The organism is Lacrimispora sp. (assembly GCF_047605665.1).
Taxonomy (GTDB): Bacteria; Bacillota; Clostridia; order Lachnospirales; family Lachnospiraceae; genus Lacrimispora.
Genome location: NZ_JASGFH010000001.1, coordinates 173,015 through 230,685, shown reverse-complemented (window position 1 = coordinate 230,685; position 57,671 = coordinate 173,015). Strand labels below are relative to the sequence as shown.

The 57,671-nt window shown below is 48.2% G+C and carries 56 protein-coding genes and 2 tRNA genes (2 of these 58 running past the window's edge); 51 read left to right on the top strand and 7 right to left on the bottom strand.

All coding sequences use genetic code 11. The annotated features are described in order from the left end of the window. From QM657_RS01135 to QM657_RS01090, 10 genes are all read left to right on the top strand, one after another. Window positions 1–314 carry the 3' portion of a DJ-1/PfpI family protein gene (locus QM657_RS01135; protein ID WP_415064681.1) on the top strand. 268 nt of this gene lie to the left of the window's left edge, so only the last 314 of its 582 coding nucleotides appear in the window; its start codon lies off the left edge, out of view; it ends in the stop codon at window positions 312–314. A gap of 94 nt (window positions 315–408) precedes the next feature. Then, window positions 409–837, top strand: coding sequence for a hypothetical protein (locus QM657_RS01130; protein ID WP_415064680.1), 429 nt, complete (start codon window positions 409–411; stop codon window positions 835–837). A gap of 30 nt (window positions 838–867) precedes the next feature. Continuing rightward, window positions 868–1,179, top strand: a complete 312-nt coding sequence (locus tag QM657_RS01125) for a hypothetical protein (protein ID WP_415064679.1) — start codon at window positions 868–870, stop codon at window positions 1,177–1,179. Window positions 1,180–1,587: 408 nt separating this feature from the next. After that, the gene (locus QM657_RS01120; protein WP_415064678.1) at window positions 1,588–2,499 is read left to right on the top strand and encodes a LysR family transcriptional regulator; all 912 of its coding nucleotides are present in this window, start codon (window positions 1,588–1,590) and stop codon (window positions 2,497–2,499) included. Window positions 2,500–2,581: 82 nt separating this feature from the next. Continuing rightward, window positions 2,582–4,219 (top strand): nickel ABC transporter substrate-binding protein, encoded by a 1,638-nt coding sequence (gene nikA, locus QM657_RS01115; RefSeq protein ID WP_415064677.1) that lies wholly within the window; start codon window positions 2,582–2,584, stop codon window positions 4,217–4,219. 81 nt (window positions 4,220–4,300) lie between these two features. Beyond that, window positions 4,301–5,242 (top strand): nickel/cobalt ABC transporter permease, encoded by a 942-nt coding sequence (gene opp1B, locus QM657_RS01110; protein ID WP_415064676.1) that lies wholly within the window; start codon window positions 4,301–4,303, stop codon window positions 5,240–5,242. Window position 5,243: 1 nt separating this feature from the next. Beyond that, window positions 5,244–6,068, top strand: a complete 825-nt coding sequence (gene opp1C / locus QM657_RS01105) for a nickel/cobalt ABC transporter permease (protein ID WP_415064675.1) — start codon at window positions 5,244–5,246, stop codon at window positions 6,066–6,068. Then, window positions 6,068–6,898 (top strand): ABC transporter ATP-binding protein, encoded by an 831-nt coding sequence (locus tag QM657_RS01100; RefSeq protein WP_415064674.1) that lies wholly within the window; start codon window positions 6,068–6,070, stop codon window positions 6,896–6,898. The genes opp1C and QM657_RS01100 overlap by 1 nt, the downstream gene beginning before the upstream one ends. Continuing rightward, window positions 6,895–7,719: an ABC transporter ATP-binding protein gene (locus QM657_RS01095; RefSeq protein WP_415064673.1), complete on the top strand. Its 825-nt coding sequence runs from the start codon at window positions 6,895–6,897 to the stop codon at window positions 7,717–7,719. Before QM657_RS01100 ends, QM657_RS01095 begins: the two co-directional genes overlap by 4 nt. A 25-nt stretch (window positions 7,720–7,744) precedes the next feature. Next, window positions 7,745–8,701 (top strand): M14 family metallopeptidase, encoded by a 957-nt coding sequence (locus QM657_RS01090; RefSeq protein ID WP_415064672.1) that lies wholly within the window; start codon window positions 7,745–7,747, stop codon window positions 8,699–8,701. A 68-nt stretch (window positions 8,702–8,769) separates the two neighbouring features. On the opposite strand, the gene QM657_RS01085 is transcribed toward QM657_RS01090, so the two are convergent. Further along, window positions 8,770–9,615: a DUF368 domain-containing protein gene (locus QM657_RS01085; protein ID WP_415064671.1), complete on the bottom strand. Its 846-nt coding sequence runs from the start codon at window positions 9,613–9,615 to the stop codon at window positions 8,770–8,772. Window positions 9,616–9,852: 237 nt separating this feature from the next. Between QM657_RS01085 and QM657_RS01080 the strand changes: the two genes are divergently transcribed. The 12 genes from QM657_RS01080 to QM657_RS01025 all read left to right on the top strand — a co-directional run bounded on the left by QM657_RS01080 (window position 9,853) and on the right by QM657_RS01025 (window position 22,938). After that, a complete protein-coding gene (locus QM657_RS01080) occupies window positions 9,853–11,835 on the top strand; it encodes a methyl-accepting chemotaxis protein (RefSeq protein WP_415064670.1) in 1,983 nt (660 codons plus the stop codon). After that, on the top strand, window positions 11,832–12,281 hold the full coding sequence (locus QM657_RS01075; RefSeq protein WP_415064669.1) for an FMN-binding protein: 450 nt from the start codon (window positions 11,832–11,834) through the stop codon (window positions 12,279–12,281). Before QM657_RS01080 ends, QM657_RS01075 begins: the two co-directional genes overlap by 4 nt. A gap of 173 nt (window positions 12,282–12,454) precedes the next feature. Continuing rightward, window positions 12,455–13,837: an efflux RND transporter periplasmic adaptor subunit gene (locus QM657_RS01070; protein WP_415064738.1), complete on the top strand. Its 1,383-nt coding sequence runs from the start codon at window positions 12,455–12,457 to the stop codon at window positions 13,835–13,837. Window positions 13,838–13,848: 11 nt separating this feature from the next. Further along, window positions 13,849–14,589 (top strand): ABC transporter ATP-binding protein, encoded by a 741-nt coding sequence (locus QM657_RS01065; RefSeq protein WP_415064668.1) that lies wholly within the window; start codon window positions 13,849–13,851, stop codon window positions 14,587–14,589. After that, entirely contained in the window at window positions 14,583–15,791 is a 1,209-nt protein-coding gene (locus tag QM657_RS01060) for an ABC transporter permease (protein ID WP_415064667.1), read from the top strand. Before QM657_RS01065 ends, QM657_RS01060 begins: the two co-directional genes overlap by 7 nt. Before the next feature lie 140 nt (window positions 15,792–15,931). After that, a complete protein-coding gene (locus tag QM657_RS01055) occupies window positions 15,932–16,360 on the top strand; it encodes a hypothetical protein (protein ID WP_415064666.1) in 429 nt (142 codons plus the stop codon). Then, complete coding sequence (locus QM657_RS01050; RefSeq protein WP_415064664.1) at window positions 16,357–17,304, top strand: ABC transporter permease; 948 nt, start codon at window positions 16,357–16,359, stop codon at window positions 17,302–17,304. The genes QM657_RS01055 and QM657_RS01050 overlap by 4 nt, the downstream gene beginning before the upstream one ends. Before the next feature lie 26 nt (window positions 17,305–17,330). Then, window positions 17,331–18,203, top strand: a complete 873-nt coding sequence (gene cdaA, locus QM657_RS01045) for a diadenylate cyclase CdaA (protein ID WP_415064662.1) — start codon at window positions 17,331–17,333, stop codon at window positions 18,201–18,203. Then, entirely contained in the window at window positions 18,181–19,479 is a 1,299-nt protein-coding gene (locus QM657_RS01040) for a YbbR-like domain-containing protein (RefSeq protein ID WP_415064661.1), read from the top strand. The genes cdaA and QM657_RS01040 overlap by 23 nt, the downstream gene beginning before the upstream one ends. Before the next feature lie 50 nt (window positions 19,480–19,529). Then, window positions 19,530–19,793: an HPr family phosphocarrier protein gene (locus QM657_RS01035; RefSeq protein ID WP_415064660.1), complete on the top strand. Its 264-nt coding sequence runs from the start codon at window positions 19,530–19,532 to the stop codon at window positions 19,791–19,793. A 38-nt stretch (window positions 19,794–19,831) separates the two neighbouring features. Then, on the top strand, window positions 19,832–21,547 hold the full coding sequence (ptsP, locus tag QM657_RS01030) for a phosphoenolpyruvate--protein phosphotransferase (protein WP_415064659.1): 1,716 nt from the start codon (window positions 19,832–19,834) through the stop codon (window positions 21,545–21,547). A gap of 98 nt (window positions 21,548–21,645) precedes the next feature. Next, on the top strand, window positions 21,646–22,938 hold the full coding sequence (locus tag QM657_RS01025; protein WP_415064658.1) for an O-antigen polymerase: 1,293 nt from the start codon (window positions 21,646–21,648) through the stop codon (window positions 22,936–22,938). 64 nt (window positions 22,939–23,002) lie between these two features. On the opposite strand, the gene QM657_RS01020 is transcribed toward QM657_RS01025, so the two are convergent. Continuing rightward, window positions 23,003–23,974, bottom strand: a complete 972-nt coding sequence (locus tag QM657_RS01020) for a DUF4349 domain-containing protein (protein ID WP_415064657.1) — start codon at window positions 23,972–23,974, stop codon at window positions 23,003–23,005. A 173-nt stretch (window positions 23,975–24,147) separates the two neighbouring features. On the opposite strand from QM657_RS01020, the gene dapF (QM657_RS01015) reads away from it, so the two are divergent. The 18 genes from dapF (QM657_RS01015) (at window position 24,148) to QM657_RS00930 (ending at window position 43,934) form a co-directional block, all read left to right on the top strand. After that, complete coding sequence (dapF, locus tag QM657_RS01015) at window positions 24,148–25,005, top strand: diaminopimelate epimerase (protein WP_415064656.1); 858 nt, start codon at window positions 24,148–24,150, stop codon at window positions 25,003–25,005. 133 nt (window positions 25,006–25,138) lie between these two features. Beyond that, a complete protein-coding gene (locus QM657_RS01010; protein ID WP_415064655.1) occupies window positions 25,139–28,039 on the top strand; it encodes an EAL domain-containing protein in 2,901 nt (966 codons plus the stop codon). Window positions 28,040–28,085: 46 nt separating this feature from the next. Beyond that, window positions 28,086–29,273: a pyridoxal phosphate-dependent aminotransferase gene (locus QM657_RS01005; protein ID WP_415064654.1), complete on the top strand. Its 1,188-nt coding sequence runs from the start codon at window positions 28,086–28,088 to the stop codon at window positions 29,271–29,273. Beyond that, window positions 29,270–30,322: a histidinol-phosphate transaminase gene (gene hisC, locus QM657_RS01000; protein WP_415064653.1), complete on the top strand. Its 1,053-nt coding sequence runs from the start codon at window positions 29,270–29,272 to the stop codon at window positions 30,320–30,322. The genes QM657_RS01005 and hisC overlap by 4 nt, the downstream gene beginning before the upstream one ends. Before the next feature lie 57 nt (window positions 30,323–30,379). Then, window positions 30,380–31,507, top strand: coding sequence for a sporulation integral membrane protein YtvI (gene ytvI / locus QM657_RS00995; protein WP_415064652.1), 1,128 nt, complete (start codon window positions 30,380–30,382; stop codon window positions 31,505–31,507). A gap of 4 nt (window positions 31,508–31,511) precedes the next feature. Continuing rightward, the gene (locus QM657_RS00990) at window positions 31,512–32,468 is read left to right on the top strand and encodes a GH25 family lysozyme (protein ID WP_415064651.1); all 957 of its coding nucleotides are present in this window, start codon (window positions 31,512–31,514) and stop codon (window positions 32,466–32,468) included. A 19-nt stretch (window positions 32,469–32,487) separates the two neighbouring features. Further along, the gene (locus QM657_RS00985) at window positions 32,488–33,843 is read left to right on the top strand and encodes an MATE family efflux transporter (protein ID WP_415064650.1); all 1,356 of its coding nucleotides are present in this window, start codon (window positions 32,488–32,490) and stop codon (window positions 33,841–33,843) included. A 176-nt stretch (window positions 33,844–34,019) separates the two neighbouring features. Next, window positions 34,020–34,403 (top strand): ArsR/SmtB family transcription factor, encoded by a 384-nt coding sequence (locus tag QM657_RS00980; protein ID WP_415064737.1) that lies wholly within the window; start codon window positions 34,020–34,022, stop codon window positions 34,401–34,403. A 47-nt stretch (window positions 34,404–34,450) separates the two neighbouring features. After that, window positions 34,451–34,675: a cation transporter gene (locus QM657_RS00975; protein ID WP_415064649.1), complete on the top strand. Its 225-nt coding sequence runs from the start codon at window positions 34,451–34,453 to the stop codon at window positions 34,673–34,675. 15 nt (window positions 34,676–34,690) lie between these two features. Continuing rightward, a complete protein-coding gene (locus QM657_RS00970) occupies window positions 34,691–36,559 on the top strand; it encodes a heavy metal translocating P-type ATPase (protein WP_415064648.1) in 1,869 nt (622 codons plus the stop codon). A 182-nt stretch (window positions 36,560–36,741) separates the two neighbouring features. Continuing rightward, complete coding sequence (gene glnA, locus QM657_RS00965; protein WP_415064647.1) at window positions 36,742–38,079, top strand: type I glutamate--ammonia ligase; 1,338 nt, start codon at window positions 36,742–36,744, stop codon at window positions 38,077–38,079. 40 nt (window positions 38,080–38,119) lie between these two features. Further along, window positions 38,120–38,668 carry an ANTAR domain-containing response regulator gene (locus QM657_RS00960; RefSeq protein WP_415064646.1) on the top strand — a complete coding sequence of 183 codons (549 nt, stop codon included), beginning with the start codon at window positions 38,120–38,122 and terminating at the stop codon, window positions 38,666–38,668. A 14-nt stretch (window positions 38,669–38,682) separates the two neighbouring features. Next, window positions 38,683–39,495, top strand: coding sequence for a diaminopimelate epimerase (gene dapF, locus QM657_RS00955; protein WP_415064645.1), 813 nt, complete (start codon window positions 38,683–38,685; stop codon window positions 39,493–39,495). A gap of 16 nt (window positions 39,496–39,511) precedes the next feature. After that, complete coding sequence (locus tag QM657_RS00950) at window positions 39,512–40,744, top strand: LL-diaminopimelate aminotransferase (RefSeq protein WP_415064644.1); 1,233 nt, start codon at window positions 39,512–39,514, stop codon at window positions 40,742–40,744. Between the two features lie 139 nt (window positions 40,745–40,883). Next, a complete protein-coding gene (locus tag QM657_RS00945; protein WP_415064643.1) occupies window positions 40,884–41,339 on the top strand; it encodes an Lrp/AsnC family transcriptional regulator in 456 nt (151 codons plus the stop codon). Between the two features lie 79 nt (window positions 41,340–41,418). Beyond that, window positions 41,419–42,201: an N-acetylmuramoyl-L-alanine amidase gene (locus QM657_RS00940; protein WP_415064736.1), complete on the top strand. Its 783-nt coding sequence runs from the start codon at window positions 41,419–41,421 to the stop codon at window positions 42,199–42,201. A 157-nt stretch (window positions 42,202–42,358) separates the two neighbouring features. Further along, on the top strand, window positions 42,359–43,003 hold the full coding sequence (locus tag QM657_RS00935; protein WP_415064642.1) for an HAD family hydrolase: 645 nt from the start codon (window positions 42,359–42,361) through the stop codon (window positions 43,001–43,003). A gap of 34 nt (window positions 43,004–43,037) precedes the next feature. After that, entirely contained in the window at window positions 43,038–43,934 is an 897-nt protein-coding gene (locus QM657_RS00930; protein ID WP_415064641.1) for a DUF368 domain-containing protein, read from the top strand. Window positions 43,935–43,991: 57 nt separating this feature from the next. Here the strand turns inward: QM657_RS00930 and QM657_RS00925 are convergent, their stop codons facing one another. Together QM657_RS00925 and QM657_RS00920 are read right to left on the bottom strand one after the other, a co-directional pair. Then, window positions 43,992–45,257 carry a peptidoglycan-binding protein gene (locus QM657_RS00925; RefSeq protein WP_415064640.1) on the bottom strand — a complete coding sequence of 422 codons (1,266 nt, stop codon included), beginning with the start codon at window positions 45,255–45,257 and terminating at the stop codon, window positions 43,992–43,994. Between the two features lie 100 nt (window positions 45,258–45,357). Further along, window positions 45,358–45,555: a hypothetical protein gene (locus QM657_RS00920; protein WP_415064735.1), complete on the bottom strand. Its 198-nt coding sequence runs from the start codon at window positions 45,553–45,555 to the stop codon at window positions 45,358–45,360. Window positions 45,556–45,814: 259 nt separating this feature from the next. Between QM657_RS00920 and QM657_RS00915 the strand changes: the two genes are divergently transcribed. The 3 genes from QM657_RS00915 to QM657_RS00905 are packed head-to-tail and all read left to right on the top strand — an operon-like array spanning window position 45,815 to window position 50,411. After that, entirely contained in the window at window positions 45,815–46,903 is a 1,089-nt protein-coding gene (locus tag QM657_RS00915; protein ID WP_415064639.1) for a carbamoyl phosphate synthase small subunit, read from the top strand. Further along, window positions 46,887–50,090, top strand: coding sequence for a carbamoyl-phosphate synthase large subunit (gene carB, locus QM657_RS00910; RefSeq protein ID WP_415064638.1), 3,204 nt, complete (start codon window positions 46,887–46,889; stop codon window positions 50,088–50,090). The genes QM657_RS00915 and carB overlap by 17 nt, the downstream gene beginning before the upstream one ends. Before the next feature lie 15 nt (window positions 50,091–50,105). Continuing rightward, a complete protein-coding gene (locus QM657_RS00905) occupies window positions 50,106–50,411 on the top strand; it encodes a DUF3837 family protein (protein WP_415064637.1) in 306 nt (101 codons plus the stop codon). A 93-nt stretch (window positions 50,412–50,504) separates the two neighbouring features. Here the strand turns inward: QM657_RS00905 and QM657_RS00900 are convergent, their stop codons facing one another. Genes QM657_RS00900 through QM657_RS00890 form a run of 3 tightly spaced genes read right to left on the bottom strand, consistent with a single transcriptional unit; the run spans window position 50,505 to window position 51,600 of the window. Further along, on the bottom strand, window positions 50,505–51,122 hold the full coding sequence (locus QM657_RS00900; RefSeq protein ID WP_415064636.1) for a manganese catalase family protein: 618 nt from the start codon (window positions 51,120–51,122) through the stop codon (window positions 50,505–50,507). After that, window positions 51,122–51,418: a spore coat protein CotJB gene (locus QM657_RS00895; protein ID WP_415064635.1), complete on the bottom strand. Its 297-nt coding sequence runs from the start codon at window positions 51,416–51,418 to the stop codon at window positions 51,122–51,124. Before QM657_RS00895 ends, QM657_RS00900 begins: the two co-directional genes overlap by 1 nt. Further along, window positions 51,418–51,600: a spore coat associated protein CotJA gene (locus tag QM657_RS00890; RefSeq protein WP_415064634.1), complete on the bottom strand. Its 183-nt coding sequence runs from the start codon at window positions 51,598–51,600 to the stop codon at window positions 51,418–51,420. Before QM657_RS00890 ends, QM657_RS00895 begins: the two co-directional genes overlap by 1 nt. 192 nt (window positions 51,601–51,792) lie before the next feature. On the opposite strand from QM657_RS00890, the gene QM657_RS00885 reads away from it, so the two are divergent. The 8 genes from QM657_RS00885 to QM657_RS00850 all read left to right on the top strand — a co-directional run. Then, a complete protein-coding gene (locus QM657_RS00885) occupies window positions 51,793–52,716 on the top strand; it encodes an NYN domain-containing protein (protein WP_415064633.1) in 924 nt (307 codons plus the stop codon). Between the two features lie 225 nt (window positions 52,717–52,941). Further along, window positions 52,942–53,014 (top strand) — tRNA-Val (locus tag QM657_RS00880). A 36-nt stretch (window positions 53,015–53,050) separates the two neighbouring features. Continuing rightward, a tRNA-Met gene (locus QM657_RS00875) sits at window positions 53,051–53,124 on the top strand. Window positions 53,125–53,431: 307 nt separating this feature from the next. Then, entirely contained in the window at window positions 53,432–54,847 is a 1,416-nt protein-coding gene (locus tag QM657_RS00870) for an ABC transporter substrate-binding protein (RefSeq protein WP_415064632.1), read from the top strand. A gap of 63 nt (window positions 54,848–54,910) precedes the next feature. Beyond that, window positions 54,911–55,777 (top strand): carbohydrate ABC transporter permease, encoded by an 867-nt coding sequence (locus tag QM657_RS00865; protein ID WP_415064631.1) that lies wholly within the window; start codon window positions 54,911–54,913, stop codon window positions 55,775–55,777. Window positions 55,778–55,788: 11 nt separating this feature from the next. Beyond that, a complete protein-coding gene (locus tag QM657_RS00860) occupies window positions 55,789–56,628 on the top strand; it encodes a carbohydrate ABC transporter permease (RefSeq protein ID WP_415064630.1) in 840 nt (279 codons plus the stop codon). An 18-nt stretch (window positions 56,629–56,646) separates the two neighbouring features. Next, window positions 56,647–57,282 carry a GntR family transcriptional regulator gene (locus QM657_RS00855; RefSeq protein WP_415064629.1) on the top strand — a complete coding sequence of 212 codons (636 nt, stop codon included), beginning with the start codon at window positions 56,647–56,649 and terminating at the stop codon, window positions 57,280–57,282. Window positions 57,283–57,431: 149 nt separating this feature from the next. Continuing rightward, window positions 57,432–57,671, top strand: the 5' portion of a protein-coding gene (locus QM657_RS00850; protein WP_415064628.1) for a diacylglycerol/lipid kinase family protein. The gene runs 687 nt beyond the window's last position; the window shows 240 of its 927 coding nt (coding positions 1–240); the start codon lies at window positions 57,432–57,434; its stop codon lies off the right edge, out of view.

The window sequence follows — 57,671 nt, the reverse complement described above, 5'->3', positions numbered from 1 at the left end:
TTTTGAATCTGATCCGGGAATTCAATGAAAAGAATAAAGCGATTGCAACGATCTGCGTCGCAGCACTGGCCCTGGGAAAAAGCGGCATTTTAAAAGGCAGGAATGGGACGGCATATCATCTAAATGGGGGATACCGCCAAAAACAGTTAGCCCAGTTTGGTGTGAATGTGCTGGACAGTCCCATTGTGGTCGATGGTAATGTCATTACTTCATATTGCCCTGAAACCGCTTCGGGCGTTGCTTTCAAGTTATTGGAAAAACTCACTTCTGCCGAACAAATGGAAATAGTAAAAGAAGCGATGGGTTTCTGCTGAACTCGCCGGGGGCACAAAACGCAAATAAATTCAGAATTCAGTGAGGATACGTATGGGACATCTCGGTTTTTCTTATATAGGGCTGGTTTTCTTGATGATGTTGATAATTCCTAACCTTATATGGACAAGACATCAGCCTGAGGGGTATGACCCTCAAAACGAAAGTAAGACCTTAGGGGCTTTTGAACGCATTGGACAGGTTCTCGTTACGTGTACTGCGCTCATTTTTTCAGACTTCAACCTCCGCCCCTGGTCAACATGGATGCTGTGGCTTGTTGCCGCAGTGCTGCTCATGCTCTTATACGAAGCATGGTGGGTCAGATACTTTAAAAGCAAAAAGACATTGTCGGACTTTTACAGCAGCATTTTCCGTATCCCCGTAGCCGGTGCCACATTGCCTGTCGCCGCGTTTTTCCTGCTGGGTGTGTATGGAAAAGTCATCTGGCTTTTGATTTCGGTTGTGATTTTGGGAATCGGACACATTGGAATCCATTTGCAGCACCAAAGGGAGATAAAACACTGAAATTCATTTACTTAAAAGGAGTATCCATCCATGGCAGATGAACATATTATTGAAGGTTTCCACTCCATGTGGGACAACTTTCCTGGAATTGCAAGATTAATAGATAAAAAGCACCAGATTATTGCTTCCAACAAAAAGGCGGAAGAGGCCGGCTTTGCTGCAGGCTGCTGCTGCGCAAAGGTGGGAAAAACAGAAATACACAAAGGGTGTCTGGCTCATCGAATGTTTCAGACAATGGAGGCGCAGTTGGACTGTCCGTCTGAGGGCAAAGTGAGAGGCTGGGTCCCTGTTCAAGGTCATGACGATTTATCTGTCCATTTTACATTAGTTGTTCCTAAATAATAACTTCCGGATTCACCGTTTATGAGAATACAGTTTTGCATAAATAATGGCCTGTTACCTGGATTTGCAGGAATGCCGTGCCTGTATAAAGGGAGAGGTATTTGCGGGTTGATGATAAAAAATTATCGTTAACTTCATAGACAAATCGGCTTATTGTTGATAAACTAAAATAGTTAGGATAACCTAACTAACAAACCGACCAAGAAGTCCGGCAAAAAAATTCACCCCTGCCTGCTGCCTGCGAGCAGTATCCCAGGGCTGGTATAAACAAAAAAAGAGGTTTTGCAGAGGAGATTAATACCCATCGCCTCTGGCAAAACCTCTTTCTGTTACTGATACCCCTAAACATCAACTCACCCTGTCCACCCCAGCATCCCCCAGGGGATTTAGAAAGGAACGAAAAGATAAATGGAAATCAAGCAATTGGAATACTTTGTTGCAACTGCCGACCATGGCAGTTTAAATCGCGCAGCCGAACGGTTATACACCTCCCAGCCCAATGTGAGTAAAGTGATCGCTGCCCTTGAAAAAGAGATAGGAGTACAGCTATTTAAACGGAACAACCGGGGAATTGAGCTGACGGAGCATGGAAAAATGCTGTACGGACACGCCTCCTCCATTTTAAAAAGCTCTGATATCATTCTTTCCATGGTGCAGAAGCAGACACACCGCAGCTTCAGCGTGTCCGGCTATCAAAGCAGCCTGATTGCAAGATTTATGGCAGAGATATATGAAAGCAGGAAAAACGAGCTGAATCTGGAATACAGAGAGGGTGTTGTGGAGGAAATTACAGACCATGTGGCGGAACACATCTCTGAAATCGGCATCGTCTACATTGCCAAAGACCAGATTTGCTGCTTCCGCCATATCCTCGGCCATAAAAAGCTGGAATTTCACCCCCTTTTCCAGCGTGGAATCTGCGTTTACATAGGAAGTAAACACCCCCTTTACAACAGGGACAGCATTGACTTTTCCGAATTGACTGACCTTAAGTTCATGCAGGGAAAGGAGGATTTTTTTGCCATAGAGCATCATATTGAAAAGATCAGCGGAGGAACCGCTCATTTAGAAAATTTAAACACCCCCTTTTATACCAACAGCGACTACATGATCCATAATCTGCTTAAAAATACAGACATATGCTGCATGGGAATTGATCTGGTATCAAAGGAGTATGAAAATCAGGGAATAAAAGCGTTAAAAGTGAACAACTGCCAGCATTTTCTCACCCTTGGATATGTGAACCGAAAAAAGGATGAGCTGTCTGAAGAGAGTAAAATGCTGATCGAAAAACTGGTTCGATATAACAAATCGCTATAACAGCCTTCTTCCGATTTGGTATTAGTAAGTCTAGACTAACTGTGATATTATGATCCATAGTCAAAACAAAAGGAGAGACATTATGAAAAAAAGACTATTTGGATTATATGCGGCAGGGATTCTGGCTGCGTCAATATTAGCGGGCTGCACAAATTCCGCCAGCCCATCAAAGGAAGCGGCTTCTTCCGTACAGGCAGAACCATCTGCCGGAAAGCAGGAGAGCGGGGCAGATGTGAAAGAGGAACTGGTATTTGTCAATTACAGAGATATCAGGGACTTAAACCCTCACCTGTATGCAGGAGAAATGTACGCCCAGGAAATGCTTTATGAAACCCTGGTAACCATTTCAGAAAAAGGCTATGAGCCCTGCCTGGCTGAAAGCTGGTCAGTGAGCGAGGACGGAAAGACCTATACCTTTAAAATCCGCAAGGGCGTGACCTTCTCCGACGGAGAGGTGTGCGATGCCAATGCCATCAAGGCCAATTTCGATGCCATCATTGAAAATAAGGACCGCCACACCTGGCTGGAGATGATGAATCTTCTGGTGGGAGTGTCCGCACCTGATGACGAAACCTTTGTCATCGAGCTGACAGAACCATACTATCCCATGCTGACAGAGCTTGGAGTGACACGGCCTTTTGCCATGATTTCTCCTAAGGCCATGAAGGACGGCAGCACAAAGGATGGAGTCAATGCTTACATAGGAACCGGTGCATACGTTCTGACAGATTTCGTCACAGATGAATATGCCGTATTTGAAGCCAACGAAAACTACTGGGGCGAGCAGCCGGCCGTCAAAAAGATCACGGTAAAAGTGATTCCGGACAACCAGACCAGAATTCTGGCCCTTGAAAAGGGAGAAATCGATCTCATCTTCGGAAAGAACATGATCGATGCCGATGCGGTGAACAAATATGTGGACAGTGAAGATTTCCAGGTTTCCTTATCAGACCCCACGTCCACCAGACAGATCGTATTAAATACCTCCAATGCCATTTTAAAGGATAAGACTGTGCGCCAGGCCATTCAGCATGCCACCAACCGCCAGGCCATTTCCGACGGTATTTTCTACGGACTGGAAGCTCCTGCTGATACCCTGTTTTCCTCAACCATTCCTTATTGTGATATCAAGCTGGAGCCATATGCCTATGACGCAGATTTGGCAGGAACCATGCTGGAAGAAGCGGGCTGGACAATGGGCAGCAGCGGCATCAGGGAAAAGGATGGAACGCCTCTGGCTCTTTCCCTGCTCTATAACAGCGACAGCGTGACAGAAAAGACTATTTCAGAATACCTCCAGTCTGAATTCAGAAAGCTGGGAATCCAGTTGGATATTAAGGGAGAAGAAGAGCAGTCTTACCGCGATAACATGAAGGCAGGCCATTTTGACATGGTATTTAATATCTGCTGGGGTACCCCTTACGATCCTCAGTCCTCTCTGGCAGCCATGAGACAGCCGGTGTACGGAGATTACGCAGCCCAGCTCGGACTGGAAGACAAGGCAGAAATCGATCAGGCTATTACCGATATTCTGGTTTCCACAGACGAAGCCAAAAGACAGGAACTCTACACCTTCGTTCTCACCAGACTTCATGAGGATGCCGTGTACATTCCTCTGACCTATGAGTGCAACAAAGCCATCAGTACCTCTTCATTAAAGGGAGTGGGCTTCACCCAGACGCAGTATGAGGTGCCCTTTACCCAGATGTACTTTGAATAGAGGGAAATCAGGAAACAAGAACATGCGCATGCCGGTCCTTACATCTCAGGACAGGCATGCTTTTTTCGGAAAGGACCTCCTATGAAAGCTTATATTGTAAAGCGGATTTTATCGGCTGTTCCGCTTTTGCTGTGCATTTCTTTTTTGTGTTTTGTTTTTATCAACTTAATCCCCTCTGATCCGGCGGAGGTGGCTCTGCGCGTGCGCCAGACGCCTATTATTACCGAGGAGGCCATTGCACAGGTCAGGGAAGAACTGGGGTTAAATGACCCCTACATGGTCCGCTATTTCCGGTGGCTGGCGGACTGCCTCCGTCTGGACTTTGGGGTCAGCTACACCAATCCGGCCAGAACCGTTTTGGGAGAAATTCAGAGATGTCTGCCTGCCACCGCACTGCTGGCTTCTGCTTCTCTGGTTTTCGTAATCGTGCTGAGCCTTCCCATCGGCTTTTTCTGCGCCGTATATAAGGATAGCTGGTTTGACCGGATTGTCCGGGGAATCGTGTTTATGACCACTGCCATGCCCGCTTACTGGATTGGGCTTTTGATGATATGGCTCATCAGCATCAAGATGGATTTGCTTCCCACCAGCGGGAACGGGAGCTGGAAGCATCTGCTTTTACCGGCATTTACCGTTTCCTTGACCTATATTTCCACCTATATCCGCCTCATCCGCAACAACATGCTGGAAAATATGAAGGAAGACTATGTGCTGTATGCCAATGTGAGAGGCTTGAAACAGAAGAATATTCTGGTCAGGCACATTCTGAAAAACTCTCTTCACACCTGCATTGTCGCCATTGGCATGAGCATCCCTCAGTTAATGGCAGGAACCATTGTAGTGGAAAATGTATTTGCATGGCCCGGCCTTGGAAAGCTGTGCATCAACTCCATTTTTAACCGGGATTATCCGGTCATACAGACTTACGTTTTGCTGATCGGAACTCTGTTTGTAGTCTTTAACCTGCTGTTTGACATTATCCAGTGTATCGCTGACCCAAGGCTGAGAAGGGAGGTATCGTGACATGTGGAAGCGTTTATTTCAGAACAGGATGGCTCTTATTATGATGTGCCTCCTTGGAATTGTGGCGCTGTTAGGCATATTTGCTCCTTTTGCGGCTCCCAATGATCCTTATGAAAATGATATTTTAAACAAGTTCGCCCCTTACAGCCTCCGGTTCCCTCTGGGAACGGACCACCTGGGACGGTGTATTCTGTCCAGAATGATCTATGGAATCCGCCCCACCCTGTTTCTTTCCCTCGTGACCATGGCAGGGACCATCGGCCTTGGAACTGTCCTGGGCCTTTTGGCCGGGTACTTCCGGGGTCCGGTGGAAGAGATCATCATGCGGTCCGTGGATGTGATGATGTCCTTTCCCAGCCAGATCATGGTATTTGCCGTGGTGGCCCTTCTGGGCATTGATGTGCGGAATGTGATCATGGCAAACGTGCTGATCAAGTGGGCCTGGTATGCCCGGATGATCCGGACCAATGTCATGAAGTACAGGGACAGAAACTTTGTGCTCTATTCCAGATGCATCGGAACCGGAGAACGGTTTATTCTGGCCAGACACTTGCTTCCAAGCATTGCATCGGAAATGGCGGTTTTAGCCACTTTAGACATCGGTTGGGCAATCCTTAACATTTCCACCCTCTCTTTCCTGGGACTTGGAGTACAGGCCCCTATCCCGGAGTGGGGAGCCATGCTCAATGAGGCTAAAAATGTCATGACCACCAATCCCATCCAGATGATTGCGCCGGGAGTTGCCATTGTGGTGGTAGTGGCGGCTTTTAACCTGCTGGGAGATGCCTTAAGAGATGCCCTTGACCCGAAGGAGGTGCAGATTTGATGGCTCCCATATTGGAAGTGAAGGATTTAAAAGTGGATTTTCACTATAAAAAACGGGTTCAGCCCATTATTAAGGGAGTGGACTTCACCTTACATGCAGGCCAGTGCCTTGGGATTTTAGGGGAATCAGGAAGCGGAAAGAGCATGAGCAGCAAGGCCATTATGGGGCTTTTGGACCGGAGCTTTTCTGTCTCAGGGGAAGCCGTTTACCGGGGGGAAGATTTGCTGAAAAAGAATAAAGAGGAGCTGAGGCGGATTCGGGGAAAGGGAATCTGTATGATTTTACAAAACCCCATGACCTGCTTTGACCCTCTCTACCGGATTGGCGACCAGATGGCGGAGACTTATCAGGAGCATTTGAATCTGCCCGGAGCACAGATATATGAAAAATCCATAGAAGTGCTGGAAGCCATGCAGATTAAAAACCCCCAGGAGGTATTAAAGAAATACCCCCATCAGCTCAGCGGTGGGATGCTCCAGCGAATCATGATCGGGCTGGCCATGTCCATGGAACCGGATATTCTGATAGCCGATGAGCCGACCACGGCTATTGATGCCATCACCCAGTTTGAGATCATGAAGGAATTTGAACGGATTAAAAAAGAAGCAAAAACAGCCATGATATTCATCACCCATGACTTAGGCGTTGTTTCCCGGATTGCAGATCACGTTCTGGTGATGAATCAGGGCGTGGTGGCTGACCGGGGAACGTTCCGGGAAATCATGGAGCAGGCCAAAGACCCCTATACCAGACTGCTGGTGGAAAAGAAAAAGGCTGTTATGAAAAAATACCAGAATGCCATGAAGGGAATGGAGGTGAAGGAGGCATGATAAAGGCAGAGCACATCGATGTCAGCTTCCGGAAGGAAAATCAGGAGACGGTGTTTGGAAAAGAGCGGCAGCAGGTGTTATTTGACGTATCCTTTGATGTAAAGGAAGGGGAGTGTCTGGGGATTTTAGGAGAGAGCGGAAGCGGAAAAAGCACCCTGGGAAGAGTCCTTTGCGGACTTTTAAAACCTGACAAGGGAAGTGTGGAGCTGGAAGGGCTGCCCCTCATCGGAAGAGGCAGGAAAAGAGGAAAGACTGTGATCAGTGTGGTATTTCAGGATTATACCACTTCTGCAAACCCCAGATTCCGGGTCAGGGATTTAATCGGAGAGTCCTTTCTGGTGCGGGAGAAAAGGGAGAGGATCAGGCTGGACCGGGAAACAGAGCTTGAAAAGCTGCTGGAGCTGGTGGGACTGGACATGGGCTATTCGGAACGTTTTCCTCATGAGCTGAGCGGCGGCCAGCTTCAGAGAGTCTGCATTGCCAGAGCCATTGCCGTAAATCCCAGGATCATCTTATTTGATGAAGCCATCAGCTCCTTAGATGCCCACACCCAGGTACAGGTCATGGACCTTTTAAAGGAAATTCAGGAGAAGAGAAAGCTGACTTACCTTTTTATCACCCATGATCTGACCTCAGTCACTTATTTATGCAGCCGCGTCCTCTTTTTGTATCAGGGGAAGGTGGCGGAAATACGGGATGTGGAGGATATTGCCAAAGTGACCCACCCTTATGCGAAAAAGCTGCTGGAATCCGTCATGGATTTTGACCGTATTCCGGAGTTGGAAGCTGATAAAAAAGATGGCTGGGAACAGGCCGTATGAAGAGATTCTCAGGAAAGGAGTATCAATGAGTCTGCATATAGGAAATTGTCAGGCAAAAGCAGGGCAAAAACAGAATGGAATGCTGGAAGTGGGGGAAGGTGATCCAAAGCTTCCCATGACTCTGATCTGCGGGAAAGAAGATGGCCCCACGGTCCTGATTTCGGCAGGAATTCATGGAGCGGAATACATTGGAATCCAGACTGCCATGGAGCTGTCCAGGGAAATAGAGCCGGAAGATGTAAAGGGGAACTTAATCTTTCTTCTGATTGCCAATCCTTCCGCCTGCCGGGATTTTGTGCGGTTTGCGGTGCCGGAGGACGGTAAAAATTTAAACCGGATGTTTCCTGGAAAAGAAGACGGAAGTCTGTCCGAACGGATCGCTTACACCGTGGTTAAGGAGCTTTATTCCAAGGCTGATTATTTTCTGGATATACACGCAGGGGATACCAGTGAACGGGTGATGCCGTTTCTCTATTTTCCGGGAGGAGCCAAAGAGGATGTGGTGGAGGCCTCCAAAAACATGGCAAAGGCGGCTGATATGGCTGTCCGTGCCAGATCAGGTTCCCTGACCGGAGCCTGCGGATGTGCGGGCGCTCACGGGATTCCTTCTCTTTTGCTGGAACGGGGAGGCGGCGGAGTATTTACAAGGGAAGAAGTGGAACTTTATAAAAGGGATATCAGGAATATTCTCATCCGCCTGAAGGTATTAGAGGGCGAAGAAGTCCATACAGTCAGCCAGTCAGAGGTGAATACGGCCTCGTACATAGAGGCGGAAATGGACGGGTTCTGGTATCCTGCCTTAAATGCAGGAGATCGTTTTCCTTCCGGTGCACTTTTAGGAGAAGTCAAAGATGTGTGGGGAGAGTTAAAAAAGGCTTATTATGGGGAGTATGACGGGATCATTCTCTATCAGACCGTTGGCATGGGAATCAAAAAGGGAGATCCCCTGGTGGCATACGGCATGGTGGAGGAAGGGGAATAGACAGAAAAAAGAAGCATGGCTTCCGGCTGTACGTTTGTCCGGAAGTGATGCTTCTTTTGAGGATATTTTCAATCGTTGGAGTATTTTGACAAAGCCAGGATTCCAGCGCCTCCCAGACACAGGGCAATGACAGCCAGAATGAGGGAGGGACCCCACCAGGATAAGGAAGCATTGGCCGGAATTGCAGGCAGTATGGTTTCACCGAATATTTCAGAGGTGGAGCCGATGACAAAGCCGATGATCATGCAGTAAGTGGGATGGGGGAAACGGTTCATTAAGTATTCCAGGGGCTTTGTGATTAAAAAGACGCCGATCAGGGTAGCAATGCCTAAAATTCCGATGTATACCACATCAAACCGGGTGATGGCCGCCAGCATGGTATCGTACATTCCAAGCACCAGCAGCATGTGGGAGGTGCTGATTCCGGGAAGGACGAGGGCCAGCGCAATCACGATTCCCGTCACTAAGATCATGATATAATGAACGAATCCGGACCCGGAAACAATATCAAAGTTGCCTGTCGGGATAAAACCGATGGAAATTACAATGATAAGGCCCAGCAAAAAGTAAAGCAGGGAAGAGAGACCAAATTTTTTTTCCTTTGTCTTTTGATAAAGGGCAGGAATTCCTCCGATCACCGCACCGAGAAAGAAGAAGGAAACGATAAAGGGGAATTTTTCAAGGAGCCACTGAATTAAAAAGGCCAGAGAACCGATTCCGATTCCGGCTCCCAGACAGAATTTAAAAAGGAAGATGGTATTTCCCTTAATATCTTTTAAAAAGTTGCTGATAGCATGAATCAGCCTGTCGTAAATACCCAGCAGGATTGCCATTGTGCCGCCGCTGACACCGGGAACGCTCATGGATGAACCGATAATAAAGCCTTTTAACATAGTCATTAAAGTTTGTTTCATTTTTGCCTCCAGCAAATGCTTTGGATTTTTTTAAATATTGCTATCCTAACATATATGAATAAAAATAGCAACAGTCGGATGGCACAAGAGACGGAGGAATGCCCTTTTTCGGCTGAATTTGATCTTTTTTTGTCAATAAAATAACAAATTTTGACAAAAGTATTGTTTTTTGCTCAAAATAGGTTATATTATTTTATAAGCAGTAAATTATTTTTGTAACAATACGAAGGAGGAGTTATGAATTTAAAAGGGATTCGGCAGAAAATCATTTTAAATACATTGATTGTCACCATCATTATTTCCGCTGTAACAACCATTGTGTTGTCCATATCTGCAATGTCTTTGACAAATGCCACGCTGGAGGAAACTCTTGTGCCGTTTGCCAAAACCGCCTCAAAAAGCATTGAAAGCAATTTACATATCATGGCGGACCGTGTATTTATGATAGGGGAAAACCGGGAGCTGTCTTCCGAGCAGGCGACTCTTGAGGAAAAACAGCAGGTTCTCGATAAAGCCACATCAGGAATCGAATTTGTCTGGCTGGCCCTTTATACAAAGGAAGGAAAGCTGTATACAGGGAAGGGAAACAGTCCCTCCGACATTTCCGGGGACAAGCTGTTTCAGATGATGCAGGAGACAAATAACCTGGTCATCGGGGATACGTTTGCCGGCGAAGGCGGACTTGAGGTATCGGTGGGGATGCCGATTGTCACGGAAAAGGAGAATACGTATTATCTGGTGGGAAGCTACAAATATGACATGCTGGACGATGTAATCAGCAGCATCCATATCGGCTACAGCGGCCACGCCTTTGTCATGAACGAAAGCGGACAGGTGATGGCTTATCCGGATAAGGAGCTCATCAAAAAGGGTGAGAACATCTATACCCATTATAAAGATAATGCAAAGCTTTTAAGCGTTTTTGACACCATGAAAATGGGAAGGATCGGTTCTGCCTCCGTGTCTTTGGATGGAGAGGATACCCTCATTGTCTATGCACCGGTACGGGGTGCCAACTGGTATCTGGCCATCATCACTCCCAAATCAGATTTTACAGGCGTTGTCGATACGGCCATCATGGTCAATATAGGAACGACCCTGACGTTAACCCTTCTGGCTATATGGTTTATCGCCCGCTTTGCAGGAAAGATTGCAAAATCCCTGGGCAATGTGACAGGGCGGATACAGAAGCTGGCAGAAGGCGATTTGACCAGCCCTGTGGAAGTCATGATGACAAACGACGAAGCCCAGACTCTTTCCAATTCCTTAAAGGATACGGTGGAACGGGTGAGCGGATATATCTTGCAGCTTCAAAATGCCCTGGAACAGCTTTCCGCAGGCAATTTGGATGTCAGCGTCAGCAATCAGTTCGCCGGTGACTTCGTGGTCATGAAGGACTCCATCCACAGCATCACCGACTTCTTAAACCAGTTGATTCACGATTTGCAGCGGTCAGCGGAAGCTTTAAACCACGCGGCCCAGGGAGTGTCCCAGAGTGCCCTTTTGATGAATGAATCTTCCGGCCACCAGTCTTCTTCCATTGACCGGCTTTTGGAGGAGACGGATTCCATATCCAGAGATATAAGCATTGTGGATGAACACGCCAGAACGGCCCGTGAGCTGATGGAACAGTCCATGGAACGGCTGTCTTTGGGGGATGAGCATATGGAAAATACGCTCCAGTCCATGAAGAACATCAGCCACAATGCAATTGAGATAACGAAAATTGCGAAATTCCTGGAGGACATCGCTTTCCAGACCAACTTACTGGCCCTTAACGCAAGCGTAGAGGCCGCCCACGCAGGAGAGGCCGGAAAAGGCTTTGCCGTGGTGGCCAATGAAATCCGCGCCCTGGCTGAAAAGAGCGCGGAATCCTCCAAGCGCACCGCTGAAATGATCGAGCATTCCCAAAAGGCCATTGAAGAAGGCTCCAAGTATGCCAACTTAACGGCCAGCTTCTTAAATGAGCTGACGGGTATGTCCAAACAGACGTATGAGATAACGGAGGACTTGGAAAGGCTTGTGGGAAATGAGAAGTCCAGCCTGGAAAATGCATCCCTCGATATAACCAGAATCTCCCAGCTTGCCCGCCAGAACTTAGAATCCAGTTCCGATGTGGCTTCCTTGAGCGGTGATTTGGCACAGCAGGCCCAGAGCCTTGAGGAAATGTCAGGACGTTTCCGTCTTCGCTCTGATGCAGAAGGGAGGGATGCACAATGAAACGGGGAAAATACGTTCTCATAATCCTCCTGGTCCTTATGGCGGTGTTTTTCATAAGCGGCTGCAAAAAAGGAGGAAACAGTTTACAGGATGGCTATTACACGGTGGAAATGTCGGAATACAGCAAAGGCTGGAAGGAATTCGTCACCATCCGGGTCAGCAACGGCAAGATTGTAACCGTTGAATACAATGCGAAGAATGCAAGCGGATTCATCAAATCCTGGGACATTGCCTATATGCGCAACATGAATGCAAAAAAAGGTACATACCCCAACTACTATACACGGACTTATGCCGCCAGCTTCCTTGCGGTTCAAAGCGACAAGGGAATCGATACCGTAAGCGGCGCCTCTGTTTCCGGAGGGAATTTCCAGAAGATGACCGCTCTTCTCATGGAGAAGGCCGGAAAGGGAGACACCTCCCTGGGCATCGTGAAATCTGAATAATAAATGTAAAAAAATGTGCTGTCATCATCTGGCGGCACATTTTTTGTTTTATCAGTAATAACGGGAATATTTAGAAAGTTATAAGAAATTCGTATGGAAAATTGTTATGAAGACCTGCTATAATTGGGAAAAAGCGAAAGCTGTCATCATATAGGAGGGAAGAAGAGATGCGTATGTGGAAGGGCAGAAAAGGCGGACTTGACCAGGCCGGAGCTGAAAATCAGGAGGCAGAGCCCATGTCTGAGGAAACGTTTGACTTGGAACTGCAAAGCCTGATGACCGAGGAAACAGGCGGGAAGAAGAAAAAGAAGAAAACGGGGAAGACGTGGACCCGGAAAAGAAAGATTGTCACAGGTGCCGGAGCTTTGGGAGTTGTTTTTCTCCTGCTTCGGATTTTTTCAGGGGGAGGTGCAAAGCCAGTCACGGTCAGCACCATCCCTCTTTCTAAGGGCGAGGTGGTGGAAATGCTCTCTGTCAGCGGCCCTGTTCAGGGAACCGACAGCGTGGAAGTGGTTTCCAACCTCCATGCAGAGATTTTAGAACTGACTGTCAAAGAAGGCGACAAGGTGGAAAAAGGACAGCTTTTGGCCGCCTTAGATGACAAGGATGCCAAAAAGGAAGTGGACATCGCCCAAAACGGCTACGACCTGGCTGTCAGTACATATAAGGATAAGCAGTTGGAGGCGGAAAACGGCTATGCAAAGGCAAAACAGGATTATGGCATGGCAAAGGCAGCTTACGACCGGTCCCTCCTCTTATTCCAGGGCGGAGATATTTCACAGGTGGAGCTGGACCAGGCCTCGGCGGCTGTTGATGACGCACAAAGGCAGTTAAGCTCCTATCCTCTGACCGATGGAAAGCCTTCTGCCAATGAATCCTATGGCCTGCAGATTGAAAAGGCGGCATTTGAGCTGGAGCAGAAAAAAGAAGATCTGGACGGCACGAAAATCACCAGCCCCATAGACGGAACCGTTGTGCGGGTCAACTGCAAGGTGGGCCGGTTTGCGGATAAGACGGACGACGACAAGCCCATGTTCATCATCAGCAACTTAGACGTGCTGGAAATGAAGATCAATGTCAGCGAATATTCCATCGGAAAGGTGGCAATCGGACAGCCGGTGGAGATCAGCGCCGATATTTTAAACGGGGAAACCGTAAAAGGGGAAGTCACCGCCATTTCTCCCACAGGAGAGGAAAAGGGAGGGGGCTCCACGGAGCGGGTCATCCCCACCACCATCCGGGTCATGGATCAGAATACAAGGCTCATTGCAGGCATTACGGCCAAGGCCAAAATTGAGCTTCAGCGGGCGAAACAGGTGTGGGTGGCTCCTCTTTCTGCGGTGCTCCAGCAGCCTGACGGAACCATGGCTGTTGCGGCGGTGGAAGACGGCAAGGTGAGAATGATTCCGGTAAAGACGGGTGTGGAAAGTGACATTGAGGCGGAACTCATCCCCCAAGAGGAGGGGGCGCTCACGGAAGGCCTGCAGATCATTGATACACCTTCCTCCATGATTACGGACGGCATGGCAGTAACAGCAGCCCCTCCGGTTCAGTAAAGGGGGCAGCTATGAAGGAAGATTTAATCAGGCTGGTGGACCTGGCGAAGATTTACGATACCGGCTCCATCAAGGTCCTGGGCTTAAAGAGAGTCAATTTAACCATTAAAAGAGGGGAGTTTGTAGCCATTATGGGCCAGTCCGGTTCCGGTAAATCCACTCTGATGAATATCCTGGGCTGTCTGGACCGGCCCACCCTGGGGCATTATTATCTGGATGGCATTGATACTGCAAACCTGTCCTCTGACGAATTATCAGCCATAAGAAACAGGAAGATCGGCTTTGTGTTTCAGTCCTTTAACTTGATTTCCAGAACCTCCGCCTTAAAAAATGTGGAGCTCCCCATGACCTATGCCCATATTTCCAGAAAGACCAGAGAAAAGCGGGCGAAGGAGCTTTTGGAACGGGTGGGCTTAGGGAGCAGGTCTGAGCACATGCCCAATGAGCTTTCCGGAGGGCAGAGGCAGAGAGTGGCCATCGCACGGGCCCTTGCCAATGAGCCGCCCCTGATTCTGGCCGATGAGCCTACAGGGAATCTGGATACGGCTTCCTCCAGAGAGATCATGCAGCTGTTTTCCGGGCTTCACAGGGAAGGCGCCACAGTGGTGGTGGTAACGCATGAAGAGGAAATTGCCTCTTTTACCGAGCGGATCATACGGTTTCGGGATGGAGAGCTGGTGAGCGATTCCCCCAACCCTTCAGGAAAAACGGCCCGTAAGGAAGAAGCAGGACAGGAGGAAGAGCCATGTTAATTGAAAATATGAGTATGGCCCTTCACGCCATAAGAGCCAATAAGATGCGGTCCTTTCTCACCATGCTTGGAATCATCATCGGAATCGGAGCGGTCATTGCCATCGTATCCATAGGAGACAGCATGAGAAATCTCTTCGCTGATGCGTATAAAGACGTCGGCTTTAACAGGGCCATCGTCATGGTGTCCTGGGAAGTGACGGATTTTCGGATGACGGACTTTTTTACCAGGGAAGAGATGGAACGGGTCAAAGAAGTGTATCACGATCAGATCGAATACATGGACAGCGGTTCTAACGAATCAGCAGAGGCGGTCAACGGGCGTAAACGGGTGAAATACCAGTTCCAGGGAATTGACTCTGAGTACACCCAGGTCCAGCCCTTAAACATCATTTACGGAAGAGCCTTTAACCAGGCAGATGTAAAAGGAGGGGCCTATCATGCTGTCTTAGAGGACAAAGGGGCTGTGGAGCTCTTCGGCACCGCCGACTGTGTGGGAAGGACCTTTCGCATGGCCATAGACGGCGATGTACAGGACTACACGGTGGTGGGAGTGTACCATAAGGACATATCCCCCATGGCAGCCATGATGATGGGCAACGGCCAGACCCAGTCCGGCTTTCTGCCGGATACCCTTCTTGCAAGGTCCGGAGACTATTTTCAGCAGTTGAATTTTTATGTGAGAGAAGATGTTGATATGGATTCCTTCTTAAAAGAACTGACCCGATATATGGCGAAGCTGAAAAACCGCCCGGAATCGGAGATCATGACCATGTCTGTGGCCGAGCAGATGGGGACCGTGGATTCCAGCTTATCCGGCATGTCGGCGGCAGTGGGCGGGATTGCGGCCATTTCCCTTCTGGTGGGTGGAATCGGAATCATGAATATCATGATGGTTTCCGTGACGGAACGGACCAGGGAAATCGGAATCAGAAAGGCTTTAGGAGCCAGAACCAGGGATATCATGGTCCAGTTTCTGACGGAATCGGCCTTTATGTCCGTCTGCGGAGGCATGATCGGAATCTTTCTGGGAGTCCTTTTGGTGAAGGCGGGAGGAGCCGCTTTTGGGATGACGGTGGTGGTCAGACCGACTGTGGTTTTGCTGGCGGTGGGATTTTCGGCATTGGTAGGCATATTCTTTGGACTTTATCCGGCTTCAAAAGCAGCCAAAGCAGACCCCATTGACGCGCTGCGCTATGAATAAGAGGTATTACAAAAAAATAAAAATTCTGTAATAGGGTCGCCAAGCGGGCAGTTCTGTGCTATACTATCCACGAAAGCAATGAGCAGGGCGAAGCGTAATTTGCAGGCTCACCTGCGGATTCGCCCATTAAAGGAGACCCGATGATTAGCGAAGAAAAAATCAAAATCATGACAAACCTCGCCATGTATGAAAAGCATGAAGGCAAAAAAATCCTGCCTGCGACCCGGTACTTCAAAAGCGATTATGTCAGCAGCAAGCTGTTCCGCTCCTTTTTCAGCTATACCTTAAGTTTTATCTTATGCCTGATTTTATGGGGGTTATATCATATGGAATACTGGCTGAACAACTTAGAACTTGAAAAACTGACCCAGGCCGGAATCTGGATCGGCACCGTTTACTGCGCAGGCCTCGTTATCTATCTGATCATCAGCGCCTACGTCTATCTAAAACGTTACGAATACGCCAGCCGCGGGGTAAAAGTTTACCAAAGCAAATTAAAAAAGCTGGACAAACGATATGAAGGAACTTCCAGACCTGTAAAACGGACAAAAGGAGGGCGGACATCATGATGAGCCTCCTTGTGCTGAAAGAAAGGCTGAGAGAATTTTACGCCAGGTTTGATATCTATATCACCCCTGTGATCAAATTCATCTTCAGCGGTCTGACATTTTTCCTTATAAATAAGAATATTGGCTTTATGGCACCTCTGACAGAACCTCTGGTTCCACTGGTTCTGGCTTTGGTGTGTTCCTTTTTGCCCTATGGAGCCATTTCCTTTATGGCCGCCGTATTTATGCTGGCCCACTTATGGGGAATCTCCCTGGAGATCACCCTGGTGATGCTGGTCTTCATCCTGGCAGCAGGCCTTCTATACTATGGCTTCCAGCCCGGAGACAGCTATCTGCTGATGCTGACTCCCATATGCTTTCTCCTTAAGATTCCCTATGCGATTCCCCTGATCGCAGGGCTTTCAGGAAGCGCCATTTCCGTCATTCCCGTAAGCTGCGGCGTTTTCATCTATTACGCCCTTCTCTACGTGAAGCAGAATGCCGGGGTCCTCACCAATGACATATCCCAGGATGAGGTGCAGAAATTCATGCAGATCATCAGAAGCCTTACGGCAAATAAAGAAATGCTGATCATGATTGCAGCGTTCGTTCTGGCCCTTGTGGTCGTGGTGATCATCAGAAACTTATCCGTGGATTATGCCTGGATCATCGCCATCGCAGGCGGCACTGTCACCCAGCTTGGCGTGATTTTTATGGGAGATATCACCTCCTCCGTGTCCGTATCAGTCCTCGGACTTTTAGCAGGAGTGCTGGCTTCCATGGTTCTTGCGGCCATTTATACGTTTTTCGTCTTTGCGGTGGACTATTCCAGGACGGAATATATCCAGTTTGAAGATGACGATTATTATTACTATGTAAAAGCTGTTCCAAAGCTTACGGTCAGCACCCCTGACGTAAAGGTTCAAAAAATTAATGCCAGAAAACTCCAAAGACCGCAGAGGTAGGAAGAAATAAGAGGGAGGTGGGTATTATGGCAGATTTTTTAGACGGAATGTACTCCTGGGTATCTTTTCTGCCCAGGATTTCAAAAACAAATCTGGTTGAAATCATTATCATAGCTGTTCTGCTGTATGAGCTGCTGACCTGGATCATGAACACAAGGGCATGGACCCTGTTAAAGGGGATTGTGGTGATCCTTCTTTTCTATGTGTTCGCATACGTTTTCCGGCTTGACAACATCTTCTGGATTCTCAATAAGATTGCAACTCCGGCCGTGACCATGGCCATTGTGATTTTTCAGCCTGAGCTTCGAAAGGCCTTAGAGCAGTTGGGAAGCAAAAATCCTTTTACCGGAATTCTGACCTTTGATGACGGAAAGGACAGCTTTGCCTTTACAGACAAGACCATCAACGAGCTGGCAAAAGCCACTTTTGAGATGGCTAAAGTCAAGACAGGCGCTCTCATCGTCATAGAGAGAAATGATTCTTTAAAAGAAATAGAACGTACCGGAATTGAAGTGGGAGGCATTGTCAGCAGTCAGCTTCTCATCAATATTTTTGAACATAATACGCCGCTTCACGACGGAGCGGTGGTCATCCGTGGAAACCGGGTGGCAGCAGCTACCTGTTATCTGCCTCTGTCTGACAACATGTCCATCAGCAAGGAGCTGGGCACCAGACACAGAGCGGCACTTGGCGTCAGCGAGGTCAGTGACAGCATCACCATCGTGGTATCGGAAGAGACCGGACGGGTGACTGTTGCGTCGGAAGGAGGCTTAAGACGGATTGCGGATGCGGACATGCTCCGGTCCATCTTATCAGGTGTGAAACAGGCAGCAGAGGAAGGCAGCAGGTTCCGGATTTTAAAAGGGAGGCGGAAGAATGAAGGAAAAACTCTTAAATAACCTTGGACTTAAGGTTGCTTCCCTGGCTTTGGCCTTTGCGGTCTGGATGGCAGTCGTCAATATTTCCAATCCTGTCATTGACGATTCCCAGCAGGTGAATGTGGAAGTGCGCAATGAGGAGGTGCTGGAAGCCTCCGGTCTGACTTATGACATAGGTAAAGATGTAGTAACGGTCAGTTATCAGGTGAGAACCAGGGACCGTTCTCTCGTAAGGGCGTCGGACTTTCATGCTTACGTTGATTTGAAGGATTACAATGTAACAGGGGCGATTCCCGTTACAGTGGAGATCAATAAGGATAAAGAAAATCTGGTAAAAAGCGATGCCATTACGGCAAGACCCATGGTCATCCGAGTGAAAACAGAGGAGCTCCAGAGGAAGATATTTGATTTATCCGTGAGCACAATAGGAAAAAAAGCGGATGGATATGATATTGGAATGATCAGCTTGTCTCCGGACAGTGTGACCGTGGAAGGGCCGGAGTCTGCCATCGGTCAGATCAACGGAATGGGAGTGGAAATCGATGTGGAAAATAAAACAGCGGATTTCAACGGTTCAGCGGTTCCCATTTTTTATGATGCCAACGGCAACAAACTGACGGATATAGGCAGCAAGGTTTCCGTCAATAGCGAGATGATTGATTTTAATGTGTCCGTATTGAAGGCTAAGGTTCTGACCCTTAATTTTGAAGTTTTCGGACAGGTGGAAAAGGGATACCGGTTTACAGGCGTGGAAAGTGCAGTGACATCAGTTCCCGTGGTGGGAACCAAGTCGGTGCTGGCTCCTCTGTCTTCCTTATCCATTGTTTCCGATAAACTGAGCATTGAAGATGCCACTGAGGACAAAGTGGTGGAACTGGATTTAAGCCAGTACCTGCCGCCAAACACTTCTATGGGGGATCAATATAAAAATATTACCGTAACCCTTAAGGTAGAGCCTCTCACCACCAGAACCTTCACCTTAGAGCCGGAGGACCTGGCTCAAAAGGGAGCGTCGCCAGATTATGAGTACAGCTTTGACAAGACTTCCGTCGATGTCACCATAAGGGGGCTGACAGAGGATTTGGACACCCTGGAAGTTCAGGATTTAAAGGCTGTCATAGACTTAACCAATCAGGGACCTGGCACCCACACGGGTATTTTGAGGCTTGAAGTGTCGGAAGGATTTGAATTAGCGTCAGTTACTCCATTTAATGTTACAGTTACAGGCAGGAGTCAGGAACCGGGGACAGAGGCGCCGTCGGGCGAATCCTCTGGAGCCGGGGAAGAGACTCAATAAATAAACTTCCTCTAAAAAAGGATAATGATGAAAAAACGGAGGGATTCAGGATGGTCAGTGCTAAAGTTGTCATTAAGAATCCTACCGGGCTGCATTTAAGACCGGCAGGAATTCTTTGCAAGGAAGCCATGAATTTTAAGTCCACAGTGAATTTTTGTTTTAAAAATACCACTGCCAATGCCAAAAGCGTGCTTAGTGTGTTGGGCGCCTGTGTAAAAAGCGGCGATGAGATTACCTTTGTCTGTGAGGGAGCAGACGAAGAAGAGGCTCTTGCAGCCATGGTTAAGGCTGTTGAGGGAGGCCTGGGTGAATAGGTGAGTAATTATTTTAATTAATAAGGAGGGTATACATTATGATGAGAGGAACGAGTGCATCTGCAGGAATCGGTATCGGAAAAGCTGTCGTGGTGGAGGAGACAGATTTAAAGATTAAAAAAGAGACCATTGCAGACCCTGAGGCGGAAAAAGTCCGTTTTCAGGCAGCGGTAAAGCAGGCAATTGAGGAAACCGAGGTCCTGGCAAAGGACCTGGCTACCAGGGTAGGGCCGAAGGAAGCTGAGATATTAAACGGCCATCTGCTTCTTTTTTCCGATATATTTCTCATGGGAGAAATTGAAAACATTATTGCAGGGGAGAGCGTTAACAGTGAGTATGCCATTGAAAACGTCTGCAATACTTATGCGGATACCTTTGCTTCCATGGGAGACGAACTGATGCAGCAGAGAGCCACGGATATGCGTGATATTAAGACACGCATGCAGAAAGTCCTTATGGGAGTATCTTCGGTGGACATTTCAGCTCTTCCTGAGGGAAGCATTATCGTGGCAAAGGATTTGACTCCTTCCATGACTGCCGGAATCGATCCCACCAAGGTGACGGGAATCGTGACGGAGCTGGGCGGAAAGACTTCTCACAGCGCCATTCTTGCCAGAGCTCTTGAAATTCCGGCAGTTGTGGCTTTGGAAGGTGTATTAAACAAGGTGACAGAAGGGGAGGACATCGTCCTTGACGGTTCTGAGGGAATTGTCATTGTAAATCCCCAGCAGTCTGTAAAAGAAGAATATGCTGCAAAGAGAGAAGCATTTATAAAAGAAAAGAAAGAGCTGGAAGAGTACATAGGAAAGCCTACCGTCACAAGAGACGGAGTTCACGTTGAGCTGGTTGCCAATATCGGAAAGCCCGCAGATGTGGAAAAGGTTCTCCAGTACGACGGAGAGGGCGTAGGCCTGTTCCGGACAGAATTCTTATTCATGGACCGCAGCTCCATGCCTACAGAGGCGGAGCAGTATGAAGCATACCGCAAGGTGGCTTCCGCCATGAACGGAAAGCCTGTCATCATCCGTACTCTGGACATCGGCGGCGATAAGGAAATTCCTTACATGGGACTGGAAAAGGATGAGAATCCATTTTTGGGCTACCGGGCCATCCGTTTCTGCTTAGACCGGAAAGAGGATGTGTACAAGCCTCAGCTTCGTGCTCTTTTAATGGCAAGCGCTTTTGGAAATATCCGTATCATGGTTCCCATGGTAACCTGTCTGGAAGAGTACCGGGAAGCTAAGGCTCTTGTGGAAGAACTGAAAAAGGAACTGGATGAAAAGGGTATTTCTTATAAAAAGGATATTCAGGTGGGAATCATGGTGGAAACGGCTGCCGCTTCCTTAATGGCAGACGTGTTTGCAAAAGAAGTGGATTTCTTCAGCATCGGCACCAATGATTTGACCCAGTACACCATGGCTGTTGACAGAGGAAATGACAAGGTATCTTATCTGTATTCTCCTCTCAATCCGGCAGTGTTAAGAAGCATCCGCCATGTCATCGAGTGCGGGCGCAAGGAAGGAATCATGGTGGGCATGTGCGGAGAAGCGGCCAGCGATCCCCTGCTCATTCCTCTGCTGCTGGCCTTTGGCTTAAATGAATTCAGCATGAGCGCTTCTGCCATATTAAATGCCAGAAAGCTGATCACCGGCTACAGCACCAGAGAGCTTCAGGCAGTGGCGGAAAAGGCCATGTCCTTTGCCACAACCAAGGAAGTGGAAGATTACATGAAGGAGTTCATCCGCCGTTCATAATTCTTCCTCACCCCCCAGGGGGTTATGTATCAGTATAAAAGGTGCAGCGTCCGCAAGGCAGCGGCCGCTGCACTTATTTACCAAAGGGGTATTTTACAATGAGCATTTATCTGATCAGCTATGCAGCGTCTTTTTTATTTGCAAGGGCAGGATACTACTGGCTGTCCGGCATTGTTCTGATGCTGGCGGCTCTTTTCCTCTACTGGAGGGATTATAAAAAAACCGGGAATATCATTCATCTGCGGGGTCTGTTTTCCCTGTTCTGGGTGGGAGGGGAAGGCATTGCCTGTTTAAAGCTTTCAGAGCTTTCTTCTGACTGGAGCATTATTACATGGCTCTGTTTTCTCGTGGCATTTCTGGGCTTCTGGTCGGCTTTTGAATTTCTCACAAAGCTGCAGGGGGAGCCGGGAGGGCAGCGTTCCAGCTGGTTCAGTTTTAAGGGGTATGAACGGCCTCTTTTTCTGTCCATGGTGATCGTTACGGCCTTATCCCTTGGGGCTTTTATTTTTGAAGCCGCTGTTTTGGGCTTTATTCCCTTTTTCACCAGGGGAGTGCCTCACGCCTATTCCTCCTTTCACATCACCGGAGTTCATTATTTTACCGTATCCTGCGTGCTGGTTCCGCCTTTGGCTGTCCTCTATCTCAGCATTGAGCAGGGGAGAAACGGCCTGCGTTTGATTCTGACTGTGATCATGGTCCTGATCGCCTGTGCCATTCCCATTCTCTGCGTGTCCAGGTTCCAGTTGATTCTGGCTGTGGGGCTGGCTGTTCTGGCCTATGTTGCCATGGAGCACCGGCTGAATATCCTCTATGGGGCAGGGCTCGGTCTGGGCATGGTTGCCATTTACGGAGTTCTCACTGTGGCGAGAGGTCATGATGTGGCGTATTTAAACGGCATCTTTGAGATGAAGAACAGCCGGATGCCCATATTCATCACCCAGCCATACATGTACATTGCCAACAACTATGACAATTTCAACTGTCTGGTGGAATGGCTTCCTTCCCATACCTTTGGGCTTCGGATGCTCTTTCCCCTGTGGGCTCTTACGGGGCTTAAATTCCTGGTTCCCGCCCTTGTGGATTTTCCCATCTATGTGACAAAAGAGGAACTGACCACAGTGACCCTGTTTTACGATTCCTTTTATGATTTTCATATCATAGGGGTGCTTTTGTTCGGAGCCTTGTTAGGGGCGGCGGCTTTCTTTCTCATGAGACTGGTAAAAGGGGCCCGCAATCCCATTGTTTACCTGTTTTACGCCCAGTTTGCCATATACATGATCCTTTCCTTTTTTACCACATGGTTCAGCAATCCTGCTACCTGGTTCTATTTCGGGGCCACAGCGGCCTTGTATTTGTTCTGCTCCTGGAAGAATAACGGAAGACGGGGATAGATGTGCTCATAAAAAAGCTGCAAAGCAGCCGGATAAACGGCTGTTTGCAGCTTTTTTATTATGATTATGACTCCGGTGCCTTTGGAGCCTCTTCTTTTTCCTTTGAAGCGGGCAGAGAAGCACTGCTTTTTTTCCTGCGCCTGCGCTGCAGGAAAATGACGGCTCCTGCGAGAGCCAGAACAGGCAGCCAGAAGGGAATGGTGGTGATCAGAATTACCACAAAGCTGACCGCGCCGTTTTTAAATGTCCTTAAGTTGTCTTCCAGTCCCTTTTTGATTCGGGTTCCTGCCGAATCCTGGGAAGTGGGAGAGAAGATGGTGACTTCCCTGATGTATAAAGTAACCGTGCTGTAATCCACCTGATTGTCATAGAGCCTGAGCTGGGATTCCATGGACTCCAGTTGGTAGCGTATTTCTGACAGGCGCTGCTGGATGGTGATGACCGTGTCCACAGACTCGGCTTTTTCAAGGAATTCCCACATCTTTTCCTGTTCGATTTCCAGAGATTTCTTCCTGCTTTCCAAGTCGCTGTACTGGAGAGTCACATCCTGGGTCGATTCAGACCGGTTTGTCACGTTTGTATTTGATTCCACTGCGGTTAAAAAGCCGTTTACATGGTCTGCGGGAATCCGGGCGGTGATGCTGGCATATCTGGGTCCCGGATCACCGGAGGAATATAAGCTGTTTCCGCCCATATCGGACTGTTCTATGTATCCGCCCAATTCCAAAACCTTGGCTTCCAGCCCTGAGATCAGAGTGTCAAAGGCATCTGTCTCTAAATTTAAGCTGACCGTACGTATGAGTTTTCTTCCGGCAGGGAGCATGGGCTTGTTTTCCTCTGCCATAGTCTGTGATTCTGCGGCAAAGGCCTTTGTCCCCGTGGTATCTGCCATCTCTGCCTCTCCTGAAAAACTCCCTTCATTTCTCACGTATTCTGCCGGCACATCCCGCGGGCCGGCGCCGGACCTGCCTGCACAGCCGCCCAGAAGAAGAGCTGCCAGAAGCAGGGAAATGGCTTTTAAGCTTCTTTTTTTCATAAAATCCCTCCTCTCTATTTCCAGAAAATCCAGAAAAATACTATGAATTCAGTATATCACGGCCTCCGGACCATTTCAATAAATGGACAAAAAACTTAAGAAAAGTTTATAGATTTGTGTGACTTTTATGGCTGGAATAGGAATATTGTAAAGTAGGGGAAAGGGGGCTTTTTATGAACATTATTTTAGAAAAATATCATGGGCTGGGAAATGATTATCTGATTTTCGATCCGAATAAAAATGAACTGGAGCTGACAGAGGACAGGGTGCGCTTAATCTGCGACAGGAATTTCGGAGTGGGGTCTGACGGCCTTTTGGAGGGGCCCATACTGGGAGGGGATAAGCCAGAAGTCAGGATATTCAATCCCGACGGAAGCGAAGCCCAGTCAGGGGGAAACGGGGTCAGAATCTTTGGGAAGTATTTAAAGGATGCGGGCTATGTGCAGAAAAACAGCTTCACCATCACCACCCTGGGAGGCTCACAGACTCTGCGCTATTTAAATGAAGAGGGAACCAGAATCAAAACCTCCATGGGCAGGCTTAAATTTTACAGCGATGAGATTCCGGTGACGGGGCCCAGGAGAGAGGTGCTCAATGAGACCATGATGTTTGGGAGCATCCCCTACCGGGTCACCTGCGTGTCCATTGGAAATCCCCACTGTGTCATATGGTTAAATGACATATCAAAGGACTTGGCCTGCCGGATTGGAAAACACAGCGAAACGGCGGATTATTTCCCGGAACGGGTGAATACCGAGCTTTTGAGAGTGGTGGACAGGACTAATATAGAGATTGAAATTTATGAAAGGGGAGCCGGATATATCCTGGCCTCCGGAACCAGCGGATGTGCGGCGGCAGGGGCAGCTTTTCGGATGGGGCTGACGGACCCGAAGATGTATGTCCACATGCCGGGAGGCGCGTTAGAGGTGGAAATTGAAGAAAACGGAGAGGTTTTGATGACAGGGGAAGTGGGATATGTAGGCCGTTTTATCCTTTCCCATGAGATGACAGAGCAGCTTCGCAGGCATTGAGGAAAGTCTCCCGCCAGGAGCATCAGGCAAATCTTCCCAGTGAATGTGTTGACGAAAACATCGTTTTCATACTATAATATTACAATAATTCAGTTGATGCGTAGTTAATGCAGTGCAGGAGAGGCGGGAGTTTATGAATCGTATGTCGGCTGAAAGCGGAGAAGCTGGTATTTACATCGTTGATCAGAATTACAGGATCATCTATCTGAATGATATGGCAAGGTCCTATTATCCAAATTTGAAAGCAGGAATGCACTGTTATGAAGCGGGTGAGGGCTCTGCCCCCTGCCCCTGTCCCGGAAAGGATTCCGGGCACATGATCTATTACAATACATCATCTGAGCTTTGGATGGATGTGTCCTCCGGAGAAATCGAATGGCCTGGCTATGACCTGTGCAGGCTCATCATGTTTCGCCCGGTGAGTGAAAAAAATAAAAATCTGTTCTATTATCTGACCGATAACACGGTCTATGATGAACTTCTTGAATTAAATATTTCAGCCAATACTTACCGGATGCTCTCTTTTCAAAAGGATAAGTACATTCTTCCTGAAATGGATGGAGGGCTGGATCTTTTGGTGTCCCGTTCCTCGGATTCCCTGATTCACCATGAGGACCGGGAGGCCTTTTTGAAGTTTTGGAATTCCTCCACCCTTTTGGATCGCCTTCATGCCAACGGAAGGATTTTAAAGGGCGAGTTCCGGAAAAAGCTGGTAAACGGAAGCTTTGGCTGGGTCTGTATGATCTTCGTCCTGTTCCGGTGCGGAGAGTGTGAAGACGCCATTATCATGTGCTACGTCCAGGATATCAGCCGGAGGAAAGAAGAGGAAGAGGAAGAACAGCGGAAATTCCGGGAAAAGCGGGAAGAGACGGACTTCATGACAGGCCTTTTCCGCTACGGCCCATTCTTTGAGAAAGCGGAACAGATGCTAAAGCGCAAGGCCGGCACGGTTCATTTTATGGTGGCCATTGATATTGAGCATTTTAAGTTTTTTAATGAGTGGTATGGAGAGGAAGAAGGAGACAGGTTCCTCATAAAGATCGGAAACCATTTAAAGGAAATGGAACGGACGTATGATACGGTGGCCGGATATATGGGCGGAGATGATTTCGTTGTCATCCTTCCTGCTGACAGCTCCTTGCTGGACAGCCTGGAAGAGGGGCTTAACGGATATGTGAGAGAGTACGGCGGAAATGCAGGCTTTCGCCCTGCCTTTGGAATCTATCTCATCGAGGATTTGAGCCTTCCGGTCAGCATGATGTATGACAGAGCCTCCATTGCCTTAAACTCCATTAAGGGGAAATACACCCAGCGAATCGGCTGGTTTGACCCCGGCATGAAGCAGAAGATGCAAAATGACCAGGTTCTTTTATCGGAGATTCAAAGGGCCCTGGAAAAAAAGGAATTCATTTTTCACGTTCAGCCCCAGTGCGATATGCTGACAGGCAGAATCGTGGGGCTGGAGTCCCTGGTCAGATGGCAGCATCCGGTGAGGGGACTCGTTTTCCCCGGAGATTTCATCCCTCTTCTGGAGCAGAATGGATTTATCACCTACTTGGATGTCTATATCTGGGAAAAGGTATGCCAGCTTTTACACCGCTGGAAAAAAGAGGGAAGGAAGCTGATGCCCATTTCCGTCAATGTATCCCGTATGGATATCCGGGCCATTGATATTGTTGCTAAATTCCGGGAGCTGGTGGACCAGTACAAAATCGACCCCAAGTTTTTGGAAATAGAGATCACTGAAAGCGCTTATGCAGAAGATTATGAACTGCTGCGGAACGCGGTTGAGAATTTGAGGAAAGCAGGATTTCCGGTGTTTATGGACGATTTCGGAAGCGGTTATTCCTCCCTCAACATGCTGAAGGATGTCAATGTGGATGTCATAAAAATCGACACCAAGTTTTTGGATATGAATGAAAACAGCCGGACCCGTGGAATGGGAATTTTGGAAACCATTGTCCGGATGGCGAGGGTCATGCAGTTGAAGGTCATTGCAGAAGGCGTGGAGGAAAAGAGCCAGGCCGACTTTCTGATCAATACGGGCTGTATTTACGGCCAGGGATATTACTATTATAAGCCCATGCCTGTGGAAACGGCAGAGCAGCTTCTGCTGAACGATCATTATGTGGACTATGGAGGAATCCGGGCCCGCCAGACCCAGCTTAAGCTGGAGGATTTATTTAATGAGAACATTACCAGTGAGGCCATGATGAACAATCTGCTGGGGGCCATTGCCCTTTATGAGGTTCACGATGACCTTTGCGAAGTCCTTTGGGCCAATGAGGAGTATTACCGGATTACCGGGGATAATATCATGGAAACGGAGGAGCGCAGGCGGTTCATATTAAATAAAATCTACAGGGACGATGCGGACCGGCTGCTGAATCTCTTTGAACTGGCGCATAAGGACCCGGCCAGCGGAGCGGAAGGAATTCTCCGGCGCTGCCGTCTGGACGGTTCCCTGATGTGGGTCCAGTTGAGGGTATTCTTTTTGAGGGAACAGGATGGCCGCTGCCTTTATTACGGTTCTGTCCGGGATTTTACAGAGCAGGTGGAACAGCGCCAGAGGCTGGAGAGTTCCCAGAAGGTTCTGACAGGTATTGTGAAGATGACGGGAGAGAACTTTTCTTTTGAAGATATAGCCAAGGAAGGCTACAAGGCAGTCAGCGACATATTTGCCAAGATGATTCCGGGCGGGCTGCTCGGCATCTATTGCGAAAAAGGTTTTCCGCTCTACTTTGCCAACAAAGAGGTGCTCCGCCTTCTGGAATACGATTCCTATGAGGTATTTGCAGAGGACATCGAAGGAAAGGTGGGAAATATCCTCCATCCGGAGGATATGAAGGTGATACAGGAGAATATTTCCCGGTTCAGTTCTCCGGGAATGGAGTATACCCTGCAGCACCGCCTCAGAAAACGGGATGGAAGCTGGCTTTGGCTGAAGACGAGAGGGCGTGTGATCCGGGTGGAAAACGGGCGCACCGTCATCATAAACTCCTGTATGGATATTACGGATACCATGAAGCAGTGAACAGAAGGGGGCGTACGGCCTCCTTCATCATAGAAAGGATAAAATCATGATAGCAGACAAGATGAGACCTCTTTTAGAAAACAATTCTGCCATCCGCGCCATGTTTGAAGAAGGGAAGAAGATGGCAGCCTTATACGGCCCTGAAAATGTCTATGATTTCAGCCTGGGAAATCCCAATGTTCCGGCCCCGGCTGCGGTCAGCCAGGCCATTTTGGACATTATAAAGGAAGAAGACCCGGCCCTGGTTCATGGATATATGAGCAATGCAGGTTTTGCAGATGTGCGGGAAGCCATTGCCGGGTCTTTAAACAGGCGGTTTGGAACTCATTTTCGTCTGGAAAATATCCTGATGACCGTTGGAGCGGCCAGCGGTATGAATGTGATCTTAAAGACCATTTTGGACCCAGGGGATGAGGTGGTGGTATTCGCCCCTTATTTCATGGAATACGGCTCTTATGTGAGAAACTATGACGGGGTGCTTGTGGCAGTTCCCCCCAACACGGATACCTTTCAGCCGGATCTGGCGGAGTTTGAGAAACGGATTACAGAGAGGACCAAGGCTGTGATCATCAACACGCCCAATAATCCCACCGGTGTGATCTATTCCTCAGAAACTCTCAGGAACATCGCTGGGATCATGGAGAAAAAGGAAAAAGAGCTGGGAACTTCCATTGTCCTGATTTCTGACGAGCCCTACAGGGAGCTGGCCTATGATGGGGCAGAGGTTCCTTACGTGACTCCCTTTTACCGCAATACCATGGTCTGCTATTCCTACAGCAAATCCTTATCCCTTCCGGGAGAGAGAATCGGATACCTGGTGATTCCCGATGAGCTGGAGGATTCCTCTAAGGTTATGGCGGCAGCAGCCATCGCAACCCGCATCTTAGGCTGCGTCAATGCGCCTTCCCTCATGCAGAGGGTGATCATGCGCTGTGTGGATGAACAGGCCAATTTAGAGGCTTATGATAAGAACAGGCAGCTTCTCTACAACAGCCTTACGGAATACGGCTTTGAATGTGTCAAGCCCGAAGGCGCCTTTTACCTGTTTGTAAAGGCTCCGAAAGCCGATGATCAGGCATTCTGCCACGTCTGCAAGGAGCACAGGGTGCTGGTGGTTCCGGGAACCTCTTTTGGTTGTCCGGGCTATGTGAGGATGGCTTACTGCGTTTCCTACCAGCAGATTGAGCGGGCTCTGCCTGCTTTTGAGAAAATTGCAAAGGAGTGCGGCTTATGAGACCATGGGAAGAAAATATCCGCCGGGTGGCTCCTTACGTGCCGGGAGAACAGCCAAAGGGAACGGATTTAGTGAAACTCAATACCAATGAAAACCCCTATCCTCCGGCTCCTGGGGTGAGGGAGGCTCTGGCCCGTATGGACTGGGAGAAGCTTCGCAAATACCCGGACCCGTCTTCTGCGGTTCTGGTCCAGGCTCTTTCTGAATATTATCAGGTAGGGGAGGATCAGGTTTTCCCCGGCGTAGGCTCTGACGATGTGATTGCCATGGCCTTTATGACCTTTTTCAATTCCAAAAAGCCGGTGCTGTTTCCTGATATCAGCTACTCCTTTTATCAGGTCTGGGCCGATTTATTTCAAGTGCCTTATGAGACTCCTGCCCTTGATGGGGATTTTCGCATCCGGAAGGAAGATTATTACAGGGAAAACGGGGGAATCATATTCCCAAATCCCAATGCTCCTACAGGCGTTTTGATGCCCCTTGATGAGATCGAGGACATCATAGCCCATAATCAGGAGTCGGTGGTGATCATTGACGAGGCTTATATCGACTTTGGAGGGGAAAGCGCCTTAAGGCTGGTGGAAAAGTATGAAAATCTGCTGGTGGTTCAGACTTTCAGCAAATCCCGTTCCATGGCAGGGATGCGCATCGGCTATGCCATCGGACACAAGGATTTGATTAAGGCCTTAAATGATGTGAAATACTCCTATAATTCCTATACCATGAATGCCCCGTCCCTGACCTTAGGCGCGGAAGCGGTGCGGGATGATGTGTATTTTAAGGAAACTCTTCAAAAGATTGTGGATACGAGAGAGCGGGCCAAGGAAAGGCTTGCGGCGCTGGGATTTTCTTTCCCGGATTCCATGGCAAATTTTATCTTCGCCACTCATAAGGAGAAAAAGGCAGAGGAAATTTATCTGGCGCTCCGGGAAAATAACATCTTTGTTCGTTACTTTAAGAAGCCGGGACTGGACAATTATCTGCGCATTTCCATCGGTACTGACGAGGAGATGGAAAAGCTTTACAGTTTTTTGAAAGAAATTCTTTAGATTTTATTCCTTTGCGGGAAATACGTTCCAGTAGTATAATAAGGGCAGGTGATGCAAATGGAACATGTGAAAAAATATTTCAGACTCATACTCAATATTGTCATTCCGGTTCTGGCCTTTTATTTGATCTGCGTCTGGGGGCCCAGGTTTTTGAGCTTCTTTCTGCCCTTTGTCATTGGCTGGATCATTTCGGTCATTGCCAACCCCCTTGTGCGTTTTCTGGAAAGCCGGCTTAAGATCGTCAGAAAGCACAGCTCTGTTTTGATTGTGGTGTCTGTTCTTGCCATCATCATCACAGGACTATACTTTTTGATTTCCAAGCTTATTTCAGAGGCAGCCGGGTTTGCAGCGGATTTGCCTAAGTATTACGAAACCGCATGGGCAGGAGGCCAGGAGCTGCTTCTTAAGCTGGAAGGAATTTTACAGTTTCTTCCCCAGGGAACCCAGGATTCCATAGGCCTGTTTTTCACCCATATAGGCGAATACTTAAATGTGCTGGTGCAAAAGATCGCTTCCCCTACGGTTATGGCAGCCGGAAATGTGGTAAAGGGGATTCCGGCGGCGCTGGTTTACACCGTTGTGACCATCTTTTCCTCTTATCTCTTTATTGTGGACAGAGACAAGGTCATGGGGATACTCCACCGGTATATGCCTGAGGGAGGAACCAGGTATTACCACCATTTGAAAAAGGACATCAGGCACCTCATAGGCGGGTATTTTCTGGCTCAGTTTAAGATCATGTTCATCGTGGCCGGAGTTTTAGCAGCAGGATTTCTGGTGATGGGAGTGGATTATGCCCTGCTTTTGGCGGTTCTCATCGCAGTGCTGGACTTCCTTCCGATTTTGGGAACGGGAACGGTTCTCATACCGTGGGCCCTGCTCCGGTTTGTTTCCGGACAGTACGCCTTTGGTTTCGGCCTTGTTGCCATTTACGTTCTCACCCTGGTCTTAAGGCAGATTATTCAGCCCAAGATCGTGGGAGATACCATGGGGCTTGATCCCTTCATGACACTTCTTTTTTTGTACCTGGGATTTAAAATCAGCGGAATTGCCGGGATGATCTTAGCTGTGCCCGTTGGAATGCTGTTTCTTAACTTATATGAATTCGGTTCCTTTGATTCATTCATTGGCAGCGTGAAAATTCTCATTCACGACATCAATGAATTCCGCAGGAGAAAGGATTAAAAAAATGAAAGATAAAACCAGATTTAAACTCAGCGCGTGTGCATGCCTGACTGCGGGCATTATGGCCCTGTCCATGGCGGCGGCGCCTGTTACCGGATATTCGGCCCAGCCCTGGGAAATGGAAAATGGACAGTTTGTAGATGCGTCGGGAATGCCCCTTGCAGGAGCCCTGGAAAAGGGAATTACAGTGACCAAGTACCAGAACCGCCAGAGCGGGGAAAATGGAGGCATTGACTGGGATAAGGTGGCAAAGTCAGGGATTTCCTTTGCCATGGTGCGCATCGGCTATTTTAAGGACATGGACCCTTACTATTCTATGAACATGAACGGCGCGGCAGCCAGAGGGATTAAAACAGGAGTGTTTTTTTATACCCAGGCCCTTGACACCCAGGCAGCGGTAGAAGAGGCCAGATATGTGCTTCGGATGGTAAAGGATTATGCTGTTTCCTATCCCATTGCCTATGATGTGGAATCCAAATATCTTCTGGATAATAACTTATCAAAACAGCAGATCACGGATAATATCAACGCATTCTGCAGGACCATTGCTGAGGCAGGCTACCGGCCCATCGTCTATGCCAACAACGAATGGCTGACCAACCACATTGATATGAGCCAGGTTCCTTACGATGTCTGGTATGCCAGATACGGAACCGTCAACAATTACCAGAACCGCACCATCTGGCAGTGCACGGACCAGGGACGGGTAGACGGCATTGACGGAAATGTGACCATAGAATTTTCCTTTGCAGATTACAGCTCCCTGATTCCTTCCGAAGGCTGGAAGGTGATCGACGGAAACTGGTATTATACAAAAAATTACGTAAAACAGACCGGCTGGGTTTCAGTGGGAGATGTCTGGTATTATCTGGATTCCAACGGCATTATGGTTCACGATGCCACGTTGAGTATTGACGGGGTTTCTTATACCTTTGGCTCAAACGGCGCCATGGTGCAGTGACCGGCTGAATGAGGTTTAGATGACAGAGAATAATTTAGATACAGACCAAATAAGAGGACTGGTATGGAGGCTGGCAATTCCCTCCATGCTGGCCCAGTTTGTAAGCGTTTTTTACAGCATCGTAGACCGGATGTACATAGGAAACATTGCCGGAATCGGTGAGATTGCATTGGCAGGAGTGGGAATCTGCGGTCCGATTGTGACTATGGTTTCTTCTGTTGCTTTTTTAGTGTGTGTGGGAGGCTCTCCCTTAATGAGCATCCGCATGGGGGAGAAAAACCACCGGGCTGCCAGCCAGATTCTCGCCAACTGCTTTTTGCTTTTGACGGTTTTGTCAGCGGCGATCACTGTCTTTTCCCTTATGGCAAAGAATAAGCTTTTGATGTGGTTTGGAGCGAGTGAAGCCACGTTTTCCTATGCCAATGATTATATTACTATCTGTTTGCTGGGCACTGTGTTCGCCCTTCTGGCTACGGGGATGAACCAGTTCATCATCTGCCAGGGGTTTGCAAAGGTGGCGATGAAGTCCGTCATTTTAGGGGCAGTATGCAATATTGTGCTGGACCCTGTATTCATGTTCGTCTTTGGCCTGGAGGTAAAGGGAGCTGCAATTGCAACTGTCTTATCCCAGATGGCTTCCTGTGCCTATGTGCTGCGCTTTTTATTCGGGGACAAGCCTCCTATCCGGATCACCTTCGGCCATTACGACTGGCAGATCATGAGGCGTGTCCTGCTTTTAGGCCTCACTCCTTTTCTCATCATCGCTTTTGACAATGTTTTGATCATCGCCTTGAATATGGTCATTCAGCGTTACGGCGGGGAAAGCCAGGGAGATACGCTTCTCACCTGTATGACCATTGTGCAGAGCTTTATGCTGATGGTCACCATGCCCCTTGGAGGAATTACCGGCGGAACCCAGACCGTACTGGGCTATAATTTCGGGGCAGGAAGGCCGGACCGGATTAAAAAGGCGGCAGGCCATATTGCAGGACTGGCCCTTGTATTTACCACTGTCATGTTCATTCTGGCTCATACGGTGCCTCATTACTTTGTACGGATTTTCACCCGCAATGAGGCTTACGTGGAGCTGACGGTGTGGGCTATAAAAATATATACCATGGGTATTATCCCTCTGGCTCTCCAGTATACGGTTGTAGACGGATTTGTGGGTATGGGAGCCGCTAAAGCGGCAATCTCCCTTTCCATGTTCCGGAAAGCCATATTTTTAGTGGGGGCGGCTCTTATCCCGATCTGGTTCGGGGTGGAGAAGATTTTTTATATTGAACCGGTTTCGGATTTTGTCAGTGTTGTGGTGTCACTGACAGTCACATTCCTGATATTTGACCGGGTGGTGGCCAAAAGAACGGCGGATTGATTTTTGATGTCAAATAGGTGCAGCCTTTAAGCTCTTTGTATGGAGAGCGGGGGCTGTATTTTTTTGTTTTGATGAGAAAAGAATTCAATAAAACCTCTTGACAATTTTTGTGAAAGTGATAATATAAACATATGAACAGATATTCATATGATATGATGAAGATAAGGAGTGATCTGATGGAAGAAGAGACCGGAAAAAACATACCCAAGGGTGAAATTGACCAATGTGATTTTATATGTGTCCATGAAAATGTTGTGAGACAGGTGTTAAAGGCCATGCCAAAAGAGGAGCAGCTTCTTGATCTGGCGGATTTTTTTAAGGTATTCGGAGATACCACCAGAATAAAGATCCTTTATGTGCTCAGCCGTTCAGAAATGTGTGTGTGCGATATTGCCAGCCTGCTCCAGATGAGCCAGTCGGCTATTTCCCATCAGCTTCGGGTGTTGAAGCAGATGAGACTGGTGAAGTTTCGCAGAGAAGGAAAAGCAGTATTTTATTCCCTGACAGACGGCCATATTGAGACCATCCTGGCTCAGGGCATGGAGCACATCGAAGAGTGATAAAAAACAGTGACAAAAAACGAGGCAGATAAAAAGGAGAATCGATCATGAAAAAAATCGTTAAATTAGAAGGTTTATGCTGCGCCAACTGTGCGGCCAAAATTGAAGAAGAGGTAAAGAGGCTGGATGGTGTGGAAAGCGCGTCTTTAAGTTTTATGACTCAGAGGCTGATCCTGGAAGTGGAGGACGGAAAGTCTGAGGGCATTATGGAAGCGGCAAAAAAGATATCATTTAAAATCGAACCAGAAGCAGAATTCAAGGTTCTTCGGTAGGGAGATGAAGCGGCTATGACGAAGAAGCAAAAAAAGATGATTGCCAGACTGGCGGTCGGCGCTCCGGTTTTTCTGTTGGGATTGCTTGTGGAAGGAAAGGTTTCCTGGTACTGGCTTCCCTTTGCAGTTTCATATTTGATCGTAGGTTATGATATTCCCTTAAAGGCACTGAGAAACTTACGGCATGGACAGTTGTTTGATGAAAACTTCCTCATGTCTCTGGCGACCTTCGGGGCCATCGGCATCGGAGCTTTGGAAGAGGCCGTAGGAGTTATGCTGTTTTATCAGGTCGGCGAATTCTTTAATGATTACGCGGTGAACCGGTCCAGAAAGTCCATTACAGAGCTGATGGATATTAACCCGGAATACGCCAATCTTTTGAGGGATGGAAAAGAAGAAAAGGTAGACCCGTATGAGGTTTCCATCGGGGATATCATCGTGATAAAGCCAGGGGAGAAGGTTCCTCTTGACGGAGTGGTGGTAAAAGGAGCAGGAAGTCTTGATACCAAGGCTTTGACCGGAGAATCCATGCCTGTAGAGGTGAAGGAAAGGTCTGAGGTGATCAGCGGTTCCATTAACTTAAACGGGGTTTTAGAGGTTCAGGTGACCAGCCTGTTTGACGATTCCACAGTTGCCAAAATCCTGGAACTGGTGGAAAATGCCAGCTCCAGAAAGGCCAAGGCAGAGAACTTCATCACAAAGTTTGCAAGGGTCTATACCCCTGTAGTAGTGATTCTGGCAGCCCTGCTGGCTGTGGTTCCTCCTCTCGTTCTGGGAGGGGGCTGGGGAGTCTGGGTCTACCGCGCCTGCAGCTTTTTGGTTGTTTCCTGTCCCTGTGCTCTGGTAATTTCCGTCCCCTTAAGCTTTTTCGGCGGCCTTGGAGCGGCCTCCAAACAGGGGATTTTGATGAAGGGCAGCAATTACTTAGAAGCCATGGCTTCTCTGGAAACGGTTGTCTTTGATAAAACAGGAACTCTCACCAACGGCAAATTTAAAGTGACGGAAGTGGAGCCTGTTGAAGGCAGTTCAGAAGATTTGTTAAAGCTGGCGGCTTACGGAGAGTTTCATTCCAACCATCCCATTGCCTTATCGGTCAAAGAGGCTTATGGAAAGGATGTGGATGAGTCCAAAATCGGTCTGGCAGAAGAGATTGCCGGATATGGCATCAGGGCTGAAATAGAGGATGGAGGAAAGACCAGAAATGTGTTCATCGGCAATGCAAGGCTTATGGAGCAGAGAAATATTGAGATTTCTGACAAAGGAATTGCAGAGGGGACCACTCTTTATGTGGCGGATGAAGACGCTTATCTGGGTTCTATTACCATTTCCGATACCATCAGGGAAGATGTTCCTGGGGCTTTAAAGGGCCTAAAGGCTTCCGGGGTCAAAAGGCTTGTTATGCTGACCGGAGATAAACCGGAGGTAGGAAGAGCCGTAGGAGAAAAGATTGGGATTGATGAGGTTCACGGCGGTCTTCTCCCCGGTGACAAGGTTGGAAAGGTGGAAGAGCTGCTGTCGAAAAAACGGGAAGGTTCTACTCTGGCCTTTGTGGGAGACGGAATCAATGATGCCCCTGTTTTATCCAGGTCTGACGTAGGGATTGCCATGGGCGGGATCGGGTCAGGCGCTGCGGTGGAAGCGGCAGACGTGGTCATTATGACCGATGAGCCGTCAAAACTGGTGGATGCCATACGGATAGCCAGGAAAACCATCGGCATTGTGAAGCAGAATATTGTCTTTGCCATCGGCATCAAAGTCCTGGTTCTTTTCCTGTCAGCTTTTGGATTGGCCTCCATGTGGATTGCTGTATTTTCAGACGTGGGAGTGTCGGTTCTGGCTATTTTAAATGCCGTTCGCGCTTTAAAATATGAAAATTATAAGTAAAAAGACGTTGACAAATTTTTTTTAAGCTGTTATATTTTACACATATACGGGGTGGTGCGAAGATGGTCCACTGTCGAGAGACAGTTTTCGCATACCCTTTTTTGTTTTTACAGAGAGGGACCCTGCGGGTGTCCCATTATGCCCAGAAAACATGGGCAATGATAATGAAAGGAAGGCGTATTATGAGCAAATATAGCAAAGAGGATATATTGCGTATTGTGGAAGAAGAGGATGTGGAGTTTATCCGGCTCCAGTTCACGGATATTTTTGGTATGCTGAAAAATGTTGCCATTACAAAAAATATGCTTGGAAAGGCCCTTGATAACCGCTGCATGTTCGACGGCTCTTCCATTGAAGGCTTTGTCAGAAATGAAGAAACGGATATGTATCTCTATCCTGACTTTAACACCTTTGAACTCTTTCCCTGGCGTCCCCAGCAGGGAAAGGTGGCCCGTCTGATGTGCGACGTCCACTGTTCCGACCAGACGCCCTTTGAAGGAGACCCCCGGTTTGTGCTGAAAAAGGTGCTGAAAAAAGCCAAGGACATGGGCTTTGTCTTCCATGCAGGCCCGGAATGTGAATTTTTCCTGTTCCACACCGATGAGGAAGGCCAGCCAACCACCAACACTCATGAGATGGCCAGCTACTTTGACGTGGCTCCCATTGATCAGGCGGAAAATGTGCGCAGGGACATGATCATGACCTTGGAGGATATGGGCTTTATGATCGAGTCCTCCCATCATGAGATCGCACCGGGACAGCACGAGATTGATTTCCAGTACACCGAAGGTCTGGCTACAGCGGATCAGATCATGACCTTTAAGATGGCTGTGAAAACCATTGCAAAGCGCCACGGCCTTCACGCCACTTTCATGCCAAAGCCCAAGGCAGGAGTCAATGGCTCCGGCATGCATCTGAACATGTCCTTATCGGATTTAAAGGGTAAAAACATGTTTGAGGACCCCAACGGCAAGCTCGGCTTAAGCAAGGTGGCATACCAGTTTATAGCCGGAATCCTTCATCATATGGAAGAGATGGCGATTATGACCAATCCTTTAGTCAACTCCTATAAGCGGCTCATTCCAGGCTACGATGCGCCTATTTACATCGCATGGTCTGCCAAGGGAAACAGAAGCTCCGTCATCCGAATCCCGTCTTCCAGAGGGGAAAGCGCCAGAATTGAGCTTCGATGCCCGGATTCTTCTGTCAATCCTTATCTGGCTCTGGCTGTCTGCCTGGCAGCGGGGCTTGACGGAATTGAAAAGGAAATGGAGGCGCCGGAAAGCGTTGACAGCAATATCTTTGTCATGCCTGCCGATGAAATCCAGAAAAGGGGAATCAGACAGCTTCCGGAAACTCTGGGAGAAGCCATTGATGCATTCCGGGAAGCTGATTTTATGAAGGAAGTGCTGGGCGAGCACATCTACACCAAGTATCTGGAAGCCAAGGTAGCGGAATGGCGTCAGTTCCGGGCTCAGGTGACGGACTGGGAAGTAGAAGAATACCTGTATAAGTATTAGGATTTCTGATTCCTGTGAGGTTATCTGGAGGTGAGAGTGTTTGACCAATGTGATAGTGGCATTTTCCAAGGCGGAGGATGCGAAAAATATTAAAAATATTCTTATGAAAAGCGGTTTTTCCGTGTCAGCGGTCTGCACCTCCGGCGCTCAGGCGGTCAAAAGTGCCGATGAGCTGGGCAGCGGAATCGTGGTCTGCGGATGCAGGTTTGCGGATATGGTGTATCAGGATATTTACGATTGTCTTCCCAAAGGGATGGGGATGCTTTTGGTGGCTTCCCCCAGCCAGTGGAGCGGCAGGGCCCCTGATGATGTGGTCTGCTTGGGCCTGCCTTTAAAGGTTCAGGACCTTGTGAGCACATTGGAAATGATGATGGAAACCATGGCCCGGAGAAGAAAGAAACTGAAAAGCCAGCCAAAGGAACGGAGCAAGGAAGAACAGGATATGATTAAAATGGCCAAGGAGCTGTTGATGGAACGAAATCACATGTCCGAGACAGAGGCCCACCGCTATATCCAGAAATGCAGCATGGACAGCGGAAACAATCTGGTGGAAACAGCCCAGATGATCATGAGCCTGATTAATATTTAGCGTGGAGGCGAGGTATGAAATTTACAAAGATGCAGGGCACTGGAAATGACTATGTGTATATTAACTGCTTTGAGGAGACGGTGGAGAATCCGGCAGAGCTTTCTAAAAAAGTCAGTGACCGCCATTTCGGAATCGGCTCCGACGGGCTCATTCTCATCTGCCCGTCAGAAACTGCGGATTTCCGTATGAGGATGTTCAATGCCGACGGCTCAGAAAGCCAGATGTGCGGCAATGGAATCCGCTGTGTGGGAAAATACGTGTACGATCACGGCATGGCAGGGAAAACAGAGTTTGATGTGGAGACAGGAGCCGGAATCAAGCATTTGAAAATTACGGAAGAAAACGGCAAGGCTGTGATGATCACTGTGGACATGGGCGTGCCGGAAATCACCAGTCAGGTGCCGGAGCCCATCTCTATCGATGGAAGGGATTATGAATTCATCGGCATTTCCATGGGAAACCCTCATGCGATCTATTTTATGGAGGGCATTGACGGTCTGGATTTAGAGGCAATCGGTCCTGCTTTCGAACATCATGTCCGTTTCCCGGAGCGCACCAATTCAGAGTTTATTGAAGTGAAGAGCAAAAGCTATATCCGCATGCGGGTGTGGGAGAGGGGAAGCGGGGAAACGTGGGCCTGCGGAACCGGAGCCACGGCCAGCGTGGTGGCCTCAGCTTTAAGCGGACGGACCTCTAATAAGGCGGAAGTGGAGCTAAAGGGCGGAAACTTAATGATCGAATGGGACAGAGAGGGAAGCGGCCATGTGTTTATGACCGGGCCTGCTGTCCAGGTATTTGAAGGAGAATTTGACGAAAGAAGTCTTTAAAATAACGGAGGAACTTATGGTTAAGATCAACGAAAATTATTTAAAACTGCCGGGAAGCTATCTGTTTTCCACCATTGCAAAAAAAGTAAGCGCTTACACAGAAGGAAACCCGGATAAAAAACTGATCCGTCTGGGAATCGGTGATGTGACTCAGCCCATTGCCCCGGCAATCATTGAAGCCCTTCACGGTGCGGTGGAGGAAATGGGAAGTGCGGATACTTTTCACGGCTATGCGCCTGACCTGGGTTATGGATTTTTGAGGGAGCTGATTGCAAAAGAGGATTACATCTCCAGGGGCTGCCCCATATCCGCAGATGAGATATTTGTTTCCGACGGAGCCAAGAGCGACTGCGGAAATATTCAGGAGATTTTTGACGAGAAGTGTAAAATCGCAGTCTGCGACCCGGTGTACCCGGTTTATGTGGATTCCAATGTCATGGCAGGAAGAACCGGAGAATACGATGAGAAGACCGGAAAATGGAGCAATGTGATCTACATGCCCTGTACCGCTGAAAATGATTTCGTTCCCAGTCTTCCTGAGGAAGTGCCGGACCTGATCTATTTATGCGTTCCAAATAACCCTACAGGCACCACTCTCACCAGGGACCAGTTAAAGGTATGGGTGGACTACGCCAATGAAAACGGCGCTGTGATTCTCTATGATGCGGCTTATGAGGCGTACATCAGCCAGGAGGATGTTCCTCACTCCATCTATGAGATCGAGGGGGCTGACACCTGTGCCATTGAGTTTCGTTCTTTTTCCAAAAACGCAGGCTTTACAGGAGTCCGCTTAGGCTTTACCGTGGTTCCCAAGGCCCTTGTAAGCGGCGGAGTGACCCTTCATTCCCTTTGGGCCAGACGCCATGGAACCAAGTTTAACGGGGCTCCCTACATCATCCAGAAAGCGGGAACAGCCGTTTATTCTCCCGAAGGAAAGGCCCAGTTAAAGGAACAGGTGGCTTATTATATGAGAAATGCGGGAGTCATTTACAATGGCTTAAAAGAGGCAGGCTGCCAGGTTTACGGCGGTGTCAACGCTCCTTATATCTGGTTAAAAGTGCCGCAGGGGATGACCTCCTGGGAATTCTTTGACTGCCTGTTAGAAGAGGCCAGCGTGGTGGGAACTCCTGGAAGCGGATTCGGACCCAGCGGGGAAGGATATTTCCGTCTGACCGCCTTTGGAACGTATGAAAATACGGTGGAAGCCGTTGAACGGATGAAGAAGTGTCTTCCTTCCTTATATAAATAGAGGTTGACAAATCTTTGAGAATTAGTTATTATTATTTCGGAAAAACATAAAAAAATGAAGCTTAACTCGTAAGAACAAAAGCGTTCGGTGCCCTGACGGTGCTGACGCTTTTTTTATTTGAAGGGCAGAGGAGAAGAATATGGACGATATCGATAAGAAAATAGTGCAGATCCTGCAGAAAAATGCCAGAGCATCTTTAAAGAACATAGCGGATAATACCTTTCTTTCCTCACCGGCAGTTTCCTCCAGAATTGAAAAGCTGGAGAGGGAGAAGATCATCACCGGATACCACGCTTCCGTAGACCCGGTGAAGCTGGGGTATCACATCATTGCCTTTGTGAGCCTGGAGGTCTCCCCCATGGATAAAATCCAGTTTTATGAACATATGAAGTCTGTACCCAATGTCCTGGAGTGCAACTGCGTGACAGGAGATTACTCCATGCTGATTAAGGTGGCCTTTCCCAGCACCATGGAACTGGACGTTTTCATCGGAAGGCTCCAGAAATACGGAAAGACCAGCACCCAGATCGTCTTTTCTGCTCCGGTGGAGCCAAGAGGCGTGGATGTGATGGCGGAAATGGGAGAAAAAGAATAAATCCGGACTGAAACATGGTACGGAGGGGACTGCTTTGACATACTTTATAGAATAGAGGTATGTGAAAGGAGTTTTTCTTTTGGAAGAGAGAAAGATCGTAGTAATAGATGCGGGTCACGGCGGCGCAGACCCAGGCGCAACTTATAACGGGCGGAAGGAAAAAGATGATAACTTAAACCTTGCGCTGGCTGCGGGGCAGATCCTTGCAGACAACGGAATCGATGTCAGGTATACCAGAACTGACGATACCTACAATACCCCTCTTGAAAAGGCTATGATGGCAAATAATTCGGAGGGAGACCTTCTCGTATCCATACACCGCAATGCAATGCCTGTTCCCGGCTCCGGTTCCGGAGTGCTGACTCTTGTTTTTGAAGACAACGGAGCCCCGGCCATGTTCGCAAAGAATATAGGGGAGGCACTCAGCGAGACGGGATTTACCAACCTGGGAACAGTGGAGCGTCCCGGACTGGTGATGCTCAGGCGGACAAATATTCCGTCGGTTATGGTGGAAGCCGGTTTTATTGACAATGAAGGAGATAACGATTTATTTGACCGGAATTTTCAGGAGATCGCTCAGGCCTTGGCCCAGGGAATTTTAAATACCTTCCGGGACCAGTCAGAGGAAAAAACAGAATATTACCAGGTGCAGACAGGCGCTTACAGAGTCCGCCCGCTGGCCGAAAGCCAGATGGAGGCTTTAAAGTCCCAGGGATTTCCTGCCTTTATCGTCTTAGAGGATGGGCTTTACAAGGTCCGCGTGGGAGCATTCCGCAACCTGGATAACGCAGTCCGCATGGAGCAGTCCCTTAAGCAGTGCGGATATAACACGTTTTTGGTGAAAAGACCGGCGGTGTATTGAAAATCGGATGCCCCTGGTGCAGGCTTTTTTAAAAAAGGCCTTGCACCAGGGGCTTATTTTTGTGAATCCGGTGAGCCATACTTTTCCCTTTACGGCTTGACAGAATGGATGGAAGTATCGTAATGTTTATAAAGAGATAACAAAAAAGGAGACAGAAATGATTAAGGCAGTTATTTTTGACATGGATGGAGTTATCATTGACAGCGAAGGCGTTTACTTAGAACACCAATTGGAATTTGCCAGGACCAAGAATCCCGATGTGAAGCTGGAACAACTGTTTCCCATGGTGGGAGCCACGAAACAGGAGTGCTGGGAAATCCTGGAAGGAGTGGTGAATAACGGACAGTCCTGGGAGGAGCTTCGGGAGGAGTTTAAGCAGATGGATATTTACAGCCGGATGGACTACAAAAAGATATTCCGTCCGGAGGTAAAGGAAACTCTCATGGAGCTGAAGGAGAGAGGATACAGGCTGGCTCTGGCTTCTTCCACAAGGCTTCCCGTGGTGGAGCGGGTTTTAGAGGAAAATGAAATACGGCATTACTTTGAGGCTGTTGTCAGCGGCGGCCAGTTTAAGCGGAGCAAGCCTGATCCGGAAATCTATCTGCACACCGCAGGGCTGATTCATGTTGATCCCAAAGAGTGTCTGGCAGTGGAGGACTCTACCGTTGGAATCCTGGCCGCTTACAGGGCCGGCATGAAGGTTGCGGCCCTCATCGATGAACGGTTTGGCTTTGACCAGAGCCTGGCAGATTGTAAGCTTCGGCGGGTGAAAGATGTATTAGAAGAGGTGGAGAAGGCATAAGCTGTGATATACATATTGAATCAGGAGGAATTGATTGAGGTATATCAATGAGCTTTTAAAAGGACTGATCATTGGTGTGGCAAACATACTTCCGGGAATCAGCGGAGGGGTGCTGGCCATTTCCATGGGAGTGTATGATAAGATCATCCATGCGGTAAACCGGCTGTTTAAGGAGCCGGTGAAAAGCCTGCGGATTCTGCTGCCTTATGGAATCGGGGCTGTGGTGGGAATTGTGTTTCTCTCCCTGGCCTTTGAGTATCTTTTTTATACATATCCCCTTCAGACGAAAATGGCGTTTCTGGGAATGATTGGCGGTGGGCTTCCTTCCCTGTTCCGGAAGGGATTTCCAAAAGGACAAAAGGGAAAGACGGCAGGGCTGGTGACCGCATTTTTGACCTGTGCAGCAGTGATTTTCTTCACCTTTGGGGCTGAAAAAATGATCGCTTCCGGTCAGAGGGGAGAGAACCTGGCTTCCGGGGCTGCCTGGCTTTCTTCCGGGACTTACTGGGTGCCTGTTTTGTTCCTGATCGGCCTGATCGGGGCGGCTACCATGGTGATTCCGGGAATCAGCGGTTCCATGATCATGATGATGCTGGGATTTTATGAGCCCCTTCTCCAGACCAATAATGCCTGTATCCGGGCCTTGTCTTCCCTTGATTTTAACAGTCTTTTCACCAACGGAATCGTGATGGTTCCATACTATGCAGGTCTTGCTGTCGGTGTATTTTTATTTGCAAGGGCAGTGGAATGGCTTTTAAGGTGCCATGAACGGAAGATGTATCAGGTTATTATGGGGCTGGTTTTTTCTTCTCCGTTTGTCGTGCTGTGGGATGTGACATGGAGCAGTGTCATGACCCATCAGATTCTGGCGGGTATTTCTTTGAGCCTTCTTGGCTATGTCTGCGCTGTGGGGCTGGGAGGAGAAGGCTGAATAAAAAGCCGCTAAGGGCCTTTGTCTGGCCTTTAGCGGCTTTTGCTGTGTCAGAGCCTAAGAATACTCCGCAATCCTTGTAATGCCCACATAGATATGGGAAATGCGGTACCAGGTGGCAAAATCGATCACTCCTGTGACCGGGAGCCCGAAAATGGTTTGGAACTGGCGCACTGCCTCTGCTGTTGCGGGGCCGAATATTCCGTCAGCGGTGACCTTTGGAATGGCAGTGTAAACACCGGCAATGGTGCCCAGCTGCTCCTGAACCTGCTGGACCTTTTCTCCGCTGGCGCCTAAGGTTAAATTGTAACCGGGCCAGGAGGAAGGAACTCCGGAAATCTGCTCCGCCGTGTTGATGTACATATTGCTTCCGTAATAATACCGGAGGATTTCAATGGCAGAGTAACCCTGTTCACCCAGGGTCTTTGATCCCCACTGTGTCATCCAGTTTGGACAGGACACCCGGTTTCCGTCACAGTATTGGGTGAGTATGGGCTGTTTGACGCCCGGACGGGATAAGTAGCTGTTAAAAATTTCATCCACAACCTGAGAAATGCTCTCATAAATATTCCGCCCGTGAATCCATTTGTGGTCGAAAGCGGTGGATGAAGTGATGGTAAAATCATAGCCCTGGTTCCGGTACCACTCCGTATAAACCCGGTTTAAGGTGAAACTCATAATAGCCAGAACATTGGCAATGATGGTCTCTCTGGGCCAGGTGGCGTAAATCTCGCTGGAGGCCACATTTTTAATGTAATCCCGGTAAGGGACGTAATGATTTTTTGCGGTGGGGTCAGTGGGAGCGCCGTCGTGGACGATGATGGTCTGGGGAACCACAACCTGGCTTAATACGATTTCTCCGGTTTCTGCCACAGGTTTTATCTCATCCTCTGCGATTTTAGGAGGGTAGTCTCCATAAAGCGTGTGGTCCGGGATGACGATGGGAACATCCGCAGAAATGGAGTCCGCAACAGGAATCATGCGCACCGGCTGGAGAGCCAGCGTCTGGGCCAGGATTTCCGTTCCTGAGACTTCCACCGGCTCAAAGCCCGGTGCCTGGATCAGGAGAGAATATTCCGAGTAAGGCTGAATAAGGCCCGGTGATAAGCTTAAGTCAATGGGAGGTGCGGACAAACTGATGCTTTCCGTCTGCCCTGATACGTCTGTGGTAACCTGTTCCAGGACGTTTGACGGGTCTCCTTTATAAGAAATGGATATTTCTGCACCCTGTATGGGAAAATTGTTTTCCGCAGAAACCACATTTATCTGAAGAAGTCCTGTAGAAGAGGTTTGCTGTGCGGCGACTGTCTTGCAGCGATTCATAAAATGCCCCTTGTTGAAATGATTATTATAAATATATTAAAGGGCAGGGAGAATGATTACAAAAGCCCTGCAGGATGAAAAATTATCCTGCAGGGAGCTTTCAGAAAAAGGAGTTTTTCGGTTCGTGAAACATGGATTCCACATAGTTTCTCATTTCATCGCGGCTTTCAATGGTTCTGGCGCCGTTGACGATTCTGTTCCGCTCCGGTTCGCTAAGCCCCGCAAAACGGGCCAGAATGTCGGAATGCTGTGCCAGCTCCATGGTAAAACCAATGGGAAGTTCGCTGTTATCAATCATCATCATCACCTCATTCATAGTCTGCTCCAATGGCTCCCAAAGTATGCGTCAGAAGAAAATACCAGACTGATTTTGAATAAATATTCATGGTTTTTAGTTAAAATAGTTAAAAATACAAAATATGTGCATAAAAATGTAGTAAAATAAAAATGCAGAAAACAGTTGAAAAATCTTCCCAAATCCTGTATAATCTACTCAATTTGGGCAGACTTAATCAAACTCAAAAACCATACACTCAGAGAAAGGATGGATTTTGCGTATGAAAGCTTTTTTAATACTGGAAGACGGAACTGTTTTTACAGGGACCAGTATTGGTTCAACCAGGGAAGTGATAAGTGAAATCGTATTCAATACTTCCATGACCGGTTATTTAGAAGTCCTCACCGACCCCTCCTATGCGGGGCAGGCCGTTGTGATGACGTACCCCTTAATTGGCAATTACGGCATTTGTTATGAAGATATGGAATCATTTAAACCATGGCCGCAAGGCTTTCTTGTCAGAGAATTATCCAGAATCCCCAGCAATTTCAGAAGCAGGGATACCATTCAACATTTCTTAGAAGCATATGACATTCCCGGTATCAGTGGTATCGATACAAGAGCCCTAACAAAAATCTTAAGAGAAAAAGGTACGATGAACGGCATGATTACGACCGATGAAGGTTTTAATTGTGACGAAGTCATTGATCGTATGAAAAAATACTCTGTTGCAGGCGTTGTAAAAGCCACCACCTGCAGGGAAAGCCATGTCCTTCCAGGTGAAGGGAAAAAGGTGGCCCTTTTGGACCTTGGAGCCAAGAAAAACATCGCCCGCTCCCTGCAGGAAAGAGGCTGTCAGGTGACCGTGTATCCTGCATACACGAAAGCAGAAGAAATTCTTTCCTCAAACCCTGACGGCATCATGCTTTCCAACGGCCCCGGCGATCCCAAGGAGTGTGAGGAAATCATTGAGGAAATTAAGAAACTGTATCAGTCCGATGTGCCCATTTTTGCCATCTGTCTGGGGCATCAGCTTATGGCCCTGGCGACGGGAGCCGATACCCACAAGCTGAAATACGGCCACAGGGGAGGCAACCATCCGGTAAAGGATTTGGAAACAGGGCGGGTGTACATATCTTCCCAAAACCACGGCTACGTGGTGGACATGGACACTGTTGACCCGGCTGTTGCAGAGGCCGCATTTATAAACGTCAATGACGGGACCAATGAGGGGCTGAAATACAGAGGCAAAAACGTGTTCACCGTCCAGTACCACCCCGAAGCCTGTCCCGGCCCCCAGGATTCCGGTTACTTATTTGACCGTTTTTTGAAAATGATGGAGGTGGATGATCATGCCCAGAAATCATGATATAAAAAAGGTGCTGGTCCTTGGTTCAGGGCCTATCATCATCGGACAGGCAGCAGAATTTGACTACGCAGGAACCCAGGCCTGCCGTTCTTTAAAAGAAGAGGGGATTGAAGTCGTCCTCCTAAACTCCAACCCGGCCACCATTATGACGGATAAGGACATTGCGGACAAGGTATACATCGAGCCCTTGACTTTGGAAACAGTGGAGCAGTTGATCTTAAAGGAAAGGCCGGACAGCGTCCTCCCCACACTAGGCGGCCAGGCAGGCTTAAACCTGGCCATGGAGCTGGAGGATGCGGGATTTTTACAGGAACACAGCGTAAGGCTGATCGGAACTACCGCTCTCACCATAAAAAAGGCGGAAGACCGGGAGATGTTTAAAAACACCATGGAAAAGATCGGGGAGCCTGTAGCCCCTTCCGATATTGTGGAATGTGTGGAGGATGGCCTGCGGGTCGCCCAGGAAATCGGATATCCGGTGGTTCTCCGCCCGGCTTACACCCTGGGAGGCTCCGGAGGAGGGATTGCAAAAGACCCTGCCAAGTGCCGTGAAATCCTTGAAAACGGCCTCCGCTTATCCCGTGTGGGGCAGGTTCTGGTGGAACGGTGCATCGCAGGCTGGAAGGAAATCGAATACGAGGTCATGCGGGATAGCGCAGGCAATGTGATCACCGTATGCAACATGGAAAACTTAGACCCGGTGGGGGTCCATACGGGAGACAGCATTGTGGTGGCCCCTTCCCAGACCCTGGGGGATAAGGAATACCAGATGCTGCGCACCTCAGCCCTTAAGATCATCAGCGAGCTGGAAATCACCGGAGGCTGTAATGTCCAGTACGCCCTTCACCCGGAAAGCTTTGAATACTGCGTCATCGAAGTGAATCCCCGTGTCAGCCGCTCCTCAGCTCTGGCTTCCAAGGCCACCGGCTATCCCATTGCCAAGGTTGCGGCCAAAATCGCCCTGGGGTATCACTTGGATGAGATCAGAAACGAGGTCACAAAGAAGACGTACGCCAGCTTCGAACCCATGCTGGATTACTGCGTGGTCAAGATGCCCCGCCTTCCCTTTGACAAGTTTTTAAGTGCCAAACGAACCCTTGGAACCCAGATGAAGGCCACGGGAGAGGTCATGAGCATCTGTCCCAGCTTTGAAGGGGGTCTGATGAAGGCCATCCGCTCTTTGGAACAGCATGTGGACAGCTTGATGTCCTATGACTTTACGGGGCTTTCCGATTATGAACTGACCGAGACCCTTCATCTGGTGGACGACAGAAGGATATGGGTCATTGCAGAGGCCCTGCGCAGGGGATTTACCTACGAAAAAATTCACGATATTACAAAGATCGATCTATGGTTTATCGATAAGCTGGCAATTCTGGTGGAAATGGAGACAGAGCTGAAAAAAGGCCCTCTCACAGTTGAACTGTTAAAAGAAGCAAAAAGGCTGGAATATCCGGATACGGTCATTTCCGGACTGACCGGGATTTCTTCGGAGGAAATCCGCCGGATGAGAAAGGAAAACAATATCCTGGCAGCCTTTAAGATGGTGGACACCTGCGCAGCCGAATTTGCCGCTGAAACGCCTTATTATTACTCCTGCTTTGGGAGTGAAAACGAGGCGGAACAGACTACTGGGAAAAAGAAGGTGCTGGTTCTTGGGTCAGGCCCTATCCGAATCGGACAGGGAATTGAATTTGACTTCTGCTCGGTTCACAGCACCTGGAGCTTTCGCCGGGAAGGCTATGAGACCATTATCGTCAACAACAATCCGGAAACCGTGAGCACGGATTTTGACATTGCGGATAAGCTGTATTTTGAACCTCTGACTCCGGAGGATGTGGAAAGCATTGTCGACATGGAAAAACCGGATGGGGCAGTGGTCCAGTTCGGCGGCCAGACTGCCATTAAGCTGACAGAGGCCCTGATGAAGATGGGAGTTCCCATTCTGGGCACAGCGGCAGAGGATGTGGATGCGGCGGAGGATCGGGAGCTGTTTGATAAGATTTTAGAGGAATGCCGGATTCCAAGGCCGGCGGGACAGACCGTATTCACGGCAGAAGAAGCCAAAGAAGCGGCCCGCGCCTTAGGCTACCCGGTTCTGGTAAGGCCCTCTTATGTGCTGGGAGGCCAGGGGATGCAGATCGCCATATCGGACCAGGATGTAGATGAATTCATCGGAATTATCAACCAGATCGCCCAGGAACACCCCATTCTTGTGGATAAGTACATTGTGGGCAAGGAAATCGAGGTGGATGCGGTCTGCGACGGGGAAGACATTCTGATTCCTGGAATTATGGAGCACATCGAGCGGGCGGGAGTCCACTCCGGTGACAGCATCTCCGTATATCCGGCTCAAAGCATAAGCCGGAAAACAAAGGATATTCTGGTGGAATACACCGGAAGGCTGGCAAGGGCCCTTCACGTCAAGGGAATGATCAACATTCAGTTCATCGTCAGCGGGGAAGACGTCTATGTAATAGAAGTAAATCCCCGCTCCTCCAGAACCGTTCCCTATATCAGCAAGGTGACCGGCATTCCCATTGTCCCTCTGGCGACGAAAGTCATCTGCGGACATTCCATTAAGGAGCTGGGGTATGAACCGGGGCTTCAGCCTGAGGCAGAGCATATTGCCATAAAGATGCCTGTATTCTCCTTTGAAAAGATCAGAGGCGCTGACGTGAGCCTGGGACCGGAAATGAAGTCCACAGGGGAGTGTCTGGGAATTGCAAAGACCTTTAACGAGGCGCTTTACAAGGCATTTGCAGGGGCAGGCGTCCGTCTGCCAAAGCATAAGAACATGATCATAACCGTGAGGGATCCCGATAAGGAAGAGGTCATTGACATAGCCAGAAGATTTCAGGCCCAGGGCTATCAAATATTCTCCACCTCAGGAACAGCAAAGGTGTTAAATAAAAATGGGGTCAAAGCCCTGCAGGTTCGAAAGCTGGAACAGGAATCCCCCAACCTGCTGGATTTGATCCTGGGTCATAAAATCGACTTAATCATCGATACGCCTCCCCAGGGAGCGGACAGAAGCAGGGACGGATTCGTGATCCGGAGAAATGCCATAGAAACCGGGGTGACCGTGCTGACTTCTCTGGATACGGCTGCCGCTCTGGTGACCAGTATGGAAAATAAATCAAAGGCAATGACCTTAATCGACATTGCCAGGGTGAAAAGCCTGTAAAGGAGTGAAGGATTTATGGTATTTTACATCAACAAACAGGCCGTGGAAATCAAAGCCAGATTTGAAAACGCGCCCCTCACCTCAGCCAATGAGGTGTGTGTCTCTCTTGGAATGCTTTATAAGATTTACAATCTTCCTTTTCCTCCAAAAAGGGAAACGGTCAGCGAGATGAAAGCGGATTTTTTCGCCGCTGCCGGAGAAATTCCTGTGCCATCGGAATTTGCCGCTAAAATCATAACTCTTCTTAAGGGATACTATAAAGATGAGCCGGTAAAGGATGAAGTTTATGATTTGATGAAGTACTGTTATGATGAGCAGTAAATAAGAGAGAATTTAAGAAAATAAAGCCAGATTTTGAAAAAAAGACCGGAACCCTGAAGAAAAACAGAGCTCCGGTCTTTTTGAAATTTCCGGTTACATCTGGTTTTTAACAAACTGCTTGTCAAATTCCGGATTAAAATAATAAAAGTTCTTGGAATCTAAGTTGGATTTGATCTTTTCCATGGCCTCCCCAAACCTCTGGAAATGAACGATTTCTCTTGCCCGCAGAAACTTTAATGGCTCCCGCACGTCAGGATTTGTGATAATCCGAATCAGGTTGTCATAGGTAGTTCTCGCTTTCTGCTCTGCCGCAAGGTCCTCCGTTAAATCTGTAATGGCATCGCCTTTGGACTGGAACTCACAGGCGTTAAAGGGAACACCGGCTGCCGCCGTCGGCCACAGCGCTGTCGTATGGTCCACGTAATAGGCGTCAAAACCGGCTGTTTTTGCCTGCTCCGGAGTCAGATTTTTCGTAAGCTGGTAAACGATGGCGCAGATCATTTCCAGGTGTCCCAGCTCTTCCGTTCCGATGTCGGTCAAAAGTCCGGCGACCTCTTTGCATGGCATGGAATACCTTTGGGAAAGATAGCGCATAGAAGCAGCCAGCTCACCGTCCGGCCCGCCGAACTGGGTGATGATTAAGGAAGCTGTTTTGGGACAGGTTTCCTTGATGTTGACAGGAAATTGCAGTCTTTTTTCATAATTCCACATTATACAGCACCTCCTTCCCATGGCATAGGGCCGTCACACCAGGTAAAATGTTTCTGTCCCCCGTATTTCGTTTGAGAAGCCGTCTTGTTGTTGGAATCAGGGCAGACGCAGTCCATGGTGAGCGGTTCAAAATTCTCCCCATACGTTTTTAAAAGCTGTTTTCTCTGCATCATGGCCTGCTGGAAGGCGGATAATGCGTTTTCATCCAGAGGATGAGTGTCTAAATAAAGGGTTAAATCATTGACCGTAAAGCTGATTTCTGTAATCTGTTTTAAAAGAGTTTTTTGATCTGCCATTATTGTCCACCTCCTGAAGCATAGAACGGAAAATTAAGGCCCGGAAAAATGGTTCCGTGCTTTAGCGCTGATGCAGAGTCATAAGGCTGTTCCCAGGTCTGGACCGGAACCGAAGAAATGCCCAAGGGCGGCGAAGAGGGCGGAGACAAAGGTGCCGTATTTTCTTTTTGTACTGAATTCATAATTGTACTCCTTTCAGTAATTGACAGGGCTTCTTTTTTATTATGGTTAGAAACGTTTTAAATACATTATAAAAATTCTCCCAGTCTGTTTTGGCGGTGATATTGTAATAAATGGAAAAATGAAATATAATAGGTAGACAGGCGACGATCCTGACAAAAAGTGGAAAAAAACAAAGACGGGAGAACAGAACGTTGAGTGACAAGAAGTTTGCAGTATTGATTGATTCGGATAATATTTCCGCCAAGTATATTACGTGTATTCTGGATGAGATGACCCGGTACGGGGTGATTACCTACAAGAGAATTTATGGGGACTGGACCAGCGCCCAGATGGGAAAGTGGAAGATGGAACTGCTGGAAAACTCCATCACCCCCATTCAGCAGTTTTCCAATACTGTGGGAAAGAATGCAACGGATTCCGCATTGATCATCGATGCCATGGATTTGCTTTATACGGACAATGTGGACGGGTTCTGCATCGTGTCCAGTGACAGCGATTTCACCCGTTTAGCCAGCAGGCTTCGGGAATCGGGAAAAGAAGTCATTGGTATGGGAGAGGAGAAGACCCCCAAATCCTTCCGGGCCGCCTGTACGGTATTCACCAATTTAGAGGTCCTTCTCGATCAGGAAGAAGAGGGGACCAGAGGCGGAGCCATTGGAAAAGATGTGATTGAGCAGGATATCACTTCTATTATATTGGAAAATGATGACAAAAATAAATCCACAGGGCTGGGAGAGATCGGCAACCGCCTTGTGAAAAAATATTCCGACTTTGACGTGCGTAATTACGGCTACAGCTCTTTGTCCAAGTTTTTGGAGGAAATGGATGGCTTTGAACTGAGAAAGTCCAAGAATGTGGTGACTGTCCTGGTGAAGGACAACCGGACCAAAAAACAGGAGCTGGACGATTATGCCATCAAGCTGGTAAAGGACAGCGGAAAAAACGGCCTGGAGCTGGCTGCCCTTGGAAACGGCATTCACCGGAAGTTTGCGGATTTTAAGGTGAAGGACTACGGATATTCCACATTTTTTAAATTTGTCAACAGCATTGGACAGTTGGAGGTCCGGGAAAACAAGAACAACAGTAAGACCGTATATCTGAAGCAAAATTTGTAAATCCTATTTAAAAAGGCCGTATTTTCCTCCTTACCCGCAGGGTGCTTTCTTGCGGTAAAGAGGGAAATACGGCGGAAACTGCCGGAAAATCAGGGCTTTGCAGAGAGAAAGAAAAAAAGGAAAAAAATTGACAAAAAAATGTTGACAATTAAAACAATTCATATTATACTAGGGAAGCAGTCGAGAGCAGGACTTAAATGAAGGAAATGCGATCGTACAAGCACTGGGATCTTAGCTCAGCTGGGAGAGCATCTGCCTTACAAGCAGAGGGTCACAGGTTCGAGCCCTGTAGGTCCCACTGATAAACAATCTGTTTATCGCAATCAAATCATATGGCGGAATAGCTCAGTTGGCCAGAGCACACGGTTCATACCCGTGGTGTCGAGAGTTCAAATCTCCCTTCCGCTACTGAAAAACCTCACAATCGCAGGATTGTGAGGTTTTTTGTCATCCCGTCTTTTTCATTTCCCTACGGTGACCGTACAGTAAAAAGTGGCCCTCTGTATATTGACAATTGATAATGACAGTAATATGATTAGTGATATAAACAGCGGTGCCGTAAGGCCGCAGAGGAGGCAGCAAAACACATCATCAACAGCTTTGGAAAGGCATCATTTATCCTTGGCGCAGACTGCACGCTCCCTACGGAAATTCCGTACGAGAGAATCCGTGCAATCGCAGAAGCGGCAAGAGAAATATAAACAGGAGGCTAGGCATGAGAAAAACAATCGCAGGTATTTTGGCAGCAGCAATGACAGCAGGTCTGGTTACAGGCTGCGCAGGCGGAGCCGGAACAGGCAGTACGGCAGCACCGGCAGGAGGCAGCACTCAGGCAGCAGAGCAGGGAGAGAGCACACAGGGAGATAAGGCCGTATATCCGGCAGGCACCATCACCATCTACGGCACAGGGCAGCCCCAGTACCTCCAGGAGTACTACGATGCCTGGCTGGATGCCCACCGGGATATCGCTCCTGACGTAAAGATTGAGATTGTACAGACAGAGGGCCATGCCCAGAGCCGTGAGAAAATCACCATGACCGCTTTATCGGGAGCAGAGGATGATCTTCCTGATGCAACCTATTTAGACCCGGTAAACATTATGGACCTTTCCCAGGCAGGGCTTTTGAAGGACGAAACGGAATTTTTAAAGCCTTACATGGCTCAACTGGTGGACGGAGCAGCCAGTGACGCGACGATAAACGGAAAAACCTACGGGCTTCCTGAATCAGTTCGCCCCAATGTGTTATTCTATAACAAGGACATTTTTGAAAAGTACGGAATTGATCCTGCCATGATGAATACCTTTGACGGATATGTGGAAGCAGGCCGCCAGTTAAAGGAAAAGAGCAGCGGAGAAGTTTATTTATCCTATATCAGCCCAGGAAGCAGAACCTGGAGATATTGGGGAAGAAGAGGTCTTATGCCCCAGGCTAATGCAAGAATCTGGGATGAAAAAGGCGAGATCGTAATCGGAGGGGATGAAGGCACAAAGCTGGCCCTTGGAACCCTTGACACCTTATATTCCGAAGGCCTGCTGTTAAAGTCTGAAATCATGGAGCCGGCTCTGTACGACGCCATTAACCAGCAGAAAGTGGCCACCTTCTATATCGGCGCTTTCTGGGATGAATTTATGAGAAAGAACTGCCAGCCAACGGCAGGACAGTGGAGAGTGCTGCCTTCTCCTGAATTTGAAGGCGTGGGCAAAGCGGGCGCTCCTGTATCCTCTTACTTCTGTATTGTGAACAAGGGCGACAACGTGTATGCCGGACTGTTAGAGCAGTTGTGGAAAGACTTCACCTTTGATACCCAGTCCAGAAATACATGGGTAAAATCCATGGAATCCCAGAATGCCCCGTATGCCAACCCCATTTCTCTGGAAATGCTCCAGGATGATTTCTGGAAAGAGCCTTCCGAATTTTACGGCGGCATGTCTTTCCGTGAAATGGAAGGCAAGTGCCTGGAAAACGGTGCCGCCAACCTGGTTGTAACACCTCAGGATGCGGAGGCAGACGGAATTATTTCGGCAGAGCTGGAAAATTATGTGGCTGGAAACCAGACCATGGAAGAGGCCATTGCCAACATGGATAAGAATTTAAAAGCCAAGATCGGTAAGGCGGAAATCATTGATTAATGGAACAGGTTACAGGGGGAAGGCTCATCCTTCCCCCTGCTGTAAAATGTGAGGAGAAATCATATGCTTAAGACATGGAATAAATACAAAGCTCCCTATCTGTTCATACTGCCGTTTTTTATCCTGTTTCTGGTATTCCAGCTACTGCCCATTGTCTGGACCTTTTACATCAGCCTTACCAACTGGAAGGGGATCGGGACGCCGGAATTTGCAGGGCTTGGAAATTATAAAAAGCTGCTGATCGACAACATGTTCTGGGCTGCCCTTGGAAATACGGTGGTGTACTGGATCACAGGACTTGTATTCATCCTGGTGCTTTCCGTATTCATTGCAAGCCTGCTCAGTTCCAGGCTGTTAAAAGGAAAGGCCGTATTCCGGACCATTACGTTTTTGCCCAATATCTGCGCCGCCATTGCCATGGGCCTGATCTTTCGTATGCTCTTTGATGAAAATGCGGGACTGTTCAACGAATTTCTCGCGTCCCTCGGCCTGGGAAAGGTCCCCTGGCTGACCAGCACCCGGTATTCGAAAATACCGGTTATTATGCTCAATGTGTGGAGAAACACCCCATGGTTCACCATGATCGTGCTTTCCGGCATTTTAGGCATATCCAAAGACTATTATGAGGCCGCTACCGTAGACGGAGCTAATACCTGGAAGCAGTTTTTCTATATCACCCTGCCTTCCCTGAGCAATATTTTATTTTTCTGTTCCATTACCCTTACGGTGGACAGTTGGAAGCTGTTTAATGAATCGTATATTCTTCCGGGGCCGGGTACGTCCAACACATCCTTATTCCAGTACATGTATGAATCCGGGTTTAATATTTTCAACATGGGATATGCTTCCGCCATTGGCGTGATTTTAATTTTGATTCTGGCTGTTTTATCTGTGATACAGATGGTTGTCAGGAAAAGACAGGAAGAATAGGAGGAGAGAATATGGGATATAAGGGTAAGAAAAAAATGATGTCCTTTGCAATCTTTGGGATATTGACCGTGATCTCTCTGGTCTGTCTTTTTCCTGTTTTGTGGATGTGCCTGATCTCCGTTAAGCCGACGTCAGAAAGCATCAGCGGTTTCAGCTCCATCTGGGTTGACAATCCCACTTTTGATAATTTTAACAGGCTTTTTTCCATGATTCCCGTGGCTTCCAATTTCTTTAACAGCATCTTTACCACGGTTGTGGGAACGGTCACTTCCCTGTTTTTTTGTTCATTGGCGGGCTTTGCGTTTGCAAAATACAAGTTTCCGGGAAGGAATTTCCTGTTTTATTTTGTCATAGGAACCATGCTGGTGCCGCCGGAGGTGGGAGCGGTTCCTCTCTTTATCATCATGAAGAAGCTGAATTTAATCAACAGCCTCTGGTCCCTGGTGATTCCCCGTATTGCCACGGCAGTTGGGATTTTTTACATGAACCAGTATATCAGCGATGTGCCTGACGAACTGATCGAGGCGGCTAAAATAGACGGATGCAAGGATTTTGGTATATTCTGGAGGGTGATTCTGCCCACCATCAAGCCGGCACTGGCTTCCTGGGCCGCCGTAACTCTCATTGCCAGATGGAATGATTTCTTCTGGCCGCTGCTGTATTTGAGAAAACAGGCTAAGTATACTTTGATGGTCACCATTTCCCTGCTGCCTGTCAGTGAAGGCCTTTCTACCCCCTGGCCTGTCATTCTCGCAGGAACTACACTTGTCATTATACCGATTATTGTGCTATATATAATATTGCAGACCTTTCAAAAGGATGGGATGATGGAAGGTGCAGTCAAAGGCTGATGATGAAAGGAAAGAACAATGATGCAGGGGCAATCCATAAAGAACCAGGTATATGAAGATATCATGAAGGATATTTTAGATGGGGTTTACGAGGCGAACGCCATTATTAACGAGAGAACTTTAATAGAAAAGTACGGGGTCAGCAAGACTCCTGTAAGGGAAGCCCTGGTGCAGCTTTGCAGTGAAAATGTCCTCAATAACATTTCCAGGTTCGGATACCAGATCACGCCGATTTTGCCGGGGCAGATTGCGGAAATTATAGAATACAGGAAAATGATTGAGCTGGGCGCCCTGGAGCGCTGCTTTTTGCGCCTCACAGCGGAACAGATTGGCGAGCTGAAGCGCCAGAATGAAGAGGCGGAGAGGATTGCTCACACCATGGATTCAAAGCTTCACTGGGAAGCTAATAATCTCTTTCACAGAACCTTATGCAGCTACTGCAACAACAGCTATATACGGAAATCCTTAGAGGATGCCATGAATGTCTGTACCAGAATTTCCAACCAGTATTTTACAAAACTCTGGAATGAGAGCAGGATTTCTGACGGAAGCAGTCACGTTTTGCTTGTAGAAGCCCTGGAAGCCGGGGACTTGGAGAGGGCGAAAATTATATTGGGAGAAGACGTAGAAGCGTTTAAGAAGGAAATATTATAAAAGAAATCCTTTATCCGGACTGTGAAAACGTATCCGGATAGGGGATTTTTTTTCGTTAACACGGCTGAAACGCGATTTTTCCATAATTTTTATATTCATTTTTTATCTTTTATGATATACTAGCAGTTAGTAAAAAGCGGAGGGATTCCATGTACTATTTTATTGTAAACCCCAATTCGCGCCGCGGACGGGGAGAAAGCATTTGGAAGAAGCTGGAAGAAACTCTCAGAACTTATGGTGTGGATTATCAGGTGTTTCTGACAGAAAAGCCGGGAGATGCAAGAGGATTTGCCAGGACTCTGACAGAAGGGTGCAGGGATTCAACCATTATCGTTGCAGTAGGCGGAGACGGAACAGTCAATGAGGTTTTAGACGGGCTTTGTTTCTGC

Excerpts from the sequence above, each read along its gene's own strand:
- QM657_RS01130 (WP_415064680.1), top strand. The coding sequence starts at position 409 with ATGATGTTGATAATTCCTAACCTTATATGGACAAGACATCAGCCTGAG.
- QM657_RS01125 (WP_415064679.1), top strand. The coding sequence starts at position 868 with ATGGCAGATGAACATATTATTGAAGGTTTCCACTCCATGTGGGACAAC.
- QM657_RS01120 (WP_415064678.1), top strand. The coding sequence starts at position 1,588 with ATGGAAATCAAGCAATTGGAATACTTTGTTGCAACTGCCGACCATGGC.
- nikA (WP_415064677.1), top strand. The coding sequence starts at position 2,582 with ATGAAAAAAAGACTATTTGGATTATATGCGGCAGGGATTCTGGCTGCG.
- opp1B (WP_415064676.1), top strand. The coding sequence starts at position 4,301 with ATGAAAGCTTATATTGTAAAGCGGATTTTATCGGCTGTTCCGCTTTTG.
- opp1C (WP_415064675.1), top strand. The coding sequence starts at position 5,244 with ATGTGGAAGCGTTTATTTCAGAACAGGATGGCTCTTATTATGATGTGC.
- QM657_RS01100 (WP_415064674.1), top strand. The coding sequence starts at position 6,068 with ATGGCTCCCATATTGGAAGTGAAGGATTTAAAAGTGGATTTTCACTAT.
- QM657_RS01095 (WP_415064673.1), top strand. The coding sequence starts at position 6,895 with ATGATAAAGGCAGAGCACATCGATGTCAGCTTCCGGAAGGAAAATCAG.
- QM657_RS01090 (WP_415064672.1), top strand. The coding sequence starts at position 7,745 with ATGAGTCTGCATATAGGAAATTGTCAGGCAAAAGCAGGGCAAAAACAG.
- QM657_RS01085 (WP_415064671.1), bottom strand. The coding sequence starts at position 9,615 with ATGAAACAAACTTTAATGACTATGTTAAAAGGCTTTATTATCGGTTCA.
- QM657_RS01080 (WP_415064670.1), top strand. The coding sequence starts at position 9,853 with ATGAATTTAAAAGGGATTCGGCAGAAAATCATTTTAAATACATTGATT.
- QM657_RS01075 (WP_415064669.1), top strand. The coding sequence starts at position 11,832 with ATGAAACGGGGAAAATACGTTCTCATAATCCTCCTGGTCCTTATGGCG.
- QM657_RS01070 (WP_415064738.1), top strand. The coding sequence starts at position 12,455 with ATGTGGAAGGGCAGAAAAGGCGGACTTGACCAGGCCGGAGCTGAAAAT.
- QM657_RS01065 (WP_415064668.1), top strand. The coding sequence starts at position 13,849 with ATGAAGGAAGATTTAATCAGGCTGGTGGACCTGGCGAAGATTTACGAT.
- QM657_RS01060 (WP_415064667.1), top strand. The coding sequence starts at position 14,583 with ATGTTAATTGAAAATATGAGTATGGCCCTTCACGCCATAAGAGCCAAT.
- QM657_RS01055 (WP_415064666.1), top strand. The coding sequence starts at position 15,932 with ATGATTAGCGAAGAAAAAATCAAAATCATGACAAACCTCGCCATGTAT.
- QM657_RS01050 (WP_415064664.1), top strand. The coding sequence starts at position 16,357 with ATGATGAGCCTCCTTGTGCTGAAAGAAAGGCTGAGAGAATTTTACGCC.
- cdaA (WP_415064662.1), top strand. The coding sequence starts at position 17,331 with ATGGCAGATTTTTTAGACGGAATGTACTCCTGGGTATCTTTTCTGCCC.
- QM657_RS01040 (WP_415064661.1), top strand. The coding sequence starts at position 18,181 with ATGAAGGAAAAACTCTTAAATAACCTTGGACTTAAGGTTGCTTCCCTG.
- QM657_RS01035 (WP_415064660.1), top strand. The coding sequence starts at position 19,530 with ATGGTCAGTGCTAAAGTTGTCATTAAGAATCCTACCGGGCTGCATTTA.
- ptsP (WP_415064659.1), top strand. The coding sequence starts at position 19,832 with ATGATGAGAGGAACGAGTGCATCTGCAGGAATCGGTATCGGAAAAGCT.
- QM657_RS01025 (WP_415064658.1), top strand. The coding sequence starts at position 21,646 with ATGAGCATTTATCTGATCAGCTATGCAGCGTCTTTTTTATTTGCAAGG.
- QM657_RS01020 (WP_415064657.1), bottom strand. The coding sequence starts at position 23,974 with ATGAAAAAAAGAAGCTTAAAAGCCATTTCCCTGCTTCTGGCAGCTCTT.
- dapF (WP_415064656.1), top strand. The coding sequence starts at position 24,148 with ATGAACATTATTTTAGAAAAATATCATGGGCTGGGAAATGATTATCTG.
- QM657_RS01010 (WP_415064655.1), top strand. The coding sequence starts at position 25,139 with ATGAATCGTATGTCGGCTGAAAGCGGAGAAGCTGGTATTTACATCGTT.
- QM657_RS01005 (WP_415064654.1), top strand. The coding sequence starts at position 28,086 with ATGATAGCAGACAAGATGAGACCTCTTTTAGAAAACAATTCTGCCATC.
- hisC (WP_415064653.1), top strand. The coding sequence starts at position 29,270 with ATGAGACCATGGGAAGAAAATATCCGCCGGGTGGCTCCTTACGTGCCG.
- ytvI (WP_415064652.1), top strand. The coding sequence starts at position 30,380 with ATGGAACATGTGAAAAAATATTTCAGACTCATACTCAATATTGTCATT.
- QM657_RS00990 (WP_415064651.1), top strand. The coding sequence starts at position 31,512 with ATGAAAGATAAAACCAGATTTAAACTCAGCGCGTGTGCATGCCTGACT.
- QM657_RS00985 (WP_415064650.1), top strand. The coding sequence starts at position 32,488 with ATGACAGAGAATAATTTAGATACAGACCAAATAAGAGGACTGGTATGG.
- QM657_RS00980 (WP_415064737.1), top strand. The coding sequence starts at position 34,020 with ATGGAAGAAGAGACCGGAAAAAACATACCCAAGGGTGAAATTGACCAA.
- QM657_RS00975 (WP_415064649.1), top strand. The coding sequence starts at position 34,451 with ATGAAAAAAATCGTTAAATTAGAAGGTTTATGCTGCGCCAACTGTGCG.
- QM657_RS00970 (WP_415064648.1), top strand. The coding sequence starts at position 34,691 with ATGACGAAGAAGCAAAAAAAGATGATTGCCAGACTGGCGGTCGGCGCT.
- glnA (WP_415064647.1), top strand. The coding sequence starts at position 36,742 with ATGAGCAAATATAGCAAAGAGGATATATTGCGTATTGTGGAAGAAGAG.
- dapF (WP_415064645.1), top strand. The coding sequence starts at position 38,683 with ATGAAATTTACAAAGATGCAGGGCACTGGAAATGACTATGTGTATATT.
- QM657_RS00950 (WP_415064644.1), top strand. The coding sequence starts at position 39,512 with ATGGTTAAGATCAACGAAAATTATTTAAAACTGCCGGGAAGCTATCTG.
- QM657_RS00945 (WP_415064643.1), top strand. The coding sequence starts at position 40,884 with ATGGACGATATCGATAAGAAAATAGTGCAGATCCTGCAGAAAAATGCC.
- QM657_RS00935 (WP_415064642.1), top strand. The coding sequence starts at position 42,359 with ATGATTAAGGCAGTTATTTTTGACATGGATGGAGTTATCATTGACAGC.
- QM657_RS00925 (WP_415064640.1), bottom strand. The coding sequence starts at position 45,257 with ATGAATCGCTGCAAGACAGTCGCCGCACAGCAAACCTCTTCTACAGGA.
- QM657_RS00920 (WP_415064735.1), bottom strand. The coding sequence starts at position 45,555 with ATGATTGATAACAGCGAACTTCCCATTGGTTTTACCATGGAGCTGGCA.
- QM657_RS00915 (WP_415064639.1), top strand. The coding sequence starts at position 45,815 with ATGAAAGCTTTTTTAATACTGGAAGACGGAACTGTTTTTACAGGGACC.
- carB (WP_415064638.1), top strand. The coding sequence starts at position 46,887 with ATGCCCAGAAATCATGATATAAAAAAGGTGCTGGTCCTTGGTTCAGGG.
- QM657_RS00905 (WP_415064637.1), top strand. The coding sequence starts at position 50,106 with ATGGTATTTTACATCAACAAACAGGCCGTGGAAATCAAAGCCAGATTT.
- QM657_RS00900 (WP_415064636.1), bottom strand. The coding sequence starts at position 51,122 with ATGTGGAATTATGAAAAAAGACTGCAATTTCCTGTCAACATCAAGGAA.
- QM657_RS00895 (WP_415064635.1), bottom strand. The coding sequence starts at position 51,418 with ATGGCAGATCAAAAAACTCTTTTAAAACAGATTACAGAAATCAGCTTT.
- QM657_RS00890 (WP_415064634.1), bottom strand. The coding sequence starts at position 51,600 with ATGAATTCAGTACAAAAAGAAAATACGGCACCTTTGTCTCCGCCCTCT.
- QM657_RS00870 (WP_415064632.1), top strand. The coding sequence starts at position 53,432 with ATGAGAAAAACAATCGCAGGTATTTTGGCAGCAGCAATGACAGCAGGT.
- QM657_RS00865 (WP_415064631.1), top strand. The coding sequence starts at position 54,911 with ATGCTTAAGACATGGAATAAATACAAAGCTCCCTATCTGTTCATACTG.
- QM657_RS00860 (WP_415064630.1), top strand. The coding sequence starts at position 55,789 with ATGGGATATAAGGGTAAGAAAAAAATGATGTCCTTTGCAATCTTTGGG.
- QM657_RS00855 (WP_415064629.1), top strand. The coding sequence starts at position 56,647 with ATGATGCAGGGGCAATCCATAAAGAACCAGGTATATGAAGATATCATG.